Below are 57671 nucleotides of genomic sequence, written 5' to 3'. Positions count from 1 at the left end.
TGGTACTCTTACCGAATCCTTTCGTAACCGCCGAATAGAAAGCGAGGGAGCGTTGGCTTCCTCGCTTTTTTTATTACTACATGCTCGATTTTTTTGCGACGCTCCATTGGGGCGCGGTGCTTCAGATCATTGTCATCGACATTCTGCTCGGTGGCGACAACGCGGTCGTGATCGCGCTCGCCTGTCGCGGTTTGCCCGACGGCCAGCGCACGCGTGGCATCTTGCTTGGCACGCTCGGCGCCATCGTGCTGCGCGTCGTGCTGATCGCGTTCGCGGTGTTTCTGCTCGATATCCCGTTCCTCAAGTTCGTCGGCGGCATCCTGCTGCTGTGGATCGGCGTGAAGCTGATGCAGCCCGACCACGACGCGCACGAGATCAACGCGTCGGACAAGCTCTGGACAGCGGTCAAGACCATCGTCATCGCGGACGCCGTGATGAGCCTCGACAACGTCATCGCCATTGCGGGCGCGGCGGAGGCGGCGGACCCGCGGCATCGCTTCACGCTCGTCGTCTTCGGGCTGGTGGTGAGCATTCCGCTCATCGTGTGGGGCAGCACGCTGGTGCTGAAGCTGCTCGATCGCTTTCCGGTCATCGTGCTCTTCGGCGCGGCGTTGCTCGGGTGGATCGCGGGCGGCTTGATCATCGACGATCCCTTCATCGATCGATGGCCCGAGCTGAACACCGAGCTCGTCGGGTATATCGCGCGAGCGGTGGGCGCGATTTTCGTGGTCGCGGCGGGCGTGCTGATCAAGCGGCGCGCGCTCGCCAGTGGAAAACGGGCGCCGGGGTGAGGTTGTTCTATGCAGTGGGGTGATTGAGGCGCACTCCGCCGAATCGCGTTGACCGGAAACGCGCTCACACTGAGGCCTTTACCGAAAGACGCTCACCCCAAGACCCACGTTAGCCATTCGGCCGACTGTCACCGCTAAAGCTCCCTGAATAAGATCGAAGCGTCTGGATTGCATCATGCATCCGGGCGCTTTTTGTCCTTTTGGGAGTACCGATGACAACGATCACCTGCAACACGAATTCGCCGCGCGCCTGGCGCGCGATGCCCGGCTGGCTGCGCTCTGCCGGCGACGCGGCGACGCGAGGTTTCACCCTGATCGAACTGATGATCGTGTTGGCGATCGTCGGCGTGGTGGCCGCGTATGCGATTCCCGCGTATCAGGATTATCTGGCGCGCAGCCGGGTGGGCGAGGGCTTGTCGCTCGCGGCATCGGCGCGGCTTGCCGTGGCCGAGAACGCGGCGAGCGCGGCCGATCTCGCAAGCGGATATGCCTCGCCGCCAGGCACGCGCAACGTCGACTCGATCCACATCGACAGCGACAACGGCCAGATCACGATTGCCTATTCGACACGCGTCGCACCAGCAGGATCGAACACGCTCGTGCTCGTGCCATCCACGCCCGACAACGCCGAGACTCCGACGGCCCGCGTGTCGCTCGCGCGCGGATCGGTGCAGGCAGGCACCTTGACGTGGGAATGCTTCGCGGGCGGCAAGGCGGCGTCGTCGTTGCCGGCGCCGGGCGCGGGACCGTCGCCCGCGGAGGCACCGAGCTTGCCCGCCAATCTCGCGCCGGCGGAATGCCGTGGCTGACGTGCATCGCTGACGACGGGCAGACGAGCGGTGCGTCGGCATCGCTCGTCTGCCATCGGCAAGAAGCGGTCAGGTGCGGGGATTTTTTGTTGGAAACGCGGGGATTTCGTCGCAAATCGGGCTGTGTACCGGACATGGGCAGCAAAGTTTTGTATAGTGCGCCGGTTGCCGACGTTCACAGCCCCTCATGCCTTCTCAATACGCGCGCTACCTTTGTTTTGCCGTTCTGTGCCTTGCGTTGACCTTGCCGTTTGGCGTCGTCAACCACACGTACCCGATTCCGACCTTCTACGCCGAATACAGCGCGCTGGCGCTTTACTTGGCGCTCGGGGCGACGGTCGCGCTGCTCGTGCGCGTGTCGGAGCCGCGCGTGTCGTTCGCCTCGCCGGTCGTTGCGCTCATGCCGCTTGCGTTCGGCGTGCTGCTCATCGCTCAGACGGTGTTGCTGCCGGTATCGCAGCCTTCGATGAACTGGCTCGGCGGCGCGTATCTGCTCGCCTCGTTCATCGCGGTGCATACCGGCTACGGGCTCGTGCGCGCGGGTTTGTCGGAGAAGGCGTTGCGCATCGGCGCGGCCGCGCTCATGGCGGGCGGTCTGTTCGCGGTCTTCTGCCAGATCGTGCAGTTGCTGCATCTGGAGGTGAAGTTCACGCCGTTTGTCGTCGCTTATAACGTGATGACCGAACGGCGGCCGTTCGGCAACATGGCGCAGGCAAATCACCTCGCGACGGTGATCGCCTTCGCGATGGCGGGCGCGCTGTACTTCGTGCAAACGCGGCGTTTGCCCGTTATCGTGTGGCTCGCGCTGACGGCGGTGTTTTCGCTAGGACATGCGCTGACCGTTTCGCGCGGACCCTGGTTGCAGATGGCGGTGATCGTCGTCGCCGGATTCTGGATGGCGTTCGTGCAGGGGCGGCCGGCAGCGGCGGAAGGTTTCGACGGACCCGGCCGCCGCGATCTTCGCGCGTGGCTCATGCCGGTGGTGCTCGCGCTCGTGTTCTTCGCGGTGAACGCGGCGGTGCGCTGGGCCAACGTGCGCTTCCACTTCGACCTCGCGCAATCGGCCGCCGAGCGCATGCAGGACGCCAATCAGATCGCGCCGCGCCTTGCGTTGTGGAAATACGGCTGGACGATGTTCCATACGCATCCCATCCTCGGCGTCGGCTGGGGCGAGTTTCCGCGCTATCAGTTCGACATGGTGCGCGAGCTGGGCGGCGTCGAGATCGCGAACAATGCGCATGACATCTTCATCGATTTGCTCGCGAAGACGGGCGCGCTGGGCCTCGGCATTCTGGTGCTGGGGTTCGTCTTCTGGCTGATTCGCGTGCTGCGCGCGCCGCAGACGCCCGCGCGCATTTTCGGGCTTTCGCTGCTTGGCGTTCTGCTGATGCATGCGTTGGTTGAATATCCGCAGCAATACATGTTCTTTTTGATGCCGGCGATGCTCTTGATCGGCTTGCTGGAGACGCGGCCGTTGCGGCTGGTGGCGAAGCCGTTGTCGTTCGGCGTGTACGTGGTGCTCGTGGTGGGCGGGCTGGCGGCGTTGTATCCGGTGATGCTCGACTATCATCGGGCCGAGGTGCTTTACTACGGATCGCGGCCGGCGGAGCAGTATCGGGACGATCCTTCGTTCCTCTTCACCGCGTGGGGCGAATACGGCGCGGCCACGCTCGTGCCGATCAACGCGCAGAACCTCGAAGAGAAGCTCGCGATGCATCGCAAGGCGATTGCGTTACTGCCGGGCGAGACGGTGTTGCGGCGATATGCGGTGCTGCAGGCGCTTGCTGGTCAGCGCGACGAAGCGCTGGACACGATGGCGAAGCTCAAGATTTTCGCGACCCAACTGCATGACTGGCCGAAGCAACTGGCGTCGGTTTATCAGCTCATCGATGAGACGGGGAAGCCGCTGGCTTCTTTCAAGGCGGATCTGGTGAAGTTGTATGGAGAGCCGGGGGTTGGGGGCGCCACTGCCGATGATGACGACGATGACGAGTGAGGTCGGCGTCGGCTCCGGGCGCGAGGACTACGCCGCCACCCAATCCCCCGACTTCCCGCCATGCTTCTCCAGCACCTTCACATTGTTGATCGTCATGCCGCGATCCACCGCCTTGCACATGTCGTAGATCGTCAGCAAGCCGATCTGCACGGCGGTGAGCGCTTCCATTTCCACGCCGGTGCGCCCGACCGTTTCCACACGCACTTCGCAGTGCACGCCAGGTAGCGTTTCGTCGATGCTGAAATCCACCGCCACGCGCGTCAGCGCAAGTGGATGACACAGCGGAATCAGGTCGGCCGTGCGCTTCGCGCCTTGAATAGCGGCGATGCGCGCGACGCCCAGCACGTCGCCTTTCTTCGCGCGGCCTTCGCGGATCAGCGCCAGCGTGCCATCGAGCATGGCGATGGAACCGCGCGCGACGGCGATGCGGCGTGTCTCGCCCTTGTCGCCGACATCGACCATGTGCGCCTCGCCGGCGGCATCGAAATGTGTGAGTCCGGACATAGCCTCTCCTTCGAACGGGCGCTCATCATACCAGCGCGATACGGCGTCTTCGGTCCGATTCAATCCACCGCCGAGCGCCGAACACTTGATACGATAAGCCCGTTTTCGTCATCAAGCTGACCGGCTCGCCGACGCCGGTTTCGCGCCATGAATCTGACACGTTCGAGCCGTGCGCTCATTTTCGTGCTGTGCCTGAGTCTCGCCATGCCGCCCGTTGCGTTGGCGCAGGTTGGTGCGTCCGTGGCTCGCGTGGATGATTCGGCGAAGGCGGGCGCAAGGGGCGCTGCAAACGCGACCGCCGCGAACGTGACCGCGACCGCCGCAAACGCGACCGCCGCAAATGCGATTACCGCAAATGCGATTACCGCAAATGCGACCAACGCAAATGCGACCACCGCAAATGCGATCGCCGCAAACGCGACCAACGCAAACGCGACCAACGCAAACGCGACCACCGCAAACGCGACCACCGCAAACGCCGGCACCTCAAACGCGCCCACCACAACCGCGCCCACCGCAACCGCGCCCACCACAACCGCGCCCACCACAACCGCAACCGCAACGGCAACTACGCCCAAGGCAACTGCGACCACCACCACCGTCCCCGCCTCACCCCCCGCCAACCTGGCCGACGGCGTCTTCGGCGTCTACGGCGGCGCCGAAAGCCGCTTCGCCAATCGGCCTGGCGAAATGAGCGGCCTGCGTGCGCCCTTGTCCTCGGTGCAGCTTCCCGATCTCGGCGATGGCTCCGACGGCACGCTTTCACCGCAAGCCGAACGCACGCTCGGCGAACGGATGATGCGCGAAGTCCGCGCCGACCCCGACTATCTCGACGACTGGCTGATGCGCGATTACCTCGATTCCATCGCCACCAAGCTCTCCGCCGCCGCCGCGACGCAGTACCTCGGTGGCTATCGGCCGGACTTCGACCTGTTCGCCGTGCGCGATCCGCAAATCAACGCGTTCTCGATGCCCGGCGGTTTCATCGGCGTGAACACGGGGCTGATTTCCGCGACGCAGACCGAGTCGGAACTGGCGTCGGTCATCGGTCATGAGATGGGGCACGTGCTGCAGCGGCACATCGCGCGCATGATCGGCGCGCAGAAAAAGAGCGGCTATGCCGCGCTCGCTGCCATGCTCGCCGGCTTGCTCGCTGGCGTGATGGCGCGCAGCGGCGATCTCGGCATGGGTATCGCGATGGGCGGGCAGGCGTTCGCCGTCGACAATCAGCTCAAATTTTCGCGCGCGGCGGAACACGAAGCGGACCGCGTCGGCTTTCAGATGCTCGCCGCCGCCGGCTGACGATCCCTACGCGATGACCGCGTTTTTCGCGCGTCTGGACCGCCTGACGATGTCCGACAACGGCGTGCCGCCTTATGCGCGCACGCATCCGCTGACCGTCGAGCGCATCGCCGATATGGAGGATCGTGCGCGGCGCGTGCCGTATCGGCAGCCGCGTCAGTCGCCCGAATACGCGTTCGTGCGGGCGCGCGCGCGGGCGTTGCAGGTCAATTATGCGAGTGATTATCGCGAGGTCGCGAGCCGGCTGAAGACCGAGATCAGCGATCAGACCGCGCTCAATCCGGCGGCGAACTGGTATGGCGTCGCGCTCGCGCAGTCGCTGCTCGGCGATTACGACGCCGCCAACGATGCGCTCGCGAAGTCGCGCCGTCTGTTCGAAGGCGAGGAGGCGAATGCGGCGGTGGCATCGGCGCAGGCGCGGCAGGAGTTGAAGAGTATCGGCGGCGCGGATGCGGCTAGCGGCGCACGGGGTTTGAAGGCGCAGCGTGGGACGGCATCGTCGGCGAAGGCGGCTGCTTCCGTCGATGCCGGGTTGAATCTCGCTGCCGACGGCGTGAGATCCGCACAGACGAGGCATGCGCCTGCCGTCACCGATGCAAGGACGAATGGCGTCGCGTTATCGGAAGGCATGTCTTCGCTGCTCGGCAGTAGTGCGCACGATGTGCTGAGCTTTTCGGGGAGCGGCAATCGCGCGAGTAATCCGAACAATCCGCTCAACGTAAAGAGCGCGGCCAACACAGGCGGCGCAACGCTGGCGAACGGCGGGAACGGCGGGAACGGCGGGAACGGCGGGAACGGCGGGAACGGCGGGAACAGCGGGAACAGCGGGAACAGCGGGAACAGCGGGAACAGCGGGAACGGCGCGAACGGCGCGAACGGCGCGAACGGCGCGAACGGCGCGAACGGCGCGAACGGCGCGAACGGCGCGAACGGCGGGAACGACGAGAACGGCGCGAACAGCGCGAACAGCGCGAACAGCGCGAACAGCGCGAACAGCGCGAACGGCGGGAACAATTCGCTCAACGTCAAGAACGCGGTCAGCACAGGCGGCGCGACGCTGGCGAACGGCACGAGCAGCACGAACAACGCAAACAACGCAAACAACGCAAACAACGCAAACAGCGCGAACGGCGCGAACGGCGCGAACGGCGGGCACGGCACGAACAATTCGCTTAACGTCAAGAACGCGGTCAGCACAGGTGGCGCGACGCTGGCGAACGGCACGAGCAGCACGAACAACCTAAACAACCCAAACAACCCAAACGCAAAAGGCCTGAAAACCGCAAACGTCTCAACCGCAGAGAAAGATTCGTCGATCCACCAAAACAACCCATCCGAGACGAATCGCGCGGGCGCTGCGACAACCACCGACGCGAACAGCACCTCTCGCCGCACGACCGCATCCAACACCCCGACCTCGAAGAACACGATCCCGCTTCCGCCGGTTCACGTCACGAGCACCTCGATCCCGCGCCAGAGCCCACAACCCGCCGCGCCACCGCAGCCGCCAGCGCCCGCAACACCCCGCAGCACGCCTAGCCTCGACGTGCTAGCCGCTGATATCGCCCGCCGCGCCGGCCGTAACGACGACGCCATCCGCCTCGCGGAAATAGCGCAGAAGCGCTGGCCCGACTCGCATGCGGCGATCGATATCCATCTGCAAGCCTTGCTGTCGGCGCACCGCTACGCCGATGCCCAATCGCTCGCGCGCCAGGAAACGCGCGCCGACCCGTTACGCCCCGACTGGTGGCTTTATCTCGCGCAGGCGAGCGCAGGCCTCAACGACCCGCTGAGCCAGCATCAGGCGATGGCCGAGAAATTTGCGCTCGACGGCGCATGGCCATCCGCGATTCGGCAGCTAAAGGAAGCGCGCGACCTGAAAACCGCGAGTTTCTACGATCTCTCGACGATCTCCGCGCGTCTGCGCGATTTCGAAACGCGCTACAAGGAGGAGCGCGAGGAGGAGAAAAACAGCTGAACGGCGCCGCGCCGCGGGTAGCGCTGAGCGAGCGCTCGACCCTGCCACGGCCGTACACGATCCGTGCGCCGATAACCTCTAACCCTGCACGCCAATAGCCCGGGCAGCCGGACTCGCGACAAAGCCAAAACGCGCTTGGACATCCGTCCGTCTGATCGTCTGCAAGGGAAGATCAATGCCGCCGCGCCAATGAAACACGCCACCGTGCTCGGGCAAAGCAGCCTCATCCAGCGAAGCATGATCCGCCAGCACCTCCAGATCATGATCGTGCAAAGCGGCCACGCGAGCCGGCGAGGAAGCATCGGCGAACAACACACCGCCTTCATCGTCGATCCACGCCTGTTCCGGCTCGAACGCCGCGCCCGCCTGATCGGTCAGCTGCAACGAACCATCCGCCGATACATCGAGCCGCACGATCCACGGCGTATAAGCCAACTCCACATACACGCGCTGCGGACCGTTCTGGAAGAACCACTGACCCTCGTCGTCGCGCTCGTAGTTGCGGTTGATGAAGCCGATCAGCGCCTCATGCCGGATGGGACTGCCGAGTTCGCCTGCGGCTTGCGCGGCATCGTCGCGCATGCGCCACTGGCCGCGTCGGTCGAGCAGAAGCCAGCCCGTGCAATGCGGCACGTTCGGCCATTTGGCAAGCGCCTGCCTGACGATGTCATCCATGAGCGACGAAGTTCTCCAGATAGCCGAACACACGCTGCGACAACCAGTCGATCCGCCCTGGAAACGGCCCCGTCATGAAGCCGACATGTCCGCCGTGGTTCGGCTGATCGAGCGTGACGCGCGACGACACTTCCGCCTGCGACGGCAACGCGAACTCGGGCAAGAACGGATCGTTACGCGCGTTGAGGATAAGCGCTGGCGCCGCGATGCGGTTCAGATGCGCGCGCGTGGTCGCGGTCGACCAATAGTGGTTGGTATCGCGAAAGCCGTGCAGCGGCGCGGTCACGACGTTGTCGAACTCGTACAGCGTGCGCGCGGCGAGTACGGCGTCGCGGTCGTAAAGGCCGGGAAACTGTCCGAGCTTCGCAAGCGCCTTGCGCTTGAGCAACTTCAAAAAGCTGCGTGTGTAGATCATGCCGAAGCCTTGCGAGATCGCTGCGCCGCCCGCGTGAACATCGAGCGGAGCGGAGATGGCGGCCGCCGCGCTGATGATCGACGAAGCCTCGGCGCCGCGGTCGCACAGCCAGTGCAGCAGCACATTGCCGCCCAGCGAGACGCCCGCCGCCACGATCGGCCCCGCGTGATTGGCGCGCAGGCGTCGCAGAATCCAGTCGACTTCGGCGCTGTCGGCGAGATGGTAAAAGCGCGGCAGCAGATTGAGCGCTCCACTACACGTGCGAAAGTGCGGCACGACGCCGTGCCAGCCGCGCGCTTGAGCGGCGGCCATCATCGTGCGGGCGTAGTGGGAGTCCGAACTGCCTTCGAGGCCGTGAAACAGCACGAAGAGCGGGGCGTCGGCGGGTGCTTCGTCGGCTACCCAGTCGAGATCGATGAAGTCGCCATCCGGCGTGGTCCAGCGTTCGCGCCGGTATTGCACCGCCGGCTTGCGCGCGAAGAGCGCCGGCACGATGGTCTGCGCGTGGCTCGTCGGCAGCCAGCGCGGCGCGTTGTAGAGCCAGTCCGCAACCGGCGCGCCGAGCGTTCGCCCGGCTGCCTGCACGCTTTCCTTAAGCGCCGCTGCGGGCCCCGTATCCACGAATGACGAATCGTGTTTCAACAAAGGATCGCGCTTCATGGCCACTCCCCGACATACGTCTTCTTAGTGCTGCTCTGCAACCTGCCGCGTTTTTTAGTGCAGCGGCCCCTGACCGTGGCGCATCTTGACCGCGAACTGGCCGGCTGTTTCCATCGGCATCTCGCTCGCGTGAATGTGCGCGATTTTCCATTCGCCGCGTTCGTGGACCATCACGTAAGTCGTGAACACCATGCGCGGCGCCACCGTTCCCGCTGGCTGATGCGCCTCCGCGATCGCATACACGACGGTGCCGAGACTGTCGTACACGCGGATATCGAGCGGCTCGATGGTCACCGCCTGCGCTTCGAACTGCTTGCCGATCCCGGCGCGGATGCTCGGCAGACCATGCAGATGCGTGCCGTCCGCGCAGATGCACGTGGCGAATTCCTCGTCGATCCACAACGACATCACGCTGTCGATGCTGGCGTCCGCGACAGCCTGGTAATAAGCGTTGAGGGTGTCGGCTGCGGCTTCGAAGAGGCGGGCGAAACGTGGCATGGCTCGTGGGTCTCAGGCTTTCGTTACGGCGCGCGCCCGTAGTGCCGGACTAGCGCCGCATCGGTCATTGGTCAAAGCATGCCCCCGTTCGGAGGCATTCGCGTGTGAGCGCCCGCACACTTGGGTCGATGCCGTCGGAGAACCGCTAGCGGATGTCGCAGCGGATCAATCTTCGAGATATCAACGATGCGCGAGCAGCATGCCGCGCAAGTCGCCGAAAACCTGTTCGGCGGAAAGTTCGCGAAGGCAGTTCAGATGGCCGAGCGGACACTCGCGGGCAAAGCACGGACTGCATTCAAGATGCAGCCATTGTACCTTTGCGAGATCGGACAAGGGCGGCGTGTGGCGCGGGTCGGTCGAGCCGTACACCGCGACGAGCGGCCGTCGCATGGCCGCCGCGACGTGCATGAGGCCGGAATCGTTGGTGACCACCGCGCTCGCTCGCGCGATCAACGCGCATGCTTCGCCGAGCGATGTCTGGCCGCACAGGTTGCGCACATTCGGTGCGCGGGCGGCGATGGCATCGGCGACGGCGGAATCTTTATTCGATCCCAGCGCGATGATCCGCGCATACGGAAACGACTGCGCGACGAACTGCGCCAGCGACGCAAAATGCTCCGGCGGCCAGCGCTTGGCGGGACCATACTCCGCGCCGGGGCAAAACACGACGAGCGGCGTACGCGTATCGAGATTGAAGCGCGCCGACACACGCGCGGACTCGTTCGGATCGTTTTCCAGGCGCGGCACGGGCAGCGTTGGCGCGGGATTTTCGATGCCTTCGGGCTGCGGTTGCGCAAACTTGTCGACGAACGGCAGCTTCGCGCCCGGCGCATAAGCGAGCGCGGCGTAGTGCACGGTCATCGGCGGACGCTCGGTATTTGGCGGATTGGCATGCCGCACGTTGAGCAGACCGTAACGGCTTTCGCCCTTGTAACCGATGCGCAGCCGGATGCCCGCCATCCAGGGCAGCAGCGCGGATTTCGCGGAGTTGGGCAGCACGTAGGCGGCGTCGTAGCCGACATCGCGCAGGTCGCTCGCCAGTTGCCAGCGGCGCAGCAGTTGCAGCTTGCCGTGGGCGAGGTCGGTGGCGTAGACGCCGTGAATTTCCGGCATGCGTTCGAGCACGGGCGCGACCCACGAGGGCGCGACGGCATCGATCACGATGCGCGGATGCAGCTTTCTCAACAGCGTGAAAAGCGGCTGCGCCATGAGTGCGTCACCGATCCAGTTCGGTGCTATTACCAGCGCGCGGCGCATCAGTCGTTTTCCGATCTCAAAATATACGCGGCTCGCGGCTTATGGCGAGTCGTCGGTTGATGTGGGTGAGAGGCTTGAGCGCGCAATGTGTGATTGCGATTCGCGCATTGGACGAAGGCCGAAGCGGGCACGAGGCGTGGCTTCGGCCTTCCGTAAGAGGGCGGCTGCTCAATGCCCCTTGATGACTTCGCCGTCTTTCAGCTTGTAGCGCGTGCCGCAATACGGGCAACGCGCTTCGCCGTGCGTGATGTCGATAAACACGCGCGGATGCGTGCTCCAGCGCTGCATCTTCGGATTCGGACAGAACGCGGGCAGGTCCTTGGCCGACAGTTCAACCAGCGGCATTTCCTTCAGGTCGCTCATTGCAATCTCTTTTGAATGACTTGTGTTGCGTGCGGGGACACGGCGGGACGCTTGAAACCTCGCCCGCCGCAGCTTGCATTAAACCTTGGCGAGCCAGCTTGCGTACTTCTCGTTCTTGCCGCCGACCACGTCGAAGAATGCGCTTTGCAGCTTCTCCGTGACGGGACCGCGCGCGCCCGAGCCAATGGTGCGGTTGTCGAGTTCGCGAATGGGCGTGACTTCGGCGGCCGTGCCGGTGAAGAACGCTTCGTCGCAGGTGTAGACCTCGTCGCGCGTGATGCGCTTTTCGATCACCGGAATGCCGAAGTCGCGCGCCAGCGTGATGACCGTGTCGCGCGTGATGCCGTCGAGGCACGAAGCCAGGTCCGGCGTGTACAGCTTGCCGTTGTTGACGAGGAAGAAGTTCTCGCCGGAGCCTTCGGAGACATAGCCGTCCACGTCGAGCAGAAGGGCTTCGTCGTAGCCGTCGGTGATGGCTTCCTGATTCGCGAGGATGGAGTTCACGTACCAGCCGGAGGCCTTGGCGCGCACCATCGACACGTTGACGTGATGGCGCGTGAACGACGAAGTCTTGACGCGAATACCCTTCGCGATGCCGTCTTCGCCCAAATACGCGCCCCACGGCCACGCAGCAATGGCCACGTGAATGGTGTTGCCCTTGGCCGACACGCCGAGCTTTTCCGAGCCGACCCAGATGATCGGGCGGATATAGCAGGATTCGAGCTTGTTCTCGCGCACGACTTCGAGCTGCGCGGCTTCGATGGTGGCCTGGTCGAACGGCACTTCCATCTGAAAGATCTTGGCCGAGTTGAAGAGACGCTTGGTGTGTTCCTTCAGGCGGAAAATGGCCGTGCCTTGTGACGTCTTGTATGCGCGCACGCCTTCGAACACGCCCATGCCGTAGTGCAAGGTATGGGTCAGAACGTGGATATTGGCGTCACGCCAGTCGACCAGCTTGCCATCCATCCAGATCTTGCCGTCGCGGTCGGCCATTGACATACGGTTCTCCTAGCTGTCTCGTTCAGTGAATGCGGGGCTTGGCGCCTTAGTTCGGCATGAGTGCGGCGCTGGCCGAAAGGCGGCGAAAGACCGTTATTTTAGCGTGATTTCGCGGCGGAACCGATCTCGAAGCGGCTTTCACGACGCTATAATTTCCCTTTCGCCGCCAAGTTGCCGGCAAAGTTCCTTTCGTCGCGGTATTGCGCGCGGATTACGCGCGGGATCGAAACCAGCGTGGAGCCAGCGCCCGGCGCATCGGTTGGAAGCGGCCAAATACGCGTCATCATGGATTGGCCGCTAAAAGCATCCGGTGCTATCGGTTAAAATGCTGGTCTTTCCTGTTGCATCAAGCGAGGTCGAGAGTGTGTCCGGCAGTCACCGCGCAACGGTTCCCAAGCTCACCGCCTCAACGGAGCGCGCCCGGCATGTGCTTGTACTTGAGCGCCGCCGCCTGTCTGTTCCTTCGATCTCCTGCTTTCCCGGTTCCTCGCATTGCCTGTTTTGCCCGCGCGTTCGGCCCGCTCGCGCGGCCTTCGCCTCCGGCATGATCCGCGTGTCGTTGCCACGGCTAAAAGAAGTCCTCGAAGTCACGCGGCCACCCCACGAACCGGCCGGCACAAGCCGGTCTTCCTCGCCCGAACCGCTTTTCTACCTACGTTGACTCCCATGACGAAAGTATTGCGTTTCACCGACCTCATCTCCGAAGGCAAAGTCTCCGGCAAGCGTGTGTTCATCCGCGCGGATCTGAACGTGCCGCAAGACGATGCCGGCAACATCACCGAAGACACGCGCGTGCGCGCCTCGGTGCCGGCCATCGAGGCCGCGCTCGATGCAGGCGCTGCCGTAATGGTCACGTCCCATCTGGGCCGCCCGACCGAAGGCCAGTTCAAGCCGGAAGACTCGCTCGCGCCCGTCGCGAAGCGTCTGTCCGAATTGCTCGGCCGCGACGTGCCGCTCGTCGCGAACTGGGTCGATAGCGTCGAGGTTCAGCCGGGCAACGTCGTGCTGCTCGAAAATTGCCGCTGCAACAAGGGCGAGAAGAAGAACGACGACGGCCTCGCGCAAAAGCTCGCGAAACTCTGCGACATCTATGTGAACGACGCCTTCGGCACCGCACATCGCGCGGAAGCAACCACGCACGGCATCGCGAAGTACGCGCCGGTCGCGTGCGCGGGCCCGCTGCTCGCCGCCGAACTCGATGCGCTCGGCAAGGCGCTCGGCAACCCGAAGCGTCCGCTCGTCGCCATCGTCGCCGGGTCGAAGGTTTCGACCAAGCTGACCATTCTGAAGTCGCTGGCGGAGAAGGTGGATCAACTGATCGTCGGCGGCGGTATCGCCAACACGTTCATGCTGGCCTCGGGCCTGAAAATCGGCAAGTCGCTCGCCGAAGCCGATCTCGTCGACGAAGCGAAGGAAATCATCGATCAGGCGCGCACGCGCGGCGCATCCGTGCCTATTCCGAGCGATGTCGTCACCGCGAAGGAATTCGCCGCGACCGCGAAAGCCGAAACCAAGCCCGTCGCGGATGTGTCCGACGACGACCTGATCCTCGATATTGGTCCGGACACCGCGAAGGCGCTCGCCGCGCAACTGGAAACGGCGGGCACGATCGTATGGAACGGCCCCGTCGGCGTGTTCGAGTTCGACCAGTTCGGCAACGGCACGAAGACGCTGGCGCAGGCCATTGCGAGTTCGTCGGCATTCTCCATCGCGGGCGGCGGCGACACGCTCGCGGCCATTGCGAAGTACAACATTCACGACAAGGTGAGCTACATCTCGACCGGCGGCGGCGCGTTCCTCGAATTTCTGGAAGGCAAGACGCTGCCCGCGGTCGAAGTGCTCGAGTCGCGGGCTTAAGGTCTTGACGACCCGAGGAAATCCGGCGAAGGCAGGCAAGAAGGGCGCGCAGGAAGCCGGCGGCGCGCAAAAAGACGGAATCAGAAACGTAGTGGCGGGCGGGGCATCGGGCGACGAGCTCGACGCCGCCGCGCTCGCGGCGCGGGCCATTGCCGAAGCGGCTCAGAACACCGAGCCGTCGTCCGGCGAAGCCCGCGCGCAGAATCAGCAACCGAGGCAGAACGAAGACGCGGCATCGCCGGCACCAACGGCGGCGCCCGTCATCATCGGCGGCTTGCCCGCTCATGCAATCAAGCAAATCGATAAAGCGACGCCGGCACGATCCGGCGCGCGCGCGCAACCGGTGAGCAACACCTCACCGTCGGCGCAACGTGCTCGCAGCGTCACGGGCGGTCCTACAGAGACGAGGAATTCCATGCATCGCGCTACCAAAATTGTTGCCACCATCGGTCCGGCATCGAGCAGTCCCGAGATCCTGCTGCAGATGATGCAAGCGGGGCTCGACGTCGTTCGCTTCAACTTTTCGCACGGCACCGCCGACGATCATCGCCAGCGCGCCGAATGGGTGCGCGAGGCCGCGCGCCAGACGGGCCGCGAAGTCGCCATCATGGCCGACCTGCAAGGCCCGAAAATCCGCGTCGGCAAGTTCGAGAACAACAAGACGATGCTCGTCGCGGGCAACAGTTTCGTGCTCGACGCCAATTGCGAACTCGGCAACAACGAGCGCTGCGGACTCGACTACAAAGACCTGCCGCGCGATCTGCGCGCCGGCGACGTGCTTCTGCTGAACGACGGCCTGATTGTCCTCGACGTCACGCGCGTGATCGGCGAAGAGATTCACACGGTCGTAAAGGTCGGCGGCGAGTTGTCGAACAACAAGGGCATCAACCGGCAGGGCGGCGGACTCACGGCGCCGGCGCTGACCGAGAAGGACATGGAGGACATCAAGACGGCGATGTCGCTCGGCGCGGATTTCGTCGCGGTGTCGTTCCCGAAAAACGCGACGGACATGGAAATGGCGCGTCAACTCGCGAACATCGCGGGCGCGCCTTACGGCATCAAGCCGAAGATGATCGCGAAGATCGAGCGCGCCGAAGCCATTCCGGCGCTGCAAGGCATTCTCGATGCGTCGGACGGCATCATGGTCGCGCGCGGCGATCTCGCGGTGGAGGTGGGCAACGCGGCCGTGCCCGCGCTGCAAAAGCGCATGATCCGCATGGGGCGCGAGTCGAACAAGCTCGTCATCACCGCCACGCAGATGATGGAATCCATGATCCACGCGCCCGTGCCGACCCGCGCGGAAGTGTCGGACGTGGCCAACGCCGTGCTCGACGGCACCGACGCCGTGATGCTTTCCGCCGAAACCGCGGCGGGCAAGTATCCGGTGACGACCATCGAGACGATGGCCGCCATTTGCGTCGAAGCCGAGAAGTCGGAAGAGTCGCAACTAGACCGCGATTTCCTCGACCGCACGTTCACGCGCATCGACCAGTCCATCGCCATGGGCGCGCTGTTCACGGCGTTCCATCTCGGCGCGAAGGCGGTCGTGGCGCTGACCGAATCCGGTTCGACCGCGCTGTGGATGTCGCGTCACTGGACGCATGTGCCGATCTTCGCGCTCACGCCGCGCGTGGCGAGCGAGCGCACGATGTCGCTGTATCGAAACGTCACGCCGTTGCATCTCGATACCAACATGGACCGCGACGACGCGCTCAATCAGGCGCTGGAAGTGGTCGTGTCGAAGGGATACGCGGCGCGCGGCGACATGGTCGTGCTCACCGTCGGTGAGCCGATGGGCGCGGCGGGCGGCACCAACACGCTGAAGATCGTGCGCGTCGGCGATCATTTTTGAGCGCGCGTAGAGCGAAAAACGCTTTCGGATGAGCGCGAATTCAGCCTGATCCGAGCCAGGCGTTATTTGTAAAGTAAAATCAACGGGTTCCGGCGACGGGACCCGTTCCCATTTCTTTTCGCCGCTCACGGCAACTTGAGCGGCGGTCAACATTTCTCCGTACCTCTTCGGACCATGACGATGTCCACGCTATACGAATCCACGATCAAATCGCTGCCGCTGCTCGGCCGCGGCAAGGTTCGCGACAACTATGCCGTCGGTCAGGACAAGCTCCTGATCGTTACGACCGACCGCCTCTCCGCATTCGACGTCGTCATGGGCGAGCCGATCCCGAACAAGGGCCGAGTGCTCAATCAGATGGCCGACTTCTGGTTCGAGAAGCTCGGTCATATCGTGCCGAATCACAATACGGGTATCGATCCGGCGAGCGTCGTCGCGCCGGACGAGGTGGCGCAGGTGACGGGCCGCGCGGTCGTGGTGAAGCGTCTCGAACCGATTTTGGTGGAAGCGGTCGTGCGCGGCTATCTCGCGGGCAGCGGCTGGAAGGACTATCAAGCGACGGGCGCGGTCTGCGGCGTGGAATTGCCGCCCGGCCTGCAAAACGCGCAGAAGTTGCCCGAGCCCATTTTCACGCCCGCCGCGAAGGCCGAAATGGGCCATCACGACGAGAACATCACGTACGACGACATGGAACGGCGCATCGGCACCGAACTGTCGGCCACCATCCGCCGCATTTCCATTCAGTTGTACAAGGAAGCCGCCGAGTATGCGGCGACGCGCGGCATCATCATCGCGGATACCAAGTTCGAGTTCGGCCTCGACAACAAGGGCGAGCTGTTTCTGATGGACGAAGTGCTCACCGCCGACTCCTCGCGCTTCTGGCCGGCCGACGGCTATCAGGTCGGCACGAACCCGCCGTCGTTCGACAAGCAGTTCGTGCGCGACTGGCTCGAAACGCAGCCGTGGAAGAAGGAACCGCCCGCGCCGAAGCTGCCCGACGAAGTCGTCGCCAAGACCGCCGAGAAGTATCAGGAAGCGTTGCAGCGCCTGACCGGGCAGACGCTCGCGTAACACCCGTATCGCGCGCGGTCATTTGGAAGAGATGACGGCGCGCCCGAACCAACGCCCAAGGAAAGCAGCTAAATGAGCGAAGTACAGACCGGAGCGCATTCGCACGATGCGCCGCTCGTCGGCGTGTTGATGGGTTCCAGCTCCGACTGGGACGTCATGAAGCACGCCGTCGCGATCTTGCAGGAATTCGGCGTGCCTTATGAAGCGAAGGTGGTGTCCGCGCATCGCATGCCGGACGAGATGTTCGGTTATGCCGAAAGCGCGCGCGCGCGCGGCGTGCAGGCGATCATCGCGGGCGCGGGCGGCGCGGCGCATCTGCCGGGCATGCTGGCCGCCAAGACCACGGTGCCGGTGCTCGGCGTGCCGGTGGCGAGCAAGTATCTGAAGGGCGTGGATTCGCTGCATTCCATCGTGCAGATGCCCAAGGGCGTGCCGGTCGCGACCTTCGCCATCGGCGAGGCGGGCGCGGCGAACGCGGCGCTCTTCGCGGTGTCCATTCTGAGCGTGACCAATGCGCGTTACGCCGAAGCGCTGGCCGCGTTCCGTGTGAAGCAGAACCAGGCCGCGCGCGATATGGCGCTGCCTCCGCTCTGAAGCGTTGAAACGTCGAAGCATTGAAGTGCGATGCTGCGCGCCCCTTTGCGCGGCGTCTGGAAATCAAACCAGCAAATCAGTCCCGGCAAGCCCCAGCCCACGATGAACCCAAACAAATCCCCGAACTCACCCATCCTGCCCGGCGCGTGGCTCGGCATGGTCGGCGGCGGCCAGCTCGGCCGCATGTTCTGCTTTGCCGCGCAGTCGATGGGTTACCGCGTCGCCGTGCTCGATCCTGACCAGACAAGTCCGGCGGGCGCGGTCGCTGATCGTCACATCCGCGCCGGTTACGAAGACAAAGCCGCGCTCACCGAACTCGGCCGCTTGTGCGCGGCGGTTTCCACCGAGTTCGAGAACGTGCCGTCGGCAAGTCTCGAATTCCTCGCTTCGTGCACGTTCGTGAGCCCGGCGGCGAGTTGCGTGGCAATTGCGCAGGATCGCGTTGCGGAGAAGCGGTTTATCGCCGAGGCGGGCGTGCCGGTCGCGCCGCACGTGGTGATCGAATCGCCGGAAGCGCTCGCGGCGTTGTCGGACGAGAAGATCGCGGCGGTGCTGCCCGGCATTCTCAAGACCGCGCGCCTTGGCTATGACGGCAAGGGACAGGTGAGCGTGCGCAACGTGCAGGAAGTGCGGAACGCGTATGGCTCGCTTTCGGGCGTGCCGTGCGTGCTCGAAAAACGCATGCCGTTGAAGTACGAAGTGTCCGTGCTGATCGCGCGTGGCGGCGACGGCAAGTCGGCCGTGTTCCCGCTCGCGCAGAATTCGCATGTCGGCGGCATTCTGGCAAAGACCGTCGTGCCCGCGCCCGATGCGCCCGCCGCGCTCGTCGCGCAGGCGCAGGATTCGGCGTTGACCATCGCGGCGAAGCTGGGCTATGTCGGCGTGTTGTGCGTCGAATTCTTCGTGCTGGAAGACGGAACGCTCATCGCCAATGAAATGGCGCCGCGTCCGCACAATTCCGGCCATTACACGGTCGATGCCTGCGCCACGAGCCAGTTCGAACAGCAAGTCCGCGCGATGACCGGCATGCCGCTCGGCGATACGCGCCAGCATTCACCAGCTGCAATGCTGAATCTGCTTGGCGATATCTGGTTCAACGGCGACAAGCAACGCGCTCCTGCCTGGACCGACGTCGTGGCAATGCCGGCTGCGCGCCTGCATCTGTACGGCAAGGAAGAAGCGCGCCATGGCCGCAAGATGGGCCACATCAACTTCACGGCGGCGACGCTGGAAGAGGCGCGCACGGCGGCGCGCGACTGTGCGCGCATGCTGCATATCGCGCTCGATTGAAAGACTTGAAGCAGTAAGGCAATGACCATCATCCATCCGAGCGCCGCGCAGATCGACGAAGCAGCAGCCCTGCTCGACGCAGGCGAACTCGTCGCGTTTCCGACTGAAACGGTCTACGGCCTCGGCGGCGATGCCGAGAATCCCGAAGCCATCGCGCGCATCTATGCCGCGAAGGGCAGGCCGGCGAATCATCCGGTGATCGTGCATCTCGCGCCCGAAGCCGATCCAGGCTATTGGGTAAGCGCGTTGCCGTTAGACGCACAAAGGCTCATCGACGCCTTCTGGCCCGGACCCTTGACGCTCATCCTCAAGCGCGCGGAGCGCATTCCGGCGGCGGTGAGCGGCGGGCAGGATTCGGTGGGCATTCGTTGCCCGTCGCATCCGGTGGCGCAGCGGCTGTTGTCGGCGTTTCACGCTTTACGCAGCGGAACGGGCAAGCAAGGCGGCGTGGCGGGGCCTTCGGCGAATCGCTTCGGACACGTGAGTCCGACGAGCGCACAACATGTTCGCGATGAATTCGGCGCGAGCGTTCATGTGCTCGATGGCGGGACGGCGCAAGTGGGAATCGAATCGACGATTCTGGATTTATCGCGCGGCTTTCCCGCTTTGTTGCGGCCGGGACACGTGAGTCCGCGGCAGATCGCGGATGTAATCGGCGTCGCGCCGAGATTGCCGGATGGAACGGATGCCACCGCGCCGCGTGCCTCGGGCACGCTGAAGGCGCATTACGCGCCGAGGACGCCGCTCGCGTTGCTGCCTTTCGCGGCGATCGAACCGATCCTCGTTGCGGCCCGTGCCAATGCGCGCGACAAGAAAATCGCGCTGGTGGCGCGTGCGTCGAGCGCAGGCGATTGGGCGCGCGATTCCGGCGTGCACTTCGTGGCTGCACCTGAAGACCCGCAGAGTTACGCGCGGGAGTTGTATGGCTTGCTGCGGGCGCTGGATCGGGCGAATGTCGAACGCATTCTCATCGAGAAGCTGCCGGAATCGGTCGAGTGGATCGCGGTGAATGACCGGCTGGGAAGAGCGGCGGCGGCGTTCGAAGGGGAAGGCGCTTAGCTCGCTCATGTTCGCTTCGACAGCGACGCGAAGGATTGTCCACGGCAAAAAGAAACCGCCCGGAAGACCATCTCCGGGCGGCTCGCCGACTTCCAATAAACCGGACTACTTACCCAACCCCGCCGCCGCGACCTTCTGCTCCGCCGTCTGCGCATACAGCGCATGCAGATGCGTCGTCGGGTGCACGGTGTCCGCATACATATAAAGTTGATCCGCGTTGGCCACCGTGTAGTTCTGCGGCGAGCAGAAAAGCGAGGTGGCGAATGCTTGCGGATTCGGCTCGCCGAAAGCCGCTGCTGCCGCGGCCATCGCCTGCAGATTGCACGCCGTGCCGGTATTCGACACCGTGAATCCGTACTGCCCGAAGTTGGCCGTGATATTGGCGAGCGCCGGCACGATATCCAGGTAAATCACCTTCGACATCAGGCCCGATTGCGTCAACGCGGCGGCAAGCGCCTGATTGAAGCCAAGCGATGCCTGCGTCAGCAGCGCCTTGACGGCCGCGTTGCTCATCATGCCCTGCGGCGTGGTGCCGATATCCGGTACGTTCGACACCAGCACGTGCGTCGCGCCATGCTGCAGCACCGAGCCGATGACGCCCGCCAGATCGATCGCCGATTGCACGATCGCGGTGGTCGCCTGCGCTGGCGTCATCTGTCCTGCCTGCACGGCCGTGAGGTTGTACAGAATATCGTTCGCGCCGCCATTGACGATGACGAGCTGATTCGAATTGAAGCTTCCGTGCGACGCCAGATAGTTCGTCACCTGTTGCGCCACCGGCACCGTCAGCGCCCCCGTGTAATTGGCCGGATCGGTCGTCGCATGACTCACGCCAATAGGATTGGTCACGCGCGATCCGCCCTGCGCGTAGCCGAGCCCCGATTGCGCCTGGGGTGGCGTGCCGAAGCCACCGGTCATCGCGGGCGTGAGCGTGTCGCCGTAGTATTGCGCGACATCCTGAACCCACACCTGACCGGGATTGGTCGTGAAGCGGCCGCCGCCGAAGTTCGCCGCCGCCACCGGCGCGTAGGTGCCGACGTCGGAGAGGCTATCGCCGAAAGAGACGACTTGCAGTTTGACACCGCCCGGCGGCAACGAATTGTTGTTGTCGTCGCCACCGCCGCCGCACGCGGCAATCAGGGCGAAAGCGGCGCTCGCCGTGGCGATTCGGGCGTAGCGCACCAGGGCGGCGCGCGTCGAGAGTTGCTTCTTCATGGACCTCGTCTCCAATTTTCGGTGTTATCTGTTTGAATCCGCAGCGCGTGTGCCTTGTGTTGGCCCGCGTGTCTGTCTGCGTTTCGTCCGGCGTGCGCCTCGATACGCGCGTGCGCTCGAACGAATTGTGCATCACGAAGGTGGTCGAGTCATCCTTCCGTCATGCGTGCCCGACAGCGTACACGGCGCGCGTGCAGGCGCGGGCGGTCTTCGTAGAAGAAATCTTCGGTCCGCCTTGCCGGGCGCGGGTTTGGCTCAATTGCGTCGCGCCTGCCTCCTATGCTTGGCGCAACGCGCGTTCAGTCTTCGATGCCCGGCTTGCGCGCGCCTTCGTACACCCATTCGAGGAGCGCGTCGTGCGCGGCGCGCGCTGCCTCGGCGCGCGGATCGTTGATGAAGCTCACCACGACATAACTCTCGCCATTGGCCGCGCCGACGTAGCCCGCGATCGCCCGGACATCGCGCAAGGTGCCGGTCTTGATGTGCGCATTGCCGAACGCGCCCGCGTTGGTCAGGCGGTTGCGCATGGTGCCGTCCACGCCGGCAATGGGCAGCGATTCGACGAACACTTGCGCGACCGGACTCGCGTTCGCCGCTTGCAGAAGGTCGGCGAGCGAGAGCGCGGAGATGGTTTCGTCGCGCGAGAGTCCGGAGCCGTTGTCGAGCACGAGACCGGTCATTGGCAGGGCGCTTTTCTTGAGAAACGTCTGGATGGCCTGCGAGGATTTGGCGGTCGTCGCGGGCGGTTTCAGTTGCGCCGCGCCGATCGTCAGAAACAGATTTCGCGCCATCACGTTGTTACTGAACTTGTTGATGTCGCGCACGATATCCGACAGCACCGGGCTGCGATGCGTGCCGACGAGCCGCGCCGACGAAGGCGTCGGGCCTTCGCGCGTGGCGCCCTGAAACGTGCCGCCCGCCTGCTTCCACAGCGCGAGGAAGCCGCCTGCGAAGAACGTCGAATGGTCGAGCGCGGCGACGTTGATGGTGCGCGAGCCGCAGCGCAACGGATAGTCGCCGATGAACGACGCCTGCACGAAGCCGCCCTGCGTCTGCGCCACGCTCGGCGATGCGGACGGCAACGTGCCCGCGCACGCGCCGCGCGTCACGCGCAATTCGTTGTCGATCTGCAGTTGCGCCAGTTGCGGCAATACGTCGATGGATACCTGCCCGTCCGGATTCGGCGTGAGCGTGAAGGTAAGCGACTTGAACGCGTAGAGCAGCGGATCGGGACCGACGTTGTAGGGCGCGGCATCGTCGTTATCGAACGCGGGCAGATCGCGCGTGGAGGCGTCGAAATAGCGCTTGTCGAGCACGAGCGCGCCATCGATTCCCGTGATGCCGTTCTTGCGTATCTGATCGACGAGATCGATCAGTTCTTCCGGCACGAGCTTCGGGTCGCCCGTGCCCTGAATGTAGAGATTGCCGTGCAGCACGCCTTGTGCGTCGACATCGCCATCGGCGTAGGCGGTGGTTTTCCAGCGATAGTCGGGGCCGAGCAGCGAGAGGCCCGAGTAAGTCGTGACGAGCTTCATCGTCGATGCGGGGAGCATTGGCCGGTCCGCGTTGATCGTCACGAGCGGCACGGGCGCGCCGATACGTTGCACGACTACGCTCATCGACGAAAGCGGGATGTGCGCGTGAGCGAGCGCCGCCATGACCGGTGCGGGCAGTGGCCCGGCGGGCACGCGTTCTCGTGCGGCGACGGCTTTCTCGGCCCGGGACGCCTTGCCTGCGCGCTTTGCCTTCGCGCCGCCATGCGCCGCGCGCTCGGGCGCCTGCGCTTGCGATTCGGACTTCGAGCCGCCACGCGCTTGTGCCTCGGGCATGTGAGCGATGACGGCAAAGCCGATTGCGGCGGCGAGTGCAAACGACGAACAGCGAGAAACGAGCGAGGCAAGCGGCATGGGCGTGCTTTTGGTGTTGTTAGGCGAAGCCCACACGGGCGAAAGGCTCATTGTAGACAAGCTGGCTTGCGAAAATCGTACGAATAGGGGTTTGTCGGCTGGCCAAGGACGGCGAGCAAGCACGCCCATCGTTACATCGCGTGATTAAGCGCCATGAATTCCAGCACCCTGCAATATCCATCACATCCACCCATTAAGCCTTGCTTAAGCCTGCCCGCGCCCGGCAAAGCTAGAATGGCTACGACTTTCAAAGCCGGTCTCCCCAACCACGAAGACGAGATGCCATGCGAATCCTGCTAGTCGAAGATGACCGGATGATCGCCGAAGGTGTGCGCAAGGCGCTGCGCGCGGACGGCTTCGCGGTCGACTGGGTGCAGGACGGCGAGGCCGCGCTGACGGCCGTCGGCGGCGAGCCCTACGACCTGATGCTGCTAGACCTCGGCTTGCCCAAGCGCGATGGCATCGACGTTCTCAGGACGCTGCGCGCGCGTGCGAACGCATTGCCGGTGCTGATCGTGACGGCGCGCGACGCCATCGCCGATCGCGTGAAAGGACTCGATGCCGGCGCCGACGATTACCTCGTCAAGCCCTTCGATCTCGACGAACTCGGCGCACGCATGCGGGCGCTCATCCGTCGTCACGCGGGACGCGGCGAATCGCTCGTGCGTCATGGTCAACTCACGCTCGACCCGGTCGGTCATCAGGTGACGCTCGCGGGCGCGCCCGTCGCGCTCTCGGCGCGCGAATTCGCGTTGCTCGAAGCGTTGATGGCGCGTCCGGGCGCCGTGCTCTCGAAGAGTCAGCTCGAAGAGAAAATCTACGGCTGGGGTGAGGAAATCGGCAGCAATACGGTCGAGGTCTACATCCACTCGCTGCGCAAGAAGCTCGGCGCGGACCTCATTCGCAACGTGCGCGGCTTGGGTTACATGGTCGCGAAGGACGCCTGATGCGGTCCATCCGCCGGCAATTGCTCATCTGGCTGCTCGCGCTCGTGATTGTCGGCGTGGGCTTTGCCGGATGGCTGATCTACCGGCAGGCGCTCGCCGAAGCCAACGAACTCTTCGATTATCAATTGCAGCAGATCGCGGCGGCGCTGCCTTCGGAGCCGTTTTCGTCGGTGCTCACGTCGCGTAGCGAAAGCGACGAGGGCGTCGTCATCCAGATCTGGAATCGCAACGGCGTGCTGATGTACTACTCGCATCCGCGCGTGCCGCTCGCGCCGCACGCCGAACTCGGCTTCTCGACGGAAATGACGGCGCGCGGCGAGTGGCGCGTGTATAGCGCGATCGTCGGCGACAACGTCGTGCAACTCGCGCAGCCGCTTTCGATACGCAACCGCGTCGCGGCGGGCGTCGCGTGGCGCACGTTGTGGCCGCTGGTCCTGTTGCTGCCGCTGCTCGGGCTTGCGATCTGGGTGATCGTCGGACGCGGGCTTGCGCCCTTGCAGCGTGTGACGAGCGCGCTCGATACACGGCATCCCGAAGCACTCGATCCGCTTCCCAATCAACGCTTGCCACAGGAAGTGCAGCCGGTCGTGCGGGCGCTGAACGCGCTGCTGGTGCGTCTGTCGACGGCGCTCGATACGCAAAAAGCCTTCGTCGCCGATGCCGCGCACGAGTTGCGCACGCCGCTTGCCGCCGTGCAGATTCAGGCGCAGCTCGTGGCGCGCGCGCAGGACGACGCATCGCGGCGCGAGGCGTTGCTCGATTTGCACGAAGGCATCGCGCGCGCCACGCGGCTCGCGGAGCAGTTGCTTGCGCTAGCGCGCTCGGAGCCGGACGGCAAGGGCGTGGCGACGAAAGTCGATCTGGCCGCGTTGCTCGAAACGTGCGTGCGCGGTTACGTGCTCGTGGCGCAAGAGCGCGGCGTGGACCTCGGCATCGAGGCAAGCGAGCCCGCCACCGTGACGGGCGACGCGGATTCATTGCGCGTGATGTTCAACAATCTCATCGATAACGCGACGAAATACACGCCGCGCGGCGGCCGCGTGGATGTCTGCTTAAAAATAAAAGATGGACATCCAGTAGTCGAAATCGCGGATTCCGGGCCGGGCATTCCAGAGAACGAACGAGAAAGAGTATTCGACCGGTTTTATCGCGTGGGCGAAAGCGTGGACCGCGCGCGTACGGATGTGGCGGGCAGCGGGCTTGGGCTTGCCATCGTGCGGCGGATTGCGGATCAGCATGGGGCGGCTGTTCATCTTGGAGCGTCCGTCGCAGGCGGACTTCGAGTCGTGGTCACGTTTTGATTCCCACACGCTGGTCCCTATCGGATCGTCATGCGCTGATGGGCGCATAGGGCGTTGGGCTGCGCTTGGCAGGCCAAACAGCGTCCGCCTTTAGGCGCCGTCGTTGTTTAAAAAGAATTCCAAATTCCGATTCTTCTCCGGCTTGTTCAAACGCGATCGCAGGAATGAAGAACAACCGAGTTAGCGTTTTGAAGGAAAGCTGTAATGCGGTTACACAGGATCTTTTCAAATTCACACAATTAATTACTCGTTTCAGACCTGATTTTCTATCGGTTAGACGTAAGTCTATTGACATCGGCAGACATTAGGAGCGCGCTTATGTCTCCTGACAACAAATTGCCGTAAATTTCGTCTCACTGCAGGCGAGCTAGTTTCGATTGATCGACGTGCTTCAAGGCAGTTAAATCAACGAGATCCTTTAATGCTCGCACCCGTCAACGTGGGCTGCGCCCATTCGGTGACATTGCTCTCTTTGATTCGTTTTTTATTCGCGATCCTTTTGCTTTAAACGGATTTCTCGTGCGAAGCAGTGTTTTATCGCATTCGATTTTTACTTTTAGGTTTACTCATGAACAAAGCTCTTCGTCCCTCGAAACTGCAATCGCGCCTGATCAAAAAAGTAATGCCCGCCGCTCTCGCTGCAGGCGCTGTTGCAATTGCATTGCCGATGACGGCGTCAGCTGTTACTGCACCATTGATCGTCAATGACATGGACTTTGGTACGCCTGATCCGGGCCAGTGTCAATTTCTGTCGGGTCAAGCCGTAACAACCGTTGGCATGGAAAATTGCGGCACGTCTGCCACTGCCGGTTACAACACAGTTACCCAAACGGGCTCAGTTTCGATCGCGAATGCTTCTATCTCTGTCGGGGGTTATCAGTTTATCAATGGCGCCGATTCTAATAACAACGCGCTGACCGTTTCGAAAACGGGCGCCAATATTCAACTCAACAATGGCAAGGTAACCAATCTTGCAGCTGGCACGGCGAATACGGATTCGGTGAATTTCGGGCAGTTGAAGAACACCGCACAAAGCACGGCAAAGGCGATTGGCGGCGGTTCTGCCCTGAATAGCGACGGCACGATTTCGGCTCCCAGCTTCGCGCTGACGAACGCAAACTCGATCAATGGTACGTCTGGCGCCGCTACCGACGTCGGCACGGCTTTCGGTACGGTCGATGCAGCGTTGGGCAAGCTCAACTCGAACGTGACGCAAAACACAGCCGACATCGCGAACCTCAACACCGGACTCACAAACGGCACACTCGGCTTGGTTCAGCAAGACCCGACGACACGCACTATCACCGTGGCAAAGTCCACGGACGGTACCGTTGTCGATATGACGGGCTCGCAGGGCGCTCGCACGGTCACGGGCGTTGCTCCTGGCGCCATTTCCGCATCGAGTCTAGATGCAATCAACGGCTCGCAGCTCTACGCTACGAACCAGAACGTGGCACAAAACACGTCCAACATTGCGCAGAACACGTCCGACATCGCGGCGCTGAACACGAACGTTGCTCAAAACACGTCTGATATCTCGTCGCTGAAAACCAACGTTGCGCAGAACTCGTCGGATATCGCGCAGAATACGAGCGACATCAGCAACATCAATCAACAGATCGCCAGCGGCAACGTCGGTCTGGTGCGTCAAGACGCAACGACGCAAAACATCACCGTTGCGAAGGACACGGGCGGCACGGTCGTCGACATGACGGGCACCGATGGCACGCGTACGGTGACCGGCGTATCCGCTGGCGCCTTGAGCGCCGACAGTACCGACGCAGTCAACGGCTCGCAGCTTTATCAAACGAACCAGAACGTTTCGAGTCTGGCGCAGCAATTGAGCAACGTCGAAGGCGCTGCTTCAACGGTCGCTTCGCAAAAGACCGACACCCCCGCTGTTGCGTCCGGCACCGACTCGACTGCCCTCGGAAATGGCTCAAAGGCAACGGGTAACAACTCCGTCGCGCTGGGTAGCGGTTCTGTCGCGGACGAAGACAACACCGTCTCGATCGGCTCGAAGGGCAACGAACGTCGCCTGACGAACGTCGCGCCGGGCATCAACGGTACCGACGGCGTCAACATGAATCAGTTGAACGCAGTTCAAAGCAACGTCGATACGGTAGCTCGTCAGGCATTTTCCGGTATCGCCGCCGCGATGGCCATGCCGAACCTGACGCCGAGTCAGCCGGGCAAGACCGTGGTCGCAGCCGGTGTCGCGAACTACAAGGGCTACACGGCCATGGGCGTTGGCGGCACCTACCGTTCGCGTGACAGCCGCTGGCTCGTCAACGCTGCAGCTTCGATCACGCCGCACGGCGACGCAGGCGTGCGCGGTCAAGTCGGCTACGAGTTCTAAGCACGCGGTTCGCGAGCGAGACCAAACCAGAAGCACGAAGCATCAATAAGGCAGTAAGCAGGGCGGCTATCCGAAAGGGTAGCCGCCTTTTTTGCATTTTTACGCACCTTAAGAAAGCTTTAAGCGACACCCCGTAATCTTCGTTCATCCAATGGCGCCTTCTCAAGCGCAACCCGTCAGGAGCACACACGATGAAAGCGAAGATTCTCACACGCAGCGCCGTCGCAGCAGCGGTCGCCGTTGCCTTGTCGGCGGGCTACGTGGCCGGACATAACAACGTGCCTGCGCCGCAGGTCATCGCGCCCGCGCAAGCCGCGCTGATGCCTGCCGAAGCCGCGGCGAAGACCGGCGTTCCCGATTTCTCCGGCCTCGTCGAAACGTATGGTCCGGCCGTGGTGAATATCAGCGCGAAGCATGTCGTGAAGCAAACATCCGCCCGACGCGGCAACGCGAATCAAGTGCCGATGGACCCCGACGATCCGTTCTATCAGTTCTTCAAGCGCTTTTATGGCGGCGTGCCCGGCATGGGCGGCGGTGATGGCGGCGCGGGTCCCGGCGCGGACCGTCCGAGCGAAGGGCTGGGTTCGGGTTTCATCGTCAGCAATGACGGCTACATTCTCACCAACGCGCACGTGGTCGATGGCGCGAATGTCGTCACCGTCAAGCTCACGGACAAGCGCGAATATCGGGCGAAGGTGGTTGGCGCGGACAAGCAATCGGACGTCGCGGTGCTGAAGATCGACGCGAAAGATTTGCCCACGGTGAAAATCGGCGACCCCAACGGCAGCAAGGTCGGTCAGTGGGTGGTTGCCATCGGTTCGCCGTATGGCTTCGACAACACGGTGACCTCCGGCATCATCAGCGCGAAGTCGCGCGCGCTGCCCAACGAGAATTACACGCCGTTCATCCAGACCGATGTACCGGTGAATCCGGGCAATTCGGGCGGGCCGCTCTTCAATCTGCAAGGCGAAGTCATCGGCATCAACTCGATGATCTATTCGCAGACGGGCGGTTTCCAGGGGCTTTCGTTCGCCATCCCGATCAACGAGGCGATCAAGGTAAAGGACGCGCTCATCAAAACGGGTCACGTCGATCGCGGCCGGCTCGGCGTAACGGTGCAAGGGCTGAATCAGACGCTCGCCAATTCGTTCGGCATGAAGTCGCCGCAAGGTGCGCTCGTGAGTTCGGTCGAGCCGGGCGGACCGGCAGCGAAGGCTGGCTTGCAACCCGGCGACGTGATTCTTTCGCTGAACGGCACGCAGGTGACGGATTCGACCTCGTTGCCGTCGCAAGTCGCGGGTCTTTCGCCGGGCACATCGGCGAAGGTGCAGGTGTGGCGCGACAAGAGCGCGAAGGATCTGACCGTGACGATCGGCGCGCTGAAGGACGCCAAGACCGCAAGCGCTGACGTGAAGGGCGACGACGATGGCGGCGCCGCCGCACAGGACGCGCGCCTCGGCGTCGCGGTGCGCCCGCTCACGCCGGAAGAGAAGCAGGAAAGCTCGGTGTCGCGCGGTTTGCTCGTGCAGCAATCGAACGGCGCGGCGGCGAATGCGGGTATCCAGGCAGGCGACGTGATTCTCGCGGTCAATGGCCAGCCCGTCACGACGGCGCAGCAGTTGAAGACGATGATCTCGCACGCGGGCGACAGCATCGCGCTGCTGATTCAGCGGGACAATGCGCAGATTTTCGTGCCGGTCGATCTTGGCTGATGGTGTACGTCGATGCGCGTCGTGCGGTTCGGAGTGGCGTGTTCGCGTCGCCCCGAACCGCGCTTGCGCATGCGGCATGAATGGCGCTTAGCGTCGCTGAGTCGTCCGGCGTGCTTTTCCAAACGCGCAATGGATAGCACGTTCTGCAATGGCTTTCGCATCATTCCACCAAGCGCGTTCCACCGCACGATCAACAACACCCCGCCTGAACGCGCAGGCACAAAGCATGCTCTACACCCCACTCGGTGCCCCATCGCGTGGAAAAGACGCATCGGGCGTGGCGTCGTCGGTGTGTTCGCATGCCGCGGCATCGAATAAAGGAGCCAACATAATGATGAGCAAGACCACGGGAAAACTGGCGACCGCGTTGCTGGTGACGGCGCTTTCGGCTGGAATGGCAGGCGGCGCATGGGCGCAGGCATCGAGCGCCGGCACGAGCGATACGTCGAGCGCGGGCAACGAAAACGGCGGCGGACTGCCGCAAATCGAACAGCAAGGCGATGTGTCCTACACGTCGGGCGGCGTCGGCCTCGACGAATCGCACGCCTTGCAGCGCGAACAAGCGCATTGGCCGCTATCGCTGCGCTTTACGGGTCCGACCGCGGATTACTTGTCGGGCGTGCACGTGCGGATCGTCGGCGGCAAAGGCGGCGAAGTGCTGAGCACCGATTCCATGGGACCTTACATGCTTGTCAAGCTGCCGGCGGGCAGCTACACGGTCTACGCCAAGTACAAGGATCAGGAGAAGAAGCAGTCGGTCAATGTCTCCGGACCGGGCAAGGCAAAGGCGGCGTTTCACTGGAGCATCCAGTAACGATAATTCCCGCCGGTCCGGGCGAAATCCCGTCCACCCGGCGACCAGAGTTTGTCTCATAATGAAGCCACGGGCAGCACGCTCGTGGCTTTTTTTGGTGACGAGGCGTCCAACGCGCCTCGCAAATTCGGCAGAGGCCGGAGGGCCCACGATGAGCACGGATCTGAACGACGGGCATGAAGCGGCGCATCGGATCGAGATCGCGCCGAACGGACGGCGCTGCCGCGTGATTCACCAGGGCGTCACTTACGCCGACACGCACGAAGCCGTGACGCTTTCCGAAACGGGCGCCGACGACGTGCACTATTTCCCGCGCGCCGACGTCAACATGGCGCGCCTGCAACGCTCCATCCATACATCGGACTGTCCGTTCAAGGGGCAGGCCACGCACTACCATCTGATGACCGAGGAAGGTCCGGTCGAAAACGCCGCCTGGAGTTACGAGGCGCCGCTCGAAAGCGCGCGGCAGATCGGCGGATACCTCGCGTTTTATCCATCGCGCGTCGATCGTATCGACGTGACTTCCTAGGCAGGGCGTCGAATAAAAAGCGCCGAACTCGAGGCGCGCGAGCCGAAACGCAATAGCCAAAACGCGGTCCTTGCCCGGAGAAGCGGATGGAAGTCACCGAAGCGTTGCGCGTTCCGCTCGATCCGGCGCATGTGAAGGCGGCGTTGAGCGATCTCACGCTGTTGCGCGCGAGTCTCGATAATTGCGAGTCCTTTACGCTCACGCCGAGCGGCGAATACGTGTTGACGCTCGTCATGCCGATCGGCGCCTTGCGCGCGCGTTACGAAATTCGCGCGCACATTGCTCGTCGCAGGCGTCTGGCGCAGGCCGACGAAAGCCAAGAAATCGACGACGACACCAGCACGCTCAGTTTCAAGGCGCGCGGCGAAGGCGTGGGTTCGTTGCGCGGTCAGATAGCCGTCGCGGTGAACGCGGAGGACGGTGGCGCGGACACGTGGATCGAATATACGGTCTGGGCGACGGTTTCGGGGCCGCTCGCCGCATTGCCGCCACGGCAGATTGAAAACGCGCTGCACGAAGCAGCCGACGACTTTTTCGCCGAATTCTGCGAAGTCGTGCGGGCGAAATACGGTTTGCCATCGGCGCGTGCGGAACAGGAAGCCGTGCCGCGCCGGCATCTCTTCTTGCGACCGGGTTCGATGTCGGCGGCGTTCTCGCGTCGCGGCGGCGCGACCGCTCGCGCGATGGGCGGAACCTCCATCGATGGCGCCGCGACCAATGTGCTGCGTCATCGTCTGGCTGCGCATGGCCTCGTGCGTCGTAGTCGCGATGGCGCGGGCGCACCGCGCGTGTTCGGTCTGCCCGCCTGGGCGTGGCTCGCGATGCTAGTTTGTGTCGGACTCTTTGTGTTCTTCGCAGAGTACGTTGGCCTGCAATGAGGCGGGCATCGAACGCTCGGGGTAGCCGGCGTTCTTGAGCAAGGCCGGACTGCACCGCAAGGCGTCGAAGCAGGCATCGATGACGGCTTCGGAGTCGTGTTCCGGATCGACGCTTCCAGGCAGCATCAGCGAATCGTGCAGGATGCCGGTGAAAAGCCCGTGCAACAGTGTGGTGGCGCGTCGCGTGTCGAGCGCCGCCGGCAGTTGCTTCTTTTCGATGGCATTACGCAGCGCACGCTCGATGCGCTCCATGCCGTCGCGCATGTTGTTCTGATGGCGCTCGCGCACCGGTCCCATTTCCTCGACGAACTCGCACTTCAGAAACAGAATGTCGAAGACGCGGCGGCGCTGTTCATCGGCCGTGATGCTGCGCATGCACCAGATGAAGATTTCGCGGATGCGCGCAAGCGGGTCGGGCTCCTTGCCGTCGAGCGTCGCTTCCACGAGTTCGTCGAGCGGAAGAAGACTTCGGTCGAACATGGCGTTGAAGAGGTCACCCTTGTTGGCGAAATGCCAGTAAATCGCGCCGCGCGTGACGCCTGCGGCGTGCGCGATATCCGCGAGCGTCGTTCGCGACACGCCTTTTTCGTAAAAGACGCGCTCCGCCGCGTCGAGGATGCGGTTGCGTGTCTCCTGTGCTTCTTCCTTGGTTCGTCTGACCATATTCTGCGGCCGTTGGCCGTTTGCTCCTGCCTTGCTGTTCGACCGGGCGAAGGCCGGTTGTCGAAGGTTCGTCGAACGTAATCGATTCCGTCGAGGCGATTTCGCTACGCCTTGCCGACGGATCGCTGTCTCAGTTTTTTACATTCATTCGTGAATGTATATACAATACCACCCGTCGACCGATAGCCCAAGCTGGAGAGGGCGAGTACTATCCGACCAAGCTTTCATTTCGATTGCCCGTTCTGGCCGTCCTCTTGGCCATCGGCGGCGCTTGCATAGCGCCGCGCACGGGCAGGAATACAGGCAAGCGAGCCGGCCACTGGCCGCTCGTTGCGCTCACTGGTCTCACTGCTTGGTTATTGGTCAGCGTCTTGCGACGCTTGTGCGCGGCATCGCCCGGGGAAGGCCGTCGCGCACCCAACTTCACTCTCAGTCTTAGACAGAGGTCGCTCCATGCGCGTCGAACGGGTTCCATTCCGCTTAATCACCGCCGCGACGGCTGCCGTTTTCCTGGCTGCCTGCGGACAAAAACAGTCAGCACCTCCGCCGCAAACGCCCGAAGTGGGCATCGTCACCGTGCAGCCGACCAGCGTGCCGGTCATCGCCGAATTGCCGGGCCGCACGAACGCGTTCCTGGTCGCGCAAGTGCGCGCGCGGGTGGATGGAATCGTCCTGCGCCGTGAGTTCGTCGAAGGCGCGGAAGTCAAGCAAGGTCAGCGTCTGTACAAGATCGACCCGGCGCCGTATATCGCCGCACTGAACAACGCCAAGGCGACGCTCGCCAAGGCGCAGGCGAACGTCGCGTCGCAGAACGCCTTGACCGGGCGCTACAAGGTGCTGGTCGCGGCCAATGCGGTGAGCAAGCAGGACTACGACAACGCCGTGGCCGCGCAAGGCCAGGCCGTCGCCGATGTCGCCGCGGGCAAGGCCGCCGTCGATACCGCGCAGATCAACCTCGGCTACACCGACGTGGTCTCGCCGATCACCGGCCGCACGGGTCTGTCGCAAGTCACGCCGGGCGCGTATGTACAGGCGAGCGCGGCGACGCTGCTCACCACCGTGCAGCAGCTCGACCCGATCTACGTCGATCTGACGCAATCGAGCGTCGACGGCCTCAAGCTGCGTCGTCAGATTCAGGACGGGCGTTTGCAGACTCAGGGCATCCACGCGGCGAAGGTGTCGCTGGTGCTGGAAGACGGCCGCGTCTATCCGGAGCAGGGCAAGCTGCAATTCTCCGATGTGAGCGTCGACCAAAGCACGGGTTCGGTCACCGTGCGCGCGATCTTCGACAACAAGGATCGCGTGCTGCTGCCGGGCATGTTCGTGCGGGCGCGTATCGAGGAAGGCACGAACGACAAGGCGCTCGTCGTGCCGCAAATCGGCATCACGCATGACCAGAAGGGCCAGCCGACCGCGCTCGTCGTCAACAAGGACGACAAGGTCGAACTGCGTCAGCTCGTCACCGGTGGCACGTTCGGCAACAACTGGGTGGTCGACAGTGGCCTGAATCCGGGCGACCGCGTGATCGTGAACGGCGTGGAAAAGGCGAAGCCCGGTATGCAAGTGAGGCCGGTCGCGGCGCAACTGCCCGCACAGCCGGCCTCGGGCGCGGCGGCCGGTCAGGCGCCGGTGGCATCCGGCGCGGGCGCGACACCCGACAACGCCAACAGCGCGAGCGGCGCCACGGGCCCGAGCGCAGCCGCGCCGGGCGCAGCTTCGGGCAACGCATCCGGCGCGCAAGCGGCGCCGGCATCTGCCGCATCGGGCGCGTAATAACAGGGAGCCTGTTTCATGGCAAAGTTTTTTATCGATCGCCCGATTTTTGCGTGGGTGATCGCGATTATCTTGATGCTGGCGGGCATGGCGTCGATCTTCACGCTGCCTATTGCGCAGTATCCGACGATCGCGCCGCCTGCCATCCAGATCAGCGCGACGTATCCGGGCGCATCCGCGAGCACGGTCGAAAACACGGTGACGCAGGTGATCGAGCAGCAGATGAGCGGCCTCGATCACTTGTTGTATCTGTCCTCGACCAGTGACGACTCGGGTACGGCCACCATCACGCTGACGTTCGCGGCGGGCACGAATCCGGACATCGCGCAGGTGCAGGTGCAGAACAAGCTGCAGCTCGCGACGCCATTGCTGCCGCAGGTCGTGCAGCAGCTCGGTACGAAGGTCACGAAGTCGAGCAGCAGCTTCTTGCTGGTGCTTGCGTTCGTGTCCCAGGACGGAAGCATGAACAAGTACGACCTCGCGAATTACGTGGCGTCGAAAATTCAGGACCCGCTTTCGCGTATCGATGGTGTGGGTACGGTCACGCTGTTCGGCTCGCAGTACGCCATGCGTATCTGGCTCGATGCGACCAAGCTCACCAACTACAGTCTGACGCCGGTCGACGTGCAGACCGCCATCACCGCGCAGAACGTGCAGGTGGTGGCGGGCTCGCTCGGCGGCACGCCGGCGGTTCCGGGGCAGATGCTGCAGGCGACCATCACGCAAGCGACGCTTCTGCAAACACCCGAGCAGTTCGGCAACATTCTGCTGAAGGTGAATCAGGATGGCTCGCAGGTGCGCCTGAAGGACGTGGCGCGTATCGATCTGGGTGGCGAAAACTATAACTTCGACACCAAGTACAACGGTGCGCCGACGGCCGGTTTCGGTATCCAGCTCGCAACGGGCGCGAACGCGCTCAACACCGCGAAGCTCGTGCGCCAGAAGGTCGACGAACTGTCGAAGTACTTCCCGAACGGGCTGGTCGTGAAGTATCCGTACGACACCACGCCGTTCGTGCGGCTTTCGATCGAGGAAGTGGTCAAGACCCTGATCGAAGGTATCGTGCTGGTGTTCCTCGTGATGTATCTGTTCCTGCAGAACTTGCGGGCGACGCTCATCCCGACGATCGCCGTGCCGGTCGTGTTGCTCGGCACGTTCGCGATCATGTCGGCGGTCGGGTTCTCCATCAACGTGCTGTCGATGTTCGGCCTCGTGCTTGCCATCGGCTTGTTGGTGGACGATGCCATCGTGGTGGTGGAAAACGTCGAGCGGGTGATGTCCGAGGAGCACTTGTCTCCACGGGACGCAACCCGCAAGGCGATGGACCAGATCACGGGCGCGCTGGTGGGCGTGGCGCTCGTGCTGTCGGCGGTGTTCGTGCCGGTGGCGTTTTCGGGCGGTTCGGTCGGCGCCATTTACCGGCAGTTCTCGCTCACCATCGTGGCGGCCATGGTGCTGTCCGTGATGGTCGCGTTGGTGCTCACGCCGGCGCTGTGCGCGACGATTCTGAAGCCGCATCCGGAAGGGCATCAGCCCGAGAAGAAGGGTTTCTTCGGCTGGTTCAACCGCAACTTCAACAAGAGCCAGGACAAGTATCACAAGGGCGTGCAGCACGTGATCCGGCGCTCGGGGCGCTGGCTCATCATCTATTTGGTCGTAATCGTGGCAGTGGGCATGCTGTTCCTGCGCCTGCCGAAGTCGTTCCTTCCCGATGAAGACCAGGGCACGATGTTCGTGCTCGTGCAGGCGCCGTCCGGCTCGACGCAGGAATACACGGCCGGTGTGCTCGCCGACGTGCAGAACTATCTGCTGAACGACGAGAAGGCGATCGTCGAATCCGTCTTCACGGTGAACGGCTTTTCGTTCGCGGGTCGCGGCCAGAACTCCGGTCTCGTGTTCGTGCGGATGAAGGACTACGCGCAGCGTCAGGCGAGCAATGACAAGGTGCAGGCGCTGGTCGGCCGGATGTTCATGCACTTCGCGCCCTACAAGAACGCGATGATCTTCCCGGTCAATCCACCGTCGATTCCGGAACTCGGCACCGCGTCGGGCTTTGACTTCGAGTTGGAGGATCGCGCCGGCGTGGGGCACGCGAAGCTGATGGAAGCGCGCAACATGCTGCTCGGCATGGCGTCGAAAGACCCGGTGCTCGCGCAGGTGCGTCCGAACGGCCTGAACGACACGCCGCAGTTCAAGGTGAACATCGACCGCGAGAAGGCGAATGCGCTCGGCGTCTCCATCTCCGATATCGACCAGACTTTCTCGATTGCGTGGGCGTCGCAGTACGTGAACAACTTCCTCGACGTGGATAACCGGATCAAGAAGGTGTACGTGCAGTCCGAGCCGCGCTTCCGTATGTCGCCGGAAGACATCGGCAAGTGGTATGTGCGTAACACCTCGGGCACGATGGTGCCGTTCTCGGCCTTTGCGACCACCGACTGGATATACGGTTCGCCGAAGCTCGAGCGCTACAACGGTATCTCGGCGGTGGAAATCCAGGGTGCGGCCGCGCCTGGCAAATCGACCGGTCAGGCCATGACGGCCATCGAAGCCATCGCGGCGAAGTTGCCGGCGGGTATTGGCTACGAATGGACGGGGCTGTCGTATCAGGAACGTCAGTCGGGTTCGCAGGCGCCTATTCTGTACGGCATCTCGATTCTCGTCGTGTTCCTGTGTCTCGCGGCGCTGTACGAAAGCTGGTCGATTCCGTTCTCGGTCATCATGGTCGTGCCGCTCGGCGTGCTCGGCGCGCTGCTCGCGGCGACGCTGCGCGGTCTGGAAAACGACGTGTTCTTCCAGGTCGGCCTGTTGACTACGGTGGGTTTGTCCGCGAAGAACGCCATTCTGATCGTCGAGTTTGCGCGTGAATTGCGCATGCAGGGCATGTCGACGGTGGAAGCTGCGATGGAAGCGGCGCGTCTGCGGCTGCGTCCGATTCTGATGACGTCGCTCGCGTTCATTCTCGGCGTGATGCCGCTTGCCATCAGTAACGGCGCGGGTTCGGCGAGCCAGCACGCAATCGGCACCGGCGTGATCGGCGGGATGCTGACCGCGACCTTCCTTGCGATCTTCATGATCCCGATGTTCTTCGTCGTGATCAGCAAGTTCAGCAAGAGCAAGGACATGCCGGCACCGGGTTCGTCCGGCGGCGATATCGAAGGTCCGCATGGCGGCGCGCCCGCGGGCTCTGGCAAGGAAGGACATTGAAATGCTAAAACTTTCGTTGATCGCAGCCGCCGTGGCTTTCGTGGCCACGGGCTGCACCTTCGAGCCGAAGTACGACCGGCCGGCCGCGCCCGTCACGCAGACGTTCCCGGAAGGCGGCGTGTACGCCACGCAGCCGACTGCTGAAGGCGCGGCAGACAAGAGCCGCAGCGCGAGCGGCCAGACCGCGCCGGATATCGGCTGGCGCGATTTCTTCGCCGATGCGCGTCTGCAGCGTATTGTCGAACTCGCGCTCAAGAACAATCGCGATCTGCGCGTGTCGATGCTCAACGTCGATGCGGCGCGCGCGCAGTATCAGATCACGCGCGCGGGCCTTTTCCCGACGCTCGATGCGGTTGGCTCGCAAAGCAAGCAGCGCACGCCGCGCAACCTGTCGTTCTTCGATCAGACCATCTCGAACACGTATTCGGTGGGCGTGAATGCGTCGTGGGAAATCGACTTCTTCGGACGGATTCGCAGCCTGAAGGATCAGGCGCTCGCGCAGTATTTCTCGCTCGCGGAAACGCGCAAGGCGGCGGAAATCTCGCTGGTGTCTTCGGTGGCGGACCAGTATCTGACCATGCTCGCCTACGACGATCTGCTCACCGTCACGCAGAACACGCTGAAGACGGCGCAGGAGTCGTATCGCATCACCAAGCTGCAGTTCGACAACGGTACGGGTTCGGAACTCGATCTGCGTCAGGCCGAGGGCGTGGTGCAACAGGCGCAGGCGAATCTGCAGTCGCAGGCGCGTCTGCGTGCGCAAGCGGAAAACGGTCTCGTGCTTCTCGTGGGCGAACCGTTGCCGGACGATCTGCCGGGCGGCATGCCGCTGGATGCGCAGGACTTGCTCGCCGACATTCCGGCGGGTCTGCCTTCCGACCTCCTCACGCGCCGTCCCGATATCGCGGCGGCCGAGCAGAGCTTGCTTGCGGCCAATGCGAACATCGGCGCGGCGCGGGCCGCGTTCTTTCCGCGCATTTCGTTGACGGGCAGTTTCGGTACGCTCTCGCCCACGCTTGGCGGATTGTTCAAGCCGGGTTCGGCGGCGTGGTCGTTCGCACCGCAGATCAGCGTGCCAATCTTCGAGGGCGGCACGAACGTCGCCAATCTGGATCTGGCGAACGTGCAGAAGCGCATCGAGATTGCCAACTACGAGAAGGCCATTCAGACGGCGTTCCGCGAAGTGGCCGACGGTCTCGCCGCGCGCGGCACGTACGACGAGCAGATTCGCTCCCTGCAACGCTTCGTGAGTTCGCAGAGCCGGCGGCTGGAGTTGTCGGACCTGCGCTATCGCAATGGCGTGGACAGCTATCTCGCTGTTCTGACCGCGCAGACCTCGTTGTATGACGCGCAGCAGACGCTCATCAGCGCGCGGTTGAACCGCCTGACCAACCTCGTCGATCTGTATCAGTATCTCGGCGGCGGATGGATCGAGCATTCCGGCGATGCCCCGCGTCCGGCCGACACTCCCACGGATTTCGGCTCGGCTACTCCGCCGAAGGCGGCATCCGACGCGGCGAGTTGAGGTTCGCAAGTTGCGCTCGGTAGTCACTTTCGCAAGCTGTCCGTGATGGTTGATAGTGGGATGATGCAGTGAAGAGCCCGACCTCGTGTCGGGCTTTTTTTCGTCCATGGTCCACGTCGCGGCGTGACACTGAATGTACCGGGAAAACGCGTCGCGCGATGACAGGTCGTGCCAAATTTCAGCAAATTATTACCTTTGTTTAGCGTTACTGATCGACGCGCTAACTATAATCGGCATCCTCCAACGTGCCTGCGTGCTGAAGGCATGTCAGCTTTCCTGTGCAACTGCGTGCGTATCGGCATTAATCGACACGCAAATCAGTTGCGATTGCATGTGAATCGGCTGCGAATGGACTGCAAATGGGCTGCAATCGACGAAGCGCTTCCTGGCCACAGGCTTCATTCAATGGGGAAGATTAGGTATCCCGAAAAGACGATTGGCATCGACGTTCTTTCCGTCCGTTCTCGACCGAGGACGTGCGTATCTATTCATCTATTTATCCCGGTAACCACAGAGGTCGTCGCTCCATGCGTTTCGAACGGATTCCATACCGCCTCATCTGCGCTTTGTCGGTCGTCACGCTAGCGGCCGCATGCGGTGAAAAACATCCGGACATGCCGGCGCATGCGCCCGAAGTCGGCGTCGTCATGCTTGCGCCGGTCGCGGTGCCCGTCACGAGCGAACTGCCGGGCCGCACCAGCGCTTTCATCGATGCACAAGTGCGTGCGCGCGTCGATGGCATCGTGCTGCGCCGTGAATTCACTGAAGGCAGTCTCGTCAAGGCCGGTCAGCGGCTCTACAAGATCGACCCAGCGCCGTACATCGCCAAGCTGGACAGCGCGAAAGCGTCGCTTGCGAAGGCCGAGGCGAATCTCGCATCGACCAATGCGCAAGCCGAGCGCTACAAGGTACTGGTCGCCGAGAACGCGGTAAGCAAGCAGGACTACGACAACGCTGTTGCGTCGGCCGGTCAGGCCGCCGCCGACGTGGCACAGGCTCGCGCCTCCGTGCAGACCGCGCGAATCGACCTCGGCTATACCGATGTCACCTCGCCCGTGACCGGCCAGATCGGCATCTCGCAGGTCACGCCGGGCGCCTACGTGCAAGCGGCGCAAGCCACGCTCATGGCAACCGTGCAGCAGCTCGACCAGGTGTATGTCGATCTCACGCAATCCAGCCTCGACGGGCTCAAGCTGCGCCGCCAGATTCAGGAAGGGCGTCTTACCGCGTCGGGTCCGAACGCCGCGAAGGTTTCGCTGATTCTCGAAGACGGCCGCGTCTATCCCGAACAAGGCCGCCTGCAGTTTTCCGATGTAACCGTGGACCCGTCCACCGGCTCGGTAACCGTGCGCGCCGTGTTCGAGAACAAGGATCGCGTGTTGTTGCCCGGCATGTTCGTGCGAGCGCGTATCGAAGAGGGCGTGAATCCGCAGGCGCTGGTCGTGCCTGTCACGGGCGTCACGCATGACCAGAAGGGCACGCCGATCGCACTGATCGTCGATACCGACGGCAAGGTCGCGCTACGCGAGCTCGTGACCTCCGGCATGGTCGGGCAGAACTGGGTCGTCGACAGCGGCGTGAAGGCGGGCGACCGGGTGATCGTCGAGGGTATCGAGAAGGTGCGTCCCGGCATGCCGGTGAAAGCGGTGACGGTTCAGTCGCCCGGGCCTTCCACGCAGCCTTCTTCCGACAATCAGGCCGCCGCTCCCGCGAAGGCTGCTTCAGCCGTTGCTGGCGCGTAGGGACGGAGGGTACGCCACATGGCCAAGTTTTTTATCGATCGCCCGATTTTCGCGTGGGTGCTTGCCATCATCCTGATGCTCGCGGGCCTCGCGTCGATCTCGACGCTGCCCGTCGCGCAATATCCGACGGTCGCGCCACCCAGCATCCAGATTACGGCGACGTATCCCGGTGCATCGGCGCAGACGGTCGAGAACACAGTCACGCAGGTGGTCGAGCAGCAGATGAACGGGCTCGACCATCTGCTCTACATTTCGTCCACCTCCGATGATTTCGGCACGGCCACCATCACCCTGACCTTCGCGGCGGGCACCAACCCCGACATCGCGCAGGTGCAGGTGCAAAACAAGCTGCAACTGGCGACACCGAACTTGCCGCAGATCGTGCAGCAACTCGGGTTGTCGGTTTCGAAGTCGAGCAACAGCTTCCTGCTCGTGCTCGCGTTCGTCTCCGAAGACGGCAGCATGAGCCGCAACGATCTCTCCAACTACGTCGCGTCGCATTTGCAGGACCCCATCAGCCGAGTCAACGGCGTGGGCACGGTGAGCCTGTTCGGCACGCAGTACGCCATGCGCGTCTGGCTAGATCCAAACAAACTCAGCAACTTCCAGCTCACACCGGTCGACGTACAGAACGCGCTCAAAGCGCAGAACGTGCAAGTCTCGGGCGGCCAGCTAGGCGGCACGCCTGCGGTGCCCGGCCAATCGATGCAGGCCACGATCACCGAAGCCACCTTGCTGCGCACGCCCGACCAGTTCGGCAACGTGCTTCTGAAGGTGAATCAGGACGGCTCGCAGGTGCGGGTGAAGGACGTGGCGAAGGTGGGTCTCGGCGGCGAGAACTACAACTTCGAGACGCAGTACAACGGTTCTCCGGCGGCGGGCTTCGGTATCAATCTGGCGACGGGCGCGAACGCGCTGGCGACGGCGGACGCGGTGCGCGCGAAGGTACAGGAGCTGTCGAAGTACTTCCCGCCCGGTCTCGTCGTAAAGTATCCGTACGACACGACGCCGTTCGTGCGCCAGTCGATCTCCGACGTGGTGAAGACGCTCATCGAGGCCATCGTGCTGGTGTTCCTCGTGATGTATCTGTTCTTGCAGAACATCCGCGCCACGCTCATTCCGACCATCGCGGTGCCGGTGGTGCTGCTCGGCACTTTCGGCGTGATGGCGGCGGTGGGTTTTTCCATCAACACGCTATCGATGTTCGGCATCGTGCTCGCCATCGGCTTGCTGGTGGACGACGCGATCGTGGTCGTCGAGAACGTCGAGCGCGTGATGAGCGAGGAAGGGCTTTCGCCGAAGGAAGCCACGCGCAAGGCCATGGGCCAGATCACCGGCGCGCTGGTGGGCGTGGCGCTCGTGCTGTCGGCGGTGTTCGTGCCGGTGGCGTTCTCGGGCGGCTCGGTCGGGGCGATCTATCGCCAGTTCTCGCTGACCATCGTCTCGGCAATGGTGCTCTCCGTGCTGACCGCGATGATCCTCACGCCGGCCTTGTGCGCGACCATCCTGAAGCCCTTGCCGCAAGGTCACGAGGAAAAGACCACGGGTTTCTTCGGCTGGTTCAATCGGACCTTTAACAAGGGCCGCGACAAGTATCAGGTCGGCGTTGCGCGTGTGATTCGTCGCTCGGGGCGCTTCCTCGTGTTATACCTCGCGGTCATCGCGGTGGTTGGCCTCTTGTTCACCAAGCTGCCGAAAGCGTTCCTGCCCGACGAAGATCAGGGCACGATGTTCGTGCTCGTGTCCACGCCCGCCGGTTCCACGCAGGAAATGACCCAGCGCGCGCTGAACGACGTGGCCAACTATCTTTTGAAGAAAGAAAGCGGGATCGTCGAGTCCGTCTTCACGGTCAACGGCTACAGCTTCGCGGGCCGTGGCCAGAACTCCGGCCTCGTGTTCGTGCGCATGAAGGACTTCGCCAAGCGCCAGAGCGCGGACGAAAAAGTGCAGGCGCTCGTCGGCCGAACTTTCGGACAGTTCGCGGGCTATCGCAATGCGCTCGTATTTCCGGTGAATCCGCCGTCGATTCCCGAACTCGGCACCGCGTCGGGCTTCGACTTCGAACTGGAGGATCGTGGCGGCGTGGGCCACGAAAAGCTGATGGAAGCGCGCGGCATGCTGCTCGGTCTGGCCGCGAAAGATCCGTCGCTTGCGCAGGTGCGCCCGAACGGCTTGAACGATACGCCGCAGTTCAAGGTCGACATCGACCGCGAGAAGGCGCTTGCGCAAGGCGTGTCGGCGTCCGATATCGACCAGACGTTTTCGATCGCCTGGGCGTCTTCGTTCGTCAACAACTTCCTTGATGTCGACAGCCGGATCAAGAAGGTGTATCTGCAGGGCGACGCGCCGTTCCGCATGTCACCCGACAACATCAATAGCTGGTACGTGCGCAACAACGCCGGTTCGATGGTGCCGTTTTCGTCGTTCGCGACCGGCCGATGGAGTTTCGGCTCGCCAAAGCTCGAACGCTACAACGGCAATTCGTCAGTCGAAATCCAGGGCATGGCCGCGCCGGGCCGCTCCACGGGCCAAGCCATGCAGGCCATCGAAGCCATCGCCGCGAAGTTGCCGGCAGGCATTGGCTACGAATGGACGGGTTTGTCGTTCCAGCAAATTCAATCCGGTTCGCAGGCGCCGGTTCTGTACGGCATTTCGATCCTCGTGGTGTTCCTGTGTCTCGCGGCGCTCTATGAAAGCTGGTCGATCCCGTTCTCCGTGATCATGGTCGTGCCGCTCGGCGTGGTCGGCGCGTTGCTTGCCGTCACCTTGCGTGGACTCGAAAACGACGTGTACTTCCAGGTCGGTCTTCTGACCACGGTGGGCCTGTCGGCGAAGAACGCCATTCTGATCGTCGAGTTCGCGCGCGACTTGCAGATTTCCGAAAAGATCGGACCGATCGAGGCCGCGCTCGAAGCCGCGCGTCTGCGTCTGCGTCCCATCCTGATGACCTCGCTCGCCTTCATTCTCGGTACCTTGCCGCTCGCAATCAGCAATGGCGCGGGCTCGGCGAGTCAGCACGCCATTGGCACCGGTGTGATCGGCGGCATGGTGACCGCGACGTTCCTCGCCATCTTCATGGTCCCGATGTTCTTCGTCGTCGTGCGCGCGCGCTTCGGCGGCGACAAGGAAGACGCGGACGCGGCGATCGCGCACTACGAACGGCAACGTGCCAATGCCTCGCACGGCGAGGGAAAGGGCAACAGCAACAGCAACGGCACGGGCAAGCAGGGACATTGAGATGCGTAGAGTTTCTTTGATTGCAGCAGCCGTGTCCGTGATCGCGACCGGCTGTACGATGGCGCCGAAATACGAGCGCCCCTTGCCGCCAGTCGCAGCGAGCTTTCCGACAGGCGGTGTGTACGAGACGCAACCGCCGGGCGCGCACAATGCAAACGGCGTGGCCGCGGCCGACACTGGCTGGCGCAATTTCTTCGTCGATGCGCGTTTGCAGCAGCTTATCGATATCGCATTGAAGAACAATCGCGATCTGCGCGTCGCCGTGCTCAACGTGCAGGCGGCGCAAGCGCAGTACCGTGTCGTGCGTTCGGAACTGTTTCCGACTATCGGCGCGCAAGCGGGCCAGTCGAAGCAGCGCACGCCGAAAGATCTGTCGTTTCTCGATCAGACGATCTCGAATCAGTATTCGGTCGGGTTGAACGGCGCATGGGAGATCGATCTGTTCGGCCGCGTGCAGAGTCTCAGGAATCAGGCGCTCGCGAAGTATCTTGCAACGGCGTACGCACGCAAGGCAGCGGAGTTATCGCTCGTGTCCCAGGTGGCGACACAGTATCTGCAAGTGCTGGAGGCTGACGACCTGCTTCAAGTCACGCAACAGACGCTCAAGACCGCGCGCGATTCATACGGTATCAACAAGCTCAAGTTCGATAACGGTACGGCATCGGAACTGGAACTGAGTCAGTCGCAGACCGTGGTCGAAAGCGCGGCGGCCAATTTCCAGGCGCAGGAGCGCGCACGCGCGCAAGCCGTCAATGCGCTCGTGCTGTTGCTCGGCGAGCCGATGCCCGCCGAGATGACGGGCGGCATGCCGCTCGACGATCAGCACCTGTTGACCGATATTCCGGCGGGTGTGCCGTCGGATCTGCTGACGCGCCGTCCGGACATCATGGAGGCCGAGCAGAATTTATTGGCGGCGAACGCGAACATCGGCGCGGCGCGCGCGGCGTTCTTCCCGAGCATTTCGCTCACCGGCAGTTTCGGCACGCTGAGTCCGTCGCTCGGCGGGTTGTTCAAGCCGGGTTCGGCAGCATGGAGTTTCGCGCCGACCATCACGCTGCCGATCTTCGAAGGCGGTCAGAACATGGCCAATCTCGATCTGGCGAACGTGCAGAAGAAGATCGAGATTGCGCAGTACGAGAGGGCCATTCAGTCGGCCTTCCGCGAAGTCGCCGATGGGCTCGCGGCCCGCGGCACTTACGATCAGCAAATCGCGGCGCTCACGCGCGAAGTGAGCGCACAGCAGCGGCGTCTCGATTTTTCGACATTGCGCTACAAGCAGGGCGTCGATAGCTATCTCGGCGTGCTCGAAGCGCAGCAGGATCTGTATTCGACACAGCAGATGCTGATCACGGCGCGCACTGAGCGTTTGTCTAATCTGGTGAGCTTGTATCAGGCGCTCGGCGGCGGATGGATCGAGCATACGGGAGACATGCCGCGCGAGGCAGATGCGCCGGTTGCGGCATCGGCGGGTTGAGATCGTGCGAAACAGCGCCTGCTGTTCTTGCGCGACGTAAAAAAACGCCGCGGCTTACACCGCGGCGCTCAACGCAAGCACTACAGGAATCTGCTCTTACTGCGCTTCACGCGCATGAGCCGCGCCGTCGAACTCATGTGCGGCCTCGCGAATTTCGCGGCGCGCATCGCGCTCCTTGCGCACGCCGTTGAACACGATATTCAGAATCACCGCCGACACCGAAGCCAGCAAGATGCCGCTGTGAAGAATCGGCTCCAGCGCATGCGGCAGTTGCGTGAAGAACTTCGGTGCGACCACCGGCACCATGCCCATACCCACGCTCACCGCGACGATGAACAGGTTGTGATGGTTCGTCGAGAAGTCCACGCGCGACAGCGTCTTGATGCCGTTCGCCGCGACCATGCCGAACATCACGATGCCCGCGCCGCCAAGCACGAACGGCGGCACCGATGCGACCACTTGCGCCATCTTCGGAAAGAGGCCGAGCACGACCAGAATCACGCCGCCGGTCGCGCAGACGAAGCGGCTCTTCACGCCCGTCACGCCGATCAGCCCGACGTTTTGCGAGAACGACGTATGCGGGAACGAGTTGAACACGCCGCCGATCAGCGTGCCGAGGCCATCGACACGCAGGCCGCGCACGAGCGCTTTCTGATCCACCGGACGATCGACGAGATCGCCGACCGCGAGAAACATGCCGGTCGACTCGATGAAGGTCACGAACATGACGATGACCATGGTCGCCACCGACAGCGCGTCGAAGTGCGGCAAGCCGAAGTGGAACGGCAGCACGACGCCGACCCACGGGGCGTGCGCGACGCCGTCCATGTTGACGCGGCCGAGCATGGCGGCGATCACGAAGCCCGCGACAATGCCGAGCAGCACCGAAATATTGGCGATGAAGCCGCGCGCGAACTTGTTGATGAGCAAAATCAGCGAAAGCACGACGAGCGACAGCAGCAGATAAACGGGATTGCCGTAGTCGGGATTGCCCACACCGCCCGCCGCCCAGTTGATGCCCACGCCCATCAGCGACAAGCCGATCACCGCGATCACCGTGCCGACCACGACTGGCGGGAAGAAACGCAGGAGTTTGCCGATCATCGGCGCGAGCACGATGCCGATCACGCCGGCCGCGATGGTCGAGCCGAACACATCGAGAATGCCGAGCGAAGGATTGGTGCCGATGGCGACCATCGGGCCGACGGCGGCGAAAGTACAACCCATGATGACCGGCAAGCGGATGCCAAAGATCCAGAGACCGAGCGTCTGGATCAGCGTGGCGACGCCGCATGAAAACAGATCGGCGCTGATGAGGAACGCGATCTGATCCTTGGACAGATTCATCGCGGCGCCGAGAATCAGCGGCACCGCAACCGCGCCCGCGTACATCACAAGAACGTGCTGGATGCCAAGTGTCAGTAACTGTCCTGTCGGCAAACGCTCGTCCACCGGATGCACCTTGTTCGAAGCCATGTCTCTCTCCTTGTATGCCTTGGCATTTGTGTGGCCTCCACGGTAAGTGCATCAAAATGCGCGAACAAGACCACGGGACGCTATACGCCGCGTTCGCACGCCGATATATATTTAGCGCGCCCGGATCGTTTGCGTTTCGCGGAAGTCCTTGCTACAAGGGGTTTGGCGGTTATCGAAGCAGAACCGTCGTGTGACGAAAGGCCGCCATCTTCGTGTGCTCGTTATGATGTTCATGGCGGCGCGCGTATAGTCCGTTTTTCATGCTCGTCGCGTATTGGCGGGGTTAACCCGCGATTTACGCGTTTTCCCTTACTCCTTCCGAAGCACGAAATCCCATGCGTTTCTTAGGCATCGATCTCGGTACGGGTTCGCTGAAACTGGCCATCATCGATGAACGCGGCCACGAGGTCGCCATGACGAGCCGTGCTTATTCCGTCACGAGCGCGCATCCCGGCTGGGCCGAAACTTCCGTCGATACTTGGTACGCCGCGCTCGCCGATGCCGCCGCGCATCTTCCTGTCGACGAACGTCAGGCGGTGCGCGCGATCGGCTTCTCCGGTCAGATGCATGGCGTCGTTCCCGCCGATGCCAACGGCCGCGCGTTGCGCCCCGCGATGCTCTGGCCGGACACGCGCGCGAGCCATCTGCTCGATGCGTGGCCCGAGCCGCAGCAAAACCCCGTCGCGCCGGGCATGGCCGGTCCGCTGTTGCGCTGGCTCGTCGCGCATGAAAGCACGCTTGTCCCGCAGATGCGCTGGGCGTTGCAGCCGAAGGACTGGCTGCGCGCGCGTCTGGGCGGCGCGTTCGTGACGGATGCATCGGATGCATGCGCCACGGCGCTCGCCGCGCCATCGGGCGAATGGGACGATGCGCTCATCGACAAGCTGGGTTTGCAGCGCGCGTGGTTCGCACCGCTCGCGGCATCGCATGCAACGGCGGGCACGTTGTCGGCGGCAGCGGCGGCGGAACTGGGCTTGCGCGCGGGCATTCCGCTCGCCGTCGGCGCGGGCGATACGCCATGCGCCGCGCTCGGCAGCGGCCTCACCGCCGACGGCGACGCGCTTCTCACCACGGGCACCGGCGGCCAGATCATCGTGATGTGCGACGCCGCGCCCGCACCCGTGCACGGACTGCATACGTATCGCGCGGCGAGCGGCGCGTGGTATCGCATGGCGGCCATGCAAAACGTGGGCGTCGCGCTCGAAGCGGTGCGCGGCTGGCTTGGTTATGCATCGTGGCCGGCCGCTTACGACGACGCTTTCGCCGCCGACCCGAGCGCCTCCGTCACCTTCCTGCCGTACCTGAGCGGCGAGCGCTCGCCGTGGATGAACCCGGCAGCGCGCGGCGGCTGGCTCGGTCTCGGTCTCAACGATTCGCGCGGCACGTTGATGCGCGCCGCCTTCGAAGGCGTGACGTTCGCATTGCGTGCGGGACTCGATGCCATCAGACAGCACGGCACGCCGCTGACTTCGTTGCGGCTTGCGGGCGGCGGTTCCATCGATGCACGCTGGCGTCAATTGCTCGCGGATTCCCTGCAAGCCGAACTCCATGCCGTCGATTGCCCGAACGCGGCAACGCGCGGTGCGGCGATGCTCGGCGGCATCGCGGCGGGGCACTTTCGTATCGACGAGATTCACGCGCTCGCGCCATCCGCGACACGGGTCGCGATTCCGCAAACCAACCCCGCACTCGATACGCGGTATGCGCGCTTCATCGATCTGTACCAGCGCGCGCATGACTGGTTTTGAGCGTGGGCGCTCGGGGCATCGGCTACGCAAAGTGCCATGTCTAGAGCGAACCCACGCCGACCCCGCGCCGCGTTTTTCTTTTACCGCTTAAACTTTGCGCTCGACCGAAGTTCGCGCCGTCCGGTTCATGAAGAACCGCTTCATATGAGCTGCCCCTGACCACATCGAAATCAGCCATGTCCGCATCCGCACCGTCGCAACCCGCTTTCCGCTCGCGCGAATTCCTGCTCGATCACGCGCTGCACACGATGATCTTCTATCACCCGCACTGTCTCGATCCGAACGGCGGGTTCTATCACTACTACAAGAACAACGGCACGATCTACGACCGCAAGTCGCGGCATCTCGTGTCGAGCACGCGCTTCGTCTTCAACTACGCGATGGCGCACAAGCACTTCGGCCTCGACGAATACCGCGGCGGCGTGAAGCACGGCATCGACTATCTGCGCGAGTTTCACTACAACCCGCAAACGGGCGGCTACGCGTGGACGCTCTCCGGCCGCGACGTCACCGATGCGACGAATCATTGTTATGGCCTTGCGTTCGTCGTGCTTGCGTATGCGAAGGCGATCGAAGCGGGTTTCGACGAAGCACGCGCCTATCTCGACGAAACCTGGCAACTGATGGAGACGCACTTTTGGGACGCCGCCCACGGCTTGTACAAGGACGAAGCGAGCGCCGACTGGAAGGTGTCGGACTATCGCGGCCAGAACGCCAACATGCACACGTGCGAAGCGTTTCTCGCCGCCTTCGAGGCGACCGGCGAAGCGCGCTATCTCGACCGCGCGGCGCTCCTCGCCGACAACATGGTGAACCGTCAGGCAGCGCTTGCGGGCGGGCTCGTGTGGGAGCACTACAAGCCGGACTGGTCTGTCGACTGGGATTACAACAAGGGCGATCGCAGCAACATCTTCAGGCCTTGGGGTTTTCAGCCGGGACATCAGACCGAATGGGCGAAGCTGCTGATGATTCTCGACCGGCATCGTCCGGAAGCGTGGCATGTCACGCGTGCGCGTGAGCTTTTCGATCGCGCGATGGAACTGTCATGGGACGACGAGCACGGCGGCATGGTCTACGGCTTCGATCCCGACGGCAAGTTCTACGACGAGGACAAGTACTTCTGGGTGCAGGCGGAATCGTTCGCGGCCGCGGCCTTGCTCGCGGATCGCGCCGAACGCGATGGCGTCAGCGCCGCCGCGACGCGCTACTGGAACGATTACGACCGTTTGTGGACCTATAGCTGGGCGCATTTCGTCGATCACAAGTACGGCGCGTGGTATCGCATCCTCACGCGCGATAACCGCCAGTACAACGACGAGAAAAGCCCCGCCGGCAAGACCGACTATCACACGATGGGCGCATGCTACGAAGCGCTGAACGTGATCCGCTAATTCCTATCAAACGACATCAGGAGCCTTGAACGATGAAGACCAAAGCAGCAATCGCATGGGAAGCAGGCAAGCCGCTCACCATCGAGGAAGTCGATCTCGAAGGCCCGCGCGCGGGCGAAGTGCTGATCGAAGTGAAAGCGACGGGCATTTGCCACACCGACTACTACACGCTCTCGGGCGCCGACCCCGAAGGCCTGTTCCCCGCGATTCTCGGCCACGAAGGCGCAGGCGTGATCGTGGATGTCGGGCCGGGCGTCGGCACGCTGAAGAAGGGCGACCACGTCATTCCGCTCTATACGCCGGAATGCCGTCAGTGCAAATTCTGCCTCTCGCGCAAGACCAATCTTTGTCAGGCAATTCGCGCGACGCAGGGCAAGGGCTTGATGCCCGATGCGACCTCGCGCTTTTCCATCGACGGCAAGCCGCTCTTTCACTACATGGGCACGTCGACGTTTTCGAACTACATCGTGGTGCCGGAGATCGCCGTCGCAAAGGTTCGTGAGGACGCGCCTTTTGACAAGATTTGCTACATCGGCTGCGGCGTGACGACCGGCGTGGGCGCGGTCGTGTATTCGGCGAAGGTCGAAGCGGGCGCGAACGTCGTCGTGTTCGGGCTGGGCGGCATCGGCCTGAACGTGATCCAGGGCGCGAAGATGGTGGGCGCGGACAAGATTATCGGTGTCGATATCAATCCGGGGCGCGTGGAGCTTGCGAAGAAGTTCGGCATGACCCACTTCATCAACCCGAACGAAGTGGAGAACGTGGTCGACCATATCGTGCAACTCACCGATGGCGGCGCGGACTATTCCTTCGAATGCGTGGGCAATGTGAAGCTGATGCGTCAGGCGCTCGAATGCACGCACAAGGGCTGGGGACAGTCGTTCATCATCGGCGTGGCGGCGGCGGGGCAGGAGATCAGCACGCGGCCGTTCCAGCTCGTGACCGGGCGCGAATGGAAGGGCTCGGCATTCGGCGGCGCGCGTGGACGCACGGATGTGCCGAAGATCGTCGATTGGTACATGGAAGGCAAGATCAATATCGACGATCTGATTACGCACCATTTGCCGCTTGAACGTATTAACGAAGGCTTCGACCTGATGAAGAAGGGCGAATCCATTCGTTCCGTCGTGATCTATTGAGAGAGGATGCAGCCATGCTCGAACTCGTCGAAGAACACCGTTGTTTCGATGGCGTGCAGCGTATTTACCGGCATCAGTCGGACGTGATTGGCCTGCCGATGCGCTTTTCGGTTTTTCTGCCCGCGCAGGCTGCCCATTCGCGCGTGCCGGCGTTGTTTTATCTTGCCGGCCTGACTTGTACCGAAGAGACGTTTCCCATCAAGGGCGGTGCGCAACGTTACGCTGCCGAGCATGGCATTGCATTGATTTCGCCGGATACGAGCCCGCGAGGAGCGGGTATTCCGGGCGAATCCGATGCGTGGGATTTTGGCGTTGGCGCGGGTTTTTATGTCGATGCGACGGTGGCGCCATGGGCCGAGCGGTATCGGATGTATTCGTATGTGACGCAGGAGTTGCGTGAGCTGGTTTTGCGAGAGCTGCCGTTGCGCGAGGACCGGATTGGCATCTTCGGGCATTCGATGGGTGGGCATGGTGCGCTCGTGCTCGCGTTGCGTAATCCTGATCTTTATCGCTCGGTGTCGGCGTTTGCGCCAATTGCCGCGCCGTCTTTGTGTCCCTGGGGCGTTAAGGCTTTCTCCGGATATCTTGGTGATAATCGCGAAGCGTGGAAGCTATACGATGCCAGCGAACTCGTTATCGGCGATGCGGCTTCGCGTTTCGATGGCGGGATCTTGATCGATCAAGGACTTGCGGATCAGTTTCTCGACGGGCAGCTTTTTCCGGATGTTTTCGAGCGGAATGCTCGGGAGGCGGGGCATCGAGGGGTCGTCTTGCGTAAGCACGATGGGTACGATCATGGGTACTTTTTTATTTCCACGTTCGTGGGGGAGCATGTTGCGCATCATGCGCGGGTTTTGTGTAAGTGATTTTTTTGGGTTTCGGCTGGCTTTGGTTTTGGTATTTGGTTGGAGCGCTTTTTTCTTCGGGGAAGTTGCTCTGGTTTCTTGCGGTTCTTTGCAGTAGCCGCCTGCCCGGCGGAGGGGTTACTTTCTTTGCTGCTGCAAAGAAAGTAACCAAAGAAAGCAGCTTTGGAACCGGCTTCTGAAGCACAACTGGTTCCTCGCTATTTCCCACAAACCCTTTGAGCACTTCCCATTGTTCGCGCTTGTGGTTAATCAATTATTAGGTATGCGGCGTTTTTGACTTCACTGTGTATTGGTCTAATGAATCCGGACGCTGATTTAGGCGAGAATGGTCGCCATGAAGAGGTGTCTGATGAGCAAGCAACGACGTACGTTTTCCCCGGAGTTCAAACAGCAAGCCGCCGGTCTGGTGTGGTGCGGGCCAATATCGGTAAGCGTGGCCCAAGCATCGAATGTCGCATCGGACAAGTCCGAATGTTGACCTGAACCGTTCCAGCACACACGCATATAACTTCTTGAATCTGCGGAATATTCAGCGGTTCCTACAGAATCCCGCTCAGTTCATGCCTAATGGCAGCGATTTATTGCGTCACAATGGCACGTGGTCGAAAAAGTAATTTCGTCGTCCTTTCGAACACGAGGCAACGCAAGACATGGCTGCAACCGATTTTCTGACGGCAATCAAAGATCGCAACGCATGGCTTTCCCAGCACCTCTCATTGACTGTCGCAGGACTTAAGGTCCCGGTCCGTCCGCTGGAATACACCATCACGGAAGCGATGAACGAGTTGTTCGAACTCGATATCCTCATCTATTCCGACGATCAGACGCTCGATGGCGTCCACTTTCTCGGCAAGAACGTGTCCTTCGTCGTCGAGGAGCGCGCGGCGCTGAAGTACCTCGACACCGCATCGCGTCACGCGCGGACCTTGCACGGCGTAGTCCGTGAATTCACGCACCAGAGTTCAAGCAACGATGGTGCGCAATTCCGTCTGAAGATCGCGCCACGTGTGTCCTTACTCGATCTGACGAAGACGTCAAACGTCTTTTTACAGAAGACGCTCAAGGACATTTTCTACGAGCTATTGGTCGATCGTGAACATCTCTTTCCGCATGATATCGAGTTGAATTTTGAGGGCGTCGATCAGCGCTACGATCAACTGCTGATGCACGAGGAAAGTGTTCTTGAATTTTTCCGACGTCAGTGCTTACGGCATGGGTTGTATTGGTACTTCAGGCACGCTCCGCTCGACAGTAAAACCCATCGCGATACGCTCGTGGTGGATAACCGTGCGAACGGTTACATGCGTTCGATCGACGTGCCCTACATCCGTCCCAATGGTCTGGACGGCGAGTTTCACGAAGCGCTGCTGAGCATCAAGCGCAGGCAGACGCTGCTGCCTGAAAGCGTCGAGTTGCGCGATCACAACTATCGGACGCCCAATGCGCCGGTGTCCGCGATCGCGTATGTGGATCGAGGCGACAAAACGCTCCATGGCCAAATCAATCGGAGCAGCGAGCATTTCCATACTCCGGAAGAGGCGCAGGCGCTCACCAAAGTTCGTGCGCAGGACATTGCTTCGAAGCAGGTCATCCACACTGGCACGACGAACATCGCCGGGCTGTATCCGGGCTGGGTGCTGACGACCACCAACCACAAGTTGCCGAAAGCGCCTTATGGTCTGGTGATCGTCAAGCTCAAGACGACGGGTTCGCTCTCCAAGCCGGTTCTGAACGAATTCGAAGCCACGCCTGCGGACAAGATATGGCGGCCCGAGTACGTCCCCGAGCGCGACTGGAAATGGATGAACGGCTCGATCATCGCGACGATCGAATCGAGCGCCGAGGGTAGCCCGTACCCGGATTTAGACCAGCATGGTCGATATCTTGTCCGGTTCCACTTCCATCATGGCGCGGGCAAGTCGGGATCGAACAGCATGCGGCTACGGCTGATGACGCCGTCGGCCTCGCGCGAAGGCGGGTTTCATGCGCCCTTGCTACCCGGAACGGAAGTCAGAATTTTCTTCACAAATTCCGATATCGACAGGCCCTATATAGGATTCGCCGCCTTCGACTATTCACACACGAATCACGTTCACGGGCTTGAGGGCTGGAACTCGCGTTCGGTGTGGCGCTCGGCGCTGCTCGCCAACAAGGTGCGCTTCGAGGACTTCAAAGGCCGCGAAGGCGTGAAGCTGGCGACGATCTATCAGAAGTCGTCGGTGAGCATGGGCTATCTGGTGGACAACCAGAAGCAGCTTCGCGGTGAAGGCGTCGAAATTCACACGCAGGGCCACGCGACCATTCACGGATCGAAGGGGCTGTTCTTTTCTGCCGACGCGTTGTCGAGTCCGAATGCGCCGCATCTGGAGATGAACGCCGCGCTGAAGGAACTGCAATCGGCTTTGACGCGCGTCACGTCGCTGGTTCAGGCGACGACGCAGGCGAAGCCCGAGCCCGAGGACAATGAGGACCAGGCGAACGAAGAGCATGATCAAGCATGCGAAGCCGTACCTAAAATCGCCACCGTCGTACTGAAGCTCGTCGATGCACTCGCGCCGCTGATTCCGGCGCTGCAAGCGCTCGCGCAATATGGTCCGCAATACGCACCGCTCGCGCGCGTGCTGGCGCATCCCGACGAAATGGACCTGCGCACACAGCAAGCGCGCGATGCGTTGCGCATCGCAGGCGCGCCCGCACTCGAATGCGCGGCTGAGCCAGCGCCGCACAATCTGATGCTGGCCGACGCTTGGCTCGACTCGCGCGAGCGTCGCGCGTTGTTGATTCTGGCCTTCGCCTGGCATGACGCCGATCCGCCCGCCAACAGCAGCGAAGCGGCTGTTGCGGTGCTGCTGAGTCCGGGCTTCTATCAACTTCCCGAGCCGATACGTGTGCTTGCGACCTTACACCGCCCGGTCGAGGAACTGGCCGGCGTCGAGTCGCTGCGCGATCTCATTTGCAACACAACGATATGGGGCAAGGCCGAACCTCAGACCATCACACGTGCGTGGCTCACGCGTCTCGAGCGCAATCACGACAGCACGCTACTCGATACGCTCAAACAAGCCTCTTTCACCGGCATCGCCACCCGCGAATCGCATGGCCGTCTGGATCGCGTATTGGGCGATGCAGGCGCAGCAAACGCATGGCTTTCCATCGCAGCCGCGATCGAATCGCGTTTGGCAGGCCCACACCTGATTGTCGATCGCTTGCAGTCTGCCATTCTCTACGTCAACACAAATCCTTTGCATGACCACACCGAGTACGCCGGGCAACAACCTGAAAGCGCTTGAATCGAAAGCTTCCACATCACTATCGTCTGGTTTCCTTATCATTTGGGGCGTCGCGCTGGGCGCTTTCCTGATCGCTGCGCTGTTGGGCGCGCTCGCATGGTGGGGACGTGCCGACATCACCGGTCTCACGTCGCTGGAAATGCGCATTTCTGCGTTGCTCAGGATCGTTCTTGTGCTTGCGGTCGTGTTGGTTGTGCACGCGGGGGCGCTGTGGCTCGGTCTGTACGGGAAGTTCGCGCGATGGATCGGCGATATCGGTGAAAGTGGCAAAGCGACGCGTTCCGCGAAAGCGCAGAAGCGCGATCCTCGTCTGCAATTGCTGTGCGACGAACTGCGCGTCTCGATCGGATGGCGCTGGCGAAGCGCGATGCCGTGGCTCATGCTCACGGGCGAAGAAGCGCTCGTCGATGAAGTCGCGCCCGGTCTCAAGCAATCGGCCGTACTGCGGGTGGGCGATACGATCCTCGTGCATGCCGCGCCCGATGGCATCGACCCTGAAACGTGGCGCACTCAGCTTCGCCGTTTGCGCCGCGCGCGCCCGGTAGATGCCGTCATTCCCGTGATGCAGGCCAGCGAAGCGCTGCCGGTGAATGAGGAGCGGCCCCGTGCGCTCTCGAATCTGGCGCGTGAGTTGGGCTGGGCAGCCCCGGTGACGTTGCTGCACACGGTGAGCGTACGCGGCGAGCGCCCTGACGAATTTCATGCGCTGGGCGCATTCATTCCGACGCCGTTGAACGCGGATACGCAAGCATCGACCAACTTGTTGACGCACGAACTGAGCGTGATCGAAAAGGCGGCAGCGGACGTTGGCGTGGCGCTATTGGGCAACGCGAAGCCGGTTTGGTATCTGGCCGAAATATCGCAGTATCTCGATGTGCGGCGCGAGCAAATCGTGAGCGCATGGCAAACGTTATGTGCATCGAAGTGGCGTCGTGCATCGCTCGCGGGCGTTATGTTTGCGCCGGTCTATGCGACGCCCGCCGTTCCGACGCCAATTCCTGCACACGAGGAAGATGTTGCGCAGGAAGTGGCCGAACGGATTGCGAACAAGACGACAGTGCCGCGTGAGCAACCGCGCGCGCTGCTGCCAATCTGGCGTGAAATCGGCGCACGCGTCGATCCGCGCAAAGGACGGCGTATCGGCTTTTATTGGCCGAACGCGCTGGCGGCGCTGGTGATGATCGGCGCCATCGCCTGGTGCGCGGCGATGACGATCTCGTTCATCGGCAACCGCTCCCTCGTTCAGGATGCGCGCAGTACGGTCGATGCGGCGCTCGCCGTTCAACCGAACACCTCTGCCGCTTTACGCAGGCAACTCGACCTTCAACAGCAAATCGAGAAGCTCGAATACCGCCAGCAGCACGGTGCACCGTGGTATCTGCGCGCGGGCCTGAATCGCAATGACGAATTGTTGGTCGCACTATGGCAACCGTATTCGACGATCATCGGAGTTTTGCAGACCGATCTGGTTGACCAGCGTGTTACGCGCCATGCCGACGAGATCGCTTGATCCGCTGAGACGCCATTCGGGATGCGCGCGGAGATGATTGGCATAGAAGGAGGCGAGGCGCTGCGAGAGATCGAGCAACTCGCCGGTGCGCATGTCTGGGTTCGCGGGCCATGCGCTTGGGAGTTGCCTGGACAGGAACGCGGCATCGGCGTGCTTCGGGTCAGCGAGCATCAGATAGGCTTTAAGCGCGTCGTAATCGCGTTGTTGCTCGTCGGCGTTAGGCAAAGCGTCGGCGCGGGCTTGCGATAACTGCGTGAGCGATGCTTCGAGGTGACGTCCAAGCGGATCGCGCAGGTTTCGTGCGGCGACACGCTCTATCAATCCGTGATCGCGCAGGTGAAAGGCAAGTACGCGGATATGACCTTGCCGACACTGCTCAACGGCGCGGACGCGCGGGGCCTGTTCGCATCGGCGCAGACGGTTCCCGGCGTCTATACGCGCGCCGCGTGGGACGGGATCGTGAGCGATGCCATCGACAAGGCCGCGAAGGAAGGCCGCGTCAGCGCCGATTGGGTGCTCGCCGATGCACGCGCCGCACGTGTGCCCGGTGCGGCGCTCGAAGCGCAGCAGGACATGGAGGAAGTGCGCCTGCGCCTGCGGGCGCGCTACTTCTCCGAATACGCCGCCGCGTGGCAGTCGATGCTAAACAGCATCCAGTGGCAGCCTGCCACGAACTTGAGTGCAGCGATCAGCCAGCTTACGCGCCTGACCGATGCGCAGACATCACCGTTGATCGCGCTGATGAAGTCGGTCGAATATCAGGCCGGAGCGGGCCGTCCGTCGCAGGCGCTGACCGACACGCTGGTGCGCAAGGCTCAGGACATGATCGGTACAAAGACGAACAACCCGAGCGAACCGATCGTCAATCCACTCGACAAACCCTTCGGCCCGCTGCTCGCGCTGATGGGCGATGACGTGATGACAGGCGCCAAAGCCAACAGCAGATCCGGCAGCAGAAGCGCTGCCGACTTCCGCGGCGTCAGCCTCGCGCACTTTCT

44 protein-coding genes (1 of these 44 running past the window's edge) are annotated in these 57671 nt (G+C 62.7%); 31 read left to right on the top strand and 13 right to left on the bottom strand.

Annotated features, from left to right (window positions below; translation table 11 throughout):
- The first annotated feature begins 80 nt into the window (after nucleotides 1-80).
- The 3 genes from P9292_RS23355 (at nucleotide 81) to P9292_RS23345 (ending at nucleotide 3596) form a co-directional block, all read left to right on the top strand.
- Nucleotides 81-791, top strand: a complete 711-nt coding sequence (locus tag P9292_RS23355; protein ID WP_244827137.1) for a TerC family protein — start codon at nucleotides 81-83, stop codon at nucleotides 789-791.
- A gap of 212 nt (nucleotides 792-1003) precedes the next feature.
- Nucleotides 1004-1600, top strand: a complete 597-nt coding sequence (locus P9292_RS23350; RefSeq protein ID WP_409015192.1) for a pilin — start codon at nucleotides 1004-1006, stop codon at nucleotides 1598-1600.
- Between the two features lie 187 nt (nucleotides 1601-1787).
- Nucleotides 1788-3596 carry a Wzy polymerase domain-containing protein gene (locus P9292_RS23345; protein WP_309961467.1) on the top strand — a complete coding sequence of 603 codons (1809 nt, stop codon included), beginning with the start codon at nucleotides 1788-1790 and terminating at the stop codon, nucleotides 3594-3596.
- Between the two features lie 27 nt (nucleotides 3597-3623).
- Here P9292_RS23345 and moaC read toward each other — a convergent pair whose 3' ends face one another.
- Both moaC and P9292_RS43260 read right to left on the bottom strand, forming a co-directional pair.
- On the bottom strand, nucleotides 3624-4100 hold the full coding sequence (moaC, locus tag P9292_RS23340) for a cyclic pyranopterin monophosphate synthase MoaC (RefSeq protein ID WP_309841509.1): 477 nt from the start codon (nucleotides 4098-4100) through the stop codon (nucleotides 3624-3626).
- Nucleotides 4101-4461: 361 nt separating this feature from the next.
- Nucleotides 4462-4575, bottom strand: a complete 114-nt coding sequence (locus P9292_RS43260) for a hypothetical protein (protein WP_409015191.1) — start codon at nucleotides 4573-4575, stop codon at nucleotides 4462-4464.
- 215 nt (nucleotides 4576-4790) lie between these two features.
- Between P9292_RS43260 and P9292_RS43255 the strand changes: the two genes are divergently transcribed.
- The gene (locus P9292_RS43255; RefSeq protein WP_409015190.1) at nucleotides 4791-5402 is read left to right on the top strand and encodes a M48 family metalloprotease; all 612 of its coding nucleotides are present in this window, start codon (nucleotides 4791-4793) and stop codon (nucleotides 5400-5402) included.
- 13 nt (nucleotides 5403-5415) lie between these two features.
- Nucleotides 5416-7380, top strand: a complete 1965-nt coding sequence (locus tag P9292_RS43250) for a hypothetical protein (RefSeq protein WP_409015189.1) — start codon at nucleotides 5416-5418, stop codon at nucleotides 7378-7380.
- A 78-nt stretch (nucleotides 7381-7458) separates the two neighbouring features.
- On the opposite strand, the gene P9292_RS23325 is transcribed toward P9292_RS43250, so the two are convergent.
- From P9292_RS23325 to P9292_RS23300, 6 genes are all read right to left on the bottom strand, one after another.
- Entirely contained in the window at nucleotides 7459-8055 is a 597-nt protein-coding gene (locus tag P9292_RS23325; protein WP_250508602.1) for a DUF2946 family protein, read from the bottom strand.
- The gene (locus P9292_RS23320; protein WP_309961464.1) at nucleotides 8048-9130 is read right to left on the bottom strand and encodes an alpha/beta fold hydrolase; all 1083 of its coding nucleotides are present in this window, start codon (nucleotides 9128-9130) and stop codon (nucleotides 8048-8050) included. Before P9292_RS23320 ends, P9292_RS23325 begins: the two co-directional genes overlap by 8 nt.
- A gap of 54 nt (nucleotides 9131-9184) precedes the next feature.
- Nucleotides 9185-9628: a nuclear transport factor 2 family protein gene (locus P9292_RS23315; RefSeq protein ID WP_244827142.1), complete on the bottom strand. Its 444-nt coding sequence runs from the start codon at nucleotides 9626-9628 to the stop codon at nucleotides 9185-9187.
- A 180-nt stretch (nucleotides 9629-9808) separates the two neighbouring features.
- Nucleotides 9809-10885, bottom strand: coding sequence for a lipopolysaccharide heptosyltransferase II (gene waaF / locus P9292_RS23310; protein ID WP_309961462.1), 1077 nt, complete (start codon nucleotides 10883-10885; stop codon nucleotides 9809-9811).
- A gap of 168 nt (nucleotides 10886-11053) precedes the next feature.
- Nucleotides 11054-11248: a zinc-finger domain-containing protein gene (locus P9292_RS23305; RefSeq protein ID WP_244827144.1), complete on the bottom strand. Its 195-nt coding sequence runs from the start codon at nucleotides 11246-11248 to the stop codon at nucleotides 11054-11056.
- Nucleotides 11249-11326: 78 nt separating this feature from the next.
- Nucleotides 11327-12247, bottom strand: coding sequence for a branched-chain amino acid transaminase (locus P9292_RS23300; RefSeq protein WP_244827145.1), 921 nt, complete (start codon nucleotides 12245-12247; stop codon nucleotides 11327-11329).
- 666 nt (nucleotides 12248-12913) lie between these two features.
- Between P9292_RS23300 and P9292_RS23295 the strand changes: the two genes are divergently transcribed.
- The 6 genes from P9292_RS23295 (at nucleotide 12914) to P9292_RS23270 (ending at nucleotide 19970) form a co-directional block, all read left to right on the top strand.
- Nucleotides 12914-14104, top strand: a complete 1191-nt coding sequence (locus P9292_RS23295; RefSeq protein WP_309961460.1) for a phosphoglycerate kinase — start codon at nucleotides 12914-12916, stop codon at nucleotides 14102-14104.
- A gap of 343 nt (nucleotides 14105-14447) precedes the next feature.
- Nucleotides 14448-15956, top strand: coding sequence for a pyruvate kinase (gene pyk, locus P9292_RS23290; RefSeq protein ID WP_370652122.1), 1509 nt, complete (start codon nucleotides 14448-14450; stop codon nucleotides 15954-15956).
- Between the two features lie 180 nt (nucleotides 15957-16136).
- Nucleotides 16137-17027 (top strand): phosphoribosylaminoimidazolesuccinocarboxamide synthase, encoded by an 891-nt coding sequence (locus P9292_RS23285; protein WP_244827147.1) that lies wholly within the window; start codon nucleotides 16137-16139, stop codon nucleotides 17025-17027.
- Between the two features lie 72 nt (nucleotides 17028-17099).
- Complete coding sequence (gene purE / locus P9292_RS23280; RefSeq protein ID WP_244827148.1) at nucleotides 17100-17621, top strand: 5-(carboxyamino)imidazole ribonucleotide mutase; 522 nt, start codon at nucleotides 17100-17102, stop codon at nucleotides 17619-17621.
- Nucleotides 17622-17723: 102 nt separating this feature from the next.
- Nucleotides 17724-18911, top strand: a complete 1188-nt coding sequence (locus tag P9292_RS23275; protein WP_244827149.1) for a 5-(carboxyamino)imidazole ribonucleotide synthase — start codon at nucleotides 17724-17726, stop codon at nucleotides 18909-18911.
- A gap of 21 nt (nucleotides 18912-18932) precedes the next feature.
- On the top strand, nucleotides 18933-19970 hold the full coding sequence (locus tag P9292_RS23270) for an L-threonylcarbamoyladenylate synthase (RefSeq protein WP_309961457.1): 1038 nt from the start codon (nucleotides 18933-18935) through the stop codon (nucleotides 19968-19970).
- Between the two features lie 105 nt (nucleotides 19971-20075).
- Here the strand turns inward: P9292_RS23270 and P9292_RS23265 are convergent, their stop codons facing one another.
- Both P9292_RS23265 and dacB read right to left on the bottom strand, forming a co-directional pair.
- Nucleotides 20076-21185, bottom strand: a complete 1110-nt coding sequence (locus P9292_RS23265; RefSeq protein ID WP_309961455.1) for an SGNH/GDSL hydrolase family protein — start codon at nucleotides 21183-21185, stop codon at nucleotides 20076-20078.
- A gap of 299 nt (nucleotides 21186-21484) precedes the next feature.
- A complete protein-coding gene (gene dacB / locus P9292_RS23260) occupies nucleotides 21485-23092 on the bottom strand; it encodes a D-alanyl-D-alanine carboxypeptidase/D-alanyl-D-alanine-endopeptidase (protein WP_309964148.1) in 1608 nt (535 codons plus the stop codon).
- A 284-nt stretch (nucleotides 23093-23376) separates the two neighbouring features.
- Here dacB and P9292_RS23255 point away from each other — a divergent pair, with 284 nt between their 5' ends.
- The 7 genes from P9292_RS23255 to P9292_RS23225 all read left to right on the top strand — a co-directional run bounded on the left by P9292_RS23255 (nucleotide 23377) and on the right by P9292_RS23225 (nucleotide 31632).
- Nucleotides 23377-24039, top strand: coding sequence for a response regulator (locus P9292_RS23255; protein ID WP_244827152.1), 663 nt, complete (start codon nucleotides 23377-23379; stop codon nucleotides 24037-24039).
- A complete protein-coding gene (locus tag P9292_RS23250; protein WP_309961453.1) occupies nucleotides 24039-25340 on the top strand; it encodes an ATP-binding protein in 1302 nt (433 codons plus the stop codon). Before P9292_RS23255 ends, P9292_RS23250 begins: the two co-directional genes overlap by 1 nt.
- Nucleotides 25341-25869: 529 nt before the next feature.
- Nucleotides 25870-27699, top strand: coding sequence for a YadA-like family protein (locus tag P9292_RS23245; RefSeq protein ID WP_309961451.1), 1830 nt, complete (start codon nucleotides 25870-25872; stop codon nucleotides 27697-27699).
- A gap of 191 nt (nucleotides 27700-27890) precedes the next feature.
- The gene (locus tag P9292_RS23240; protein WP_309961450.1) at nucleotides 27891-29411 is read left to right on the top strand and encodes a DegQ family serine endoprotease; all 1521 of its coding nucleotides are present in this window, start codon (nucleotides 27891-27893) and stop codon (nucleotides 29409-29411) included.
- A 331-nt stretch (nucleotides 29412-29742) separates the two neighbouring features.
- Entirely contained in the window at nucleotides 29743-30225 is a 483-nt protein-coding gene (locus P9292_RS23235) for a carboxypeptidase regulatory-like domain-containing protein (RefSeq protein WP_244827156.1), read from the top strand.
- Nucleotides 30226-30376: 151 nt separating this feature from the next.
- Complete coding sequence (locus P9292_RS23230; RefSeq protein ID WP_250491846.1) at nucleotides 30377-30754, top strand: DUF427 domain-containing protein; 378 nt, start codon at nucleotides 30377-30379, stop codon at nucleotides 30752-30754.
- A gap of 86 nt (nucleotides 30755-30840) precedes the next feature.
- The gene (locus P9292_RS23225) at nucleotides 30841-31632 is read left to right on the top strand and encodes an SRPBCC domain-containing protein (RefSeq protein ID WP_309961449.1); all 792 of its coding nucleotides are present in this window, start codon (nucleotides 30841-30843) and stop codon (nucleotides 31630-31632) included.
- On the opposite strand, the gene P9292_RS23220 is transcribed toward P9292_RS23225, so the two are convergent.
- Entirely contained in the window at nucleotides 31579-32295 is a 717-nt protein-coding gene (locus tag P9292_RS23220; RefSeq protein ID WP_250525443.1) for a TetR family transcriptional regulator, read from the bottom strand. The genes P9292_RS23225 and P9292_RS23220 overlap by 54 nt on opposite strands.
- Before the next feature lie 453 nt (nucleotides 32296-32748).
- Between P9292_RS23220 and P9292_RS23215 the strand changes: the two genes are divergently transcribed.
- The 6 genes from P9292_RS23215 (at nucleotide 32749) to P9292_RS23190 (ending at nucleotide 45253) form a co-directional block, all read left to right on the top strand.
- Nucleotides 32749-34068, top strand: a complete 1320-nt coding sequence (locus P9292_RS23215; RefSeq protein ID WP_309961447.1) for an efflux RND transporter periplasmic adaptor subunit — start codon at nucleotides 32749-32751, stop codon at nucleotides 34066-34068.
- Between the two features lie 18 nt (nucleotides 34069-34086).
- The gene (locus tag P9292_RS23210) at nucleotides 34087-37275 is read left to right on the top strand and encodes an efflux RND transporter permease subunit (RefSeq protein WP_309961445.1); all 3189 of its coding nucleotides are present in this window, start codon (nucleotides 34087-34089) and stop codon (nucleotides 37273-37275) included.
- 1 nt (nucleotide 37276) lies between these two features.
- Nucleotides 37277-38800, top strand: coding sequence for an efflux transporter outer membrane subunit (locus tag P9292_RS23205; protein WP_309841550.1), 1524 nt, complete (start codon nucleotides 37277-37279; stop codon nucleotides 38798-38800).
- Between the two features lie 527 nt (nucleotides 38801-39327).
- Complete coding sequence (locus P9292_RS23200) at nucleotides 39328-40542, top strand: efflux RND transporter periplasmic adaptor subunit (RefSeq protein ID WP_250463347.1); 1215 nt, start codon at nucleotides 39328-39330, stop codon at nucleotides 40540-40542.
- Nucleotides 40543-40560: 18 nt separating this feature from the next.
- Nucleotides 40561-43779: an efflux RND transporter permease subunit gene (locus P9292_RS23195; RefSeq protein WP_250525446.1), complete on the top strand. Its 3219-nt coding sequence runs from the start codon at nucleotides 40561-40563 to the stop codon at nucleotides 43777-43779.
- Nucleotide 43780: 1 nt separating this feature from the next.
- The gene (locus tag P9292_RS23190) at nucleotides 43781-45253 is read left to right on the top strand and encodes an efflux transporter outer membrane subunit (protein ID WP_309961441.1); all 1473 of its coding nucleotides are present in this window, start codon (nucleotides 43781-43783) and stop codon (nucleotides 45251-45253) included.
- Nucleotides 45254-45349: 96 nt separating this feature from the next.
- Here P9292_RS23190 and P9292_RS23185 read toward each other — a convergent pair whose 3' ends face one another.
- Nucleotides 45350-46729 carry a nucleobase:cation symporter-2 family protein gene (locus P9292_RS23185; protein ID WP_250463355.1) on the bottom strand — a complete coding sequence of 460 codons (1380 nt, stop codon included), beginning with the start codon at nucleotides 46727-46729 and terminating at the stop codon, nucleotides 45350-45352.
- A 335-nt stretch (nucleotides 46730-47064) separates the two neighbouring features.
- Here P9292_RS23185 and P9292_RS23180 point away from each other — a divergent pair, with 335 nt between their 5' ends.
- From P9292_RS23180 to P9292_RS23155, 6 genes are all read left to right on the top strand, one after another.
- Nucleotides 47065-48477 (top strand): FGGY family carbohydrate kinase, encoded by a 1413-nt coding sequence (locus tag P9292_RS23180; RefSeq protein WP_309961437.1) that lies wholly within the window; start codon nucleotides 47065-47067, stop codon nucleotides 48475-48477.
- A gap of 176 nt (nucleotides 48478-48653) precedes the next feature.
- On the top strand, nucleotides 48654-49868 hold the full coding sequence (locus tag P9292_RS23175) for an AGE family epimerase/isomerase (protein ID WP_309961435.1): 1215 nt from the start codon (nucleotides 48654-48656) through the stop codon (nucleotides 49866-49868).
- Between the two features lie 32 nt (nucleotides 49869-49900).
- Nucleotides 49901-51007 (top strand): S-(hydroxymethyl)glutathione dehydrogenase/class III alcohol dehydrogenase, encoded by a 1107-nt coding sequence (locus P9292_RS23170; RefSeq protein WP_244827166.1) that lies wholly within the window; start codon nucleotides 49901-49903, stop codon nucleotides 51005-51007.
- Between the two features lie 14 nt (nucleotides 51008-51021).
- Complete coding sequence (gene fghA / locus P9292_RS23165; RefSeq protein ID WP_250463361.1) at nucleotides 51022-51873, top strand: S-formylglutathione hydrolase; 852 nt, start codon at nucleotides 51022-51024, stop codon at nucleotides 51871-51873.
- A gap of 650 nt (nucleotides 51874-52523) precedes the next feature.
- Nucleotides 52524-55163, top strand: coding sequence for a type VI secretion system tip protein VgrG (locus P9292_RS23160; RefSeq protein WP_309961433.1), 2640 nt, complete (start codon nucleotides 52524-52526; stop codon nucleotides 55161-55163).
- Nucleotides 55120-56673, top strand: a complete 1554-nt coding sequence (locus tag P9292_RS23155; protein WP_309961430.1) for a hypothetical protein — start codon at nucleotides 55120-55122, stop codon at nucleotides 56671-56673. The genes P9292_RS23160 and P9292_RS23155 overlap by 44 nt, the downstream gene beginning before the upstream one ends.
- Here P9292_RS23155 and P9292_RS23150 read toward each other — a convergent pair.
- A complete protein-coding gene (locus tag P9292_RS23150) occupies nucleotides 56584-57030 on the bottom strand; it encodes an ImcF-related family protein (protein ID WP_409015408.1) in 447 nt (148 codons plus the stop codon). The genes P9292_RS23155 and P9292_RS23150 overlap by 90 nt on opposite strands.
- Here P9292_RS23150 and P9292_RS23145 point away from each other — a divergent pair.
- Nucleotides 56944-57671, top strand: the 5' portion of a protein-coding gene (locus tag P9292_RS23145) for an ImcF-related family protein (protein ID WP_309961425.1). It continues 250 nt past the right edge of the window; the window shows 728 of its 978 coding nt (coding positions 1-728); it begins with the start codon at nucleotides 56944-56946; the stop codon falls past the right edge of the window. The genes P9292_RS23150 and P9292_RS23145 overlap by 87 nt on opposite strands.

Source organism: Caballeronia sp. LZ001 (assembly GCF_031450875.1).
Taxonomy (GTDB): domain Bacteria; phylum Pseudomonadota; class Gammaproteobacteria; order Burkholderiales; family Burkholderiaceae; genus Caballeronia.
This window is presented reverse-complemented; position numbering and strand designations above follow the sequence as displayed.

Coding starts and splice junctions, on each gene's coding strand:
- P9292_RS23355 (WP_244827137.1), top strand. CDS start 81: ATGCTCGATTTTTTTGCGACGCTCCATTGGGGCGCGGTGCTTCAGATC.
- P9292_RS23350 (WP_409015192.1), top strand. CDS start 1,004: ATGACAACGATCACCTGCAACACGAATTCGCCGCGCGCCTGGCGCGCG.
- P9292_RS23345 (WP_309961467.1), top strand. CDS start 1,788: ATGCCTTCTCAATACGCGCGCTACCTTTGTTTTGCCGTTCTGTGCCTT.
- moaC (WP_309841509.1), bottom strand. CDS start 4,100: ATGTCCGGACTCACACATTTCGATGCCGCCGGCGAGGCGCACATGGTC.
- P9292_RS43255 (WP_409015190.1), top strand. CDS start 4,791: ATGAGCGGCCTGCGTGCGCCCTTGTCCTCGGTGCAGCTTCCCGATCTC.
- P9292_RS43250 (WP_409015189.1), top strand. CDS start 5,416: ATGACCGCGTTTTTCGCGCGTCTGGACCGCCTGACGATGTCCGACAAC.
- P9292_RS23325 (WP_250508602.1), bottom strand. CDS start 8,055: ATGGATGACATCGTCAGGCAGGCGCTTGCCAAATGGCCGAACGTGCCG.
- P9292_RS23320 (WP_309961464.1), bottom strand. CDS start 9,130: ATGAAGCGCGATCCTTTGTTGAAACACGATTCGTCATTCGTGGATACG.
- P9292_RS23315 (WP_244827142.1), bottom strand. CDS start 9,628: ATGCCACGTTTCGCCCGCCTCTTCGAAGCCGCAGCCGACACCCTCAAC.
- waaF (WP_309961462.1), bottom strand. CDS start 10,885: ATGCGCCGCGCGCTGGTAATAGCACCGAACTGGATCGGTGACGCACTC.
- P9292_RS23305 (WP_244827144.1), bottom strand. CDS start 11,248: ATGAGCGACCTGAAGGAAATGCCGCTGGTTGAACTGTCGGCCAAGGAC.
- P9292_RS23300 (WP_244827145.1), bottom strand. CDS start 12,247: ATGTCAATGGCCGACCGCGACGGCAAGATCTGGATGGATGGCAAGCTG.
- P9292_RS23295 (WP_309961460.1), top strand. CDS start 12,914: ATGACGAAAGTATTGCGTTTCACCGACCTCATCTCCGAAGGCAAAGTC.
- P9292_RS23285 (WP_244827147.1), top strand. CDS start 16,137: ATGTCCACGCTATACGAATCCACGATCAAATCGCTGCCGCTGCTCGGC.
- purE (WP_244827148.1), top strand. CDS start 17,100: ATGAGCGAAGTACAGACCGGAGCGCATTCGCACGATGCGCCGCTCGTC.
- P9292_RS23275 (WP_244827149.1), top strand. CDS start 17,724: ATGAACCCAAACAAATCCCCGAACTCACCCATCCTGCCCGGCGCGTGG.
- P9292_RS23270 (WP_309961457.1), top strand. CDS start 18,933: ATGACCATCATCCATCCGAGCGCCGCGCAGATCGACGAAGCAGCAGCC.
- P9292_RS23265 (WP_309961455.1), bottom strand. CDS start 21,185: ATGAAGAAGCAACTCTCGACGCGCGCCGCCCTGGTGCGCTACGCCCGA.
- dacB (WP_309964148.1), bottom strand. CDS start 23,092: ATGCCGCTTGCCTCGCTCGTTTCTCGCTGTTCGTCGTTTGCACTCGCC.
- P9292_RS23255 (WP_244827152.1), top strand. CDS start 23,377: ATGCGAATCCTGCTAGTCGAAGATGACCGGATGATCGCCGAAGGTGTG.
- P9292_RS23250 (WP_309961453.1), top strand. CDS start 24,039: ATGCGGTCCATCCGCCGGCAATTGCTCATCTGGCTGCTCGCGCTCGTG.
- P9292_RS23240 (WP_309961450.1), top strand. CDS start 27,891: ATGAAAGCGAAGATTCTCACACGCAGCGCCGTCGCAGCAGCGGTCGCC.
- P9292_RS23235 (WP_244827156.1), top strand. CDS start 29,743: ATGATGAGCAAGACCACGGGAAAACTGGCGACCGCGTTGCTGGTGACG.
- P9292_RS23230 (WP_250491846.1), top strand. CDS start 30,377: ATGAGCACGGATCTGAACGACGGGCATGAAGCGGCGCATCGGATCGAG.
- P9292_RS23225 (WP_309961449.1), top strand. CDS start 30,841: ATGGAAGTCACCGAAGCGTTGCGCGTTCCGCTCGATCCGGCGCATGTG.
- P9292_RS23220 (WP_250525443.1), bottom strand. CDS start 32,295: ATGGTCAGACGAACCAAGGAAGAAGCACAGGAGACACGCAACCGCATC.
- P9292_RS23215 (WP_309961447.1), top strand. CDS start 32,749: ATGCGCGTCGAACGGGTTCCATTCCGCTTAATCACCGCCGCGACGGCT.
- P9292_RS23210 (WP_309961445.1), top strand. CDS start 34,087: ATGGCAAAGTTTTTTATCGATCGCCCGATTTTTGCGTGGGTGATCGCG.
- P9292_RS23205 (WP_309841550.1), top strand. CDS start 37,277: ATGCTAAAACTTTCGTTGATCGCAGCCGCCGTGGCTTTCGTGGCCACG.
- P9292_RS23200 (WP_250463347.1), top strand. CDS start 39,328: ATGCGTTTCGAACGGATTCCATACCGCCTCATCTGCGCTTTGTCGGTC.
- P9292_RS23195 (WP_250525446.1), top strand. CDS start 40,561: ATGGCCAAGTTTTTTATCGATCGCCCGATTTTCGCGTGGGTGCTTGCC.
- P9292_RS23190 (WP_309961441.1), top strand. CDS start 43,781: ATGCGTAGAGTTTCTTTGATTGCAGCAGCCGTGTCCGTGATCGCGACC.
- P9292_RS23185 (WP_250463355.1), bottom strand. CDS start 46,729: ATGGCTTCGAACAAGGTGCATCCGGTGGACGAGCGTTTGCCGACAGGA.
- P9292_RS23180 (WP_309961437.1), top strand. CDS start 47,065: ATGCGTTTCTTAGGCATCGATCTCGGTACGGGTTCGCTGAAACTGGCC.
- P9292_RS23175 (WP_309961435.1), top strand. CDS start 48,654: ATGTCCGCATCCGCACCGTCGCAACCCGCTTTCCGCTCGCGCGAATTC.
- P9292_RS23170 (WP_244827166.1), top strand. CDS start 49,901: ATGAAGACCAAAGCAGCAATCGCATGGGAAGCAGGCAAGCCGCTCACC.
- fghA (WP_250463361.1), top strand. CDS start 51,022: ATGCTCGAACTCGTCGAAGAACACCGTTGTTTCGATGGCGTGCAGCGT.
- P9292_RS23160 (WP_309961433.1), top strand. CDS start 52,524: ATGGCTGCAACCGATTTTCTGACGGCAATCAAAGATCGCAACGCATGG.
- P9292_RS23155 (WP_309961430.1), top strand. CDS start 55,120: ATGACCACACCGAGTACGCCGGGCAACAACCTGAAAGCGCTTGAATCG.